Source organism: Acinetobacter sp. YH12252 (assembly GCF_013417365.1).
In the GTDB taxonomy this organism is placed as follows: domain Bacteria; phylum Pseudomonadota; class Gammaproteobacteria; order Pseudomonadales; family Moraxellaceae; genus Acinetobacter; species Acinetobacter towneri.
The window spans coordinates 230,685-274,416 of the sequence record NZ_VPEA01000003.1 but is presented as its reverse complement, the minus strand read 5'-3'; the positions used below and the strand labels follow the sequence as shown (position 1 = coordinate 274,416).

Genomic DNA, 43,732 nt, shown 5'->3' with positions numbered 1-43,732 from the left:
TCCATTTTAGAGATTTGTTTAAGATAAGATATAACTCATTGAGATGTGTCATAGTATTCGTCGTTAGAAAACAATTATTGTGACATTATTTCAATGAGTTATCTATTTTTGTCGTGTACAGAGAAAAGTTTATTTATTCTATTTTTGGTTTTAAGAACTGAGTCGGCTAACAACTCAGTTCTTTTTTTATTTTTAACATCCAGTTTGATTTACAGCAGTTAGATTCATTTCAGTCTAATTAGCCTTATTATTTTGTCCAAATAAATTCAACTGATTAAACTTTTCCTGTAGCTGCTCTTTGGTTTCGACATGCTCAGGATGCGGAATAATACATTCAATTGGGCAGACTGAAACGCAGGTTTGATAGTCATAAAACCCAACACATTCTGTGCAACGCGCCACATCAATTTCATACACCTTTTCACCCTCATAAATTGCTTCATTCGGGCATTCGGGTAAGCACATATCGCAATTGATGCATTGGTCGGTAATCAGGAGTGCCATCGCAATACTCGCTTAGTTTATTGCCACTTAGTTGGCTTGATAAGCCAACGATGAGGCAGAAATATCTGCAGTCGAATTTGGTAAGTTGCGAATCAGCAGGGCATAACGCATATCGACATCTGCAGGTATAGGGATTTCTACAATATGCCCTGAACCTTTGGCATCTTCAATCAGATTGCCTTTTTTATCTTTAATTTCAGTTAAAGTGAAATAGATATTGCCTTGTGGCGTCATCAATTCTAAAGAATCGCCCACTACAAAACGGTTTTTTACATCAATTTTAATGTAGTCACCATTGCGTTCTAAGACTTCACCACAAAATTGCTGATGATCAAAACTTGATGAACCTGTTTCGTAGTTTTGGTATTCGCTGTGCACATGACGACGCAAGAAACCTTCGGTATAACCACGGTTAGCTAGACCTTCTAATTGAGTCATTAATGCAGGGTCAAATGGTTTGCCTGCAAGCGCATCATCAATCGCTTTACGGTAAATTTGTGCAGTACGTGCGCAGTAGAAATAAGATTTGGTGCGACCTTCAATTTTTAGTGAATGGATGCCCATTTTAGTTAAACGGTCAACGTGCTGCACTGCGCGTAAATCTTTAGAATTCATAAAATAAGTGCCGTGTTCATCTTCTTCGGCAGCAAACATATCTTCGTCATTACGTTGTAATAACACAGGCTCGTTAAATTGATGCTGTGCCTGCATGTGTTGTTCATCTGCATCGGCAGTTTCAGAAAGATTTTTGACAGGAATTACGTCACCTGTTTCATCTTCTTTTGCATCGTGAATTTTATATTCCCAACGGCAGGCATTGGTACATGCGCCTTGGTTGGCATCACGTTTATTCATATAGCCTGAAAGCATGCAACGACCTGAATAGGCCATGCACAGCGCACCATGCACAAATACTTCAATTTCCATGCCAGGCACGTTGTTTTTAATTTCTTCAATTTCATCAATCGACAATTCACGCGAAAGAATGACACGGGTTAAACCCATATTTTGCCAGAATTTCACCGTTGCCCAGTTCACCGCATTGGCTTGTACCGATAAATGTACAGGCATGTCGGGGAAATTTTCACGCACCATCATAATCAGACCTGGGTCAGACATGATCAGCGCATCGGGTTGCATGGCAACCACAGGTTCTAGGTCACGAATAAAGTTTTTGAGTTTGCTGTTATGCGGTTGGATGTTCACCACCACATAAAACTTTTTGCCTAATTCATGTGCTTCTTGAATACCAATTGCTAAGTTTTCATGATCAAATTCGTTATTACGCACGCGCAAACTGTAACGCGGCTGACCTGCATAGACTGCATCTGCACCATAAGCAAAGGCATAGCGCATGTTTTTTAAAGAACCAGCAGGAGAGAGAAGTTCGGTGACGTGGGAAATGGTCATGATCAAAAAGCAATAGCAGAAATATGGCTTTATTGTATGAATCTAAATTTAGGATTCAACCTAGTAAATAGCTCGGGATTCAGAAGAAAACTTGTGCTGAAACGCTGGGGCTAATCTTGATATAGAAAGTTCCTCATCCTGAGCCATACAGAATCTAAGAGAAGGGACTTTCATACCAATTTGACTCATTGCCTATAATCAATTTCTGATGGATAAAAGCGTGTTAACGTACTCGTTGCCCATGTTCATCAATGACCACCTCACCATCTTCTTTGCTGAAGCTTTTTAATTGTGGTTGAGTGAGCAAGTCTAAGACCAGTTCAGAAGGGCGGCACAGTTTCACACCTAACTCGGTCACGACAAATGGACGATTAATTAAAATCGGATGCTCGACCATCAATGCAATTAATTCCGCATCGCTGTGTGAGCTACCTTCAAGTTGCAACTGTTCGTATGGTTCTACATTTTTGCGGATTGCATCGCGCACGCTTAAACCTGCTTGTTGAATCATGCTAGTAAGTTCAGCTTGTGTAGGTGGGGTTTTTAAATATTCAATAATTTCAGGTTCTTGTCCTGTATTACGAATTAATTCTAAAGTATTGCGTGACGTTCCACAGGCAGGGTTATGAAAAATTTTGATGCTGTTGCTCATGTGTAGTGACCCGTTTTAGTCCGATAAAAATTCAATATTGCATTTATATATGGATATGCGTATATTCGCAATAGTTAATATTGAAGTGCAGATAAAAAATGAATCAAACTGATTTTTTTAAATGTTTGTCAGACCCAACCCGACTGGACATTCTGAAATTGGTGATGGCTCAACACAATATTTGTGTATGCGAATTGACAGAACAATTGCAGTTAAATCAACCGAAAATATCACGTCATTTGGCGTTGTTACGGAATTTATCTATTTTGCTAGATCAACGTCAGGGGCAGTGGGTGTATTACCGTTTGAACCCAGATTTACCCGAATGGGCGTTTGCTGTTTTAAATATTATCGCGCAGCAAGATGTCAGCCCGATGAAGCACATCAACCCTACAATTGCAACACATTGCGAGTAAGCACATGGCACAGTCCAAACTTTCTTTTTTAGATCGTAATCTGACCTTATGGATTTTTATTGCCATGGGGCTAGGTGTTGCGATTGGCGTGGTATTTCCTGCAGTATCGGCAAGCTTAGATCAAATGAGTGTGGGAACAGTCAATCTTCCCATTGCGATTGGTTTGATTTTGATGATGTATCCACCATTGGCAAAAGTCGATTACGCAGCTTTGCCAGAAGTGTTTAAAGACCGCCGAACCTTGTTGTTGTCTTTGGTACAAAACTGGTTGATTGCTCCGTGTTTGATGTTCGCTTTGGCGATTATTTTCTTGCAAAACTATCCTGAATATATGACAGGTTTGATTTTAATTGGTCTGGCACGCTGTATCGCGATGGTCTTGGTCTGGAACAACTTGGCTTGTGGTGATAACCAATACGTGGCTGCATTAGTTGCGTTTAACAGTATTTTTCAGATTATATTCTTTAGTACTTATGCATGGCTGTTTCTGAGTTTCTTGCCGCCGTATTTTGGCGTGGCAGGACAAGTGATTGATGTTGGTTTTTGGACAATCACCCAAGCTGTTTTAATCTATTTGGGTATTCCTTTTTTGATGGGCTTTTTAACACGCTTGATTTTAGTGAAAAGCAAAGGCTTAGATTGGTATCAAACGTCTTTTTTACCCAAAATTAGCCCATTTAGTCTGTTGGCATTGCTATTTACCATTGTGGCGATGTTCGCACTAAAAGGCGCAGAAGTACTGAGCTTGCCGATGGATGTTTTACGCATTTCCATTCCATTGATTATTTACTTCGTTGCCATGTTCTTTATTAGCTTCTTTATGAGCAAATGGATGGTCAATGATTATCCACGGACGACCGCCATTTCCTTTACCGCAGCAGGGAATAATTTTGAATTAGCACTTGCTGTTGCCATTGCAACGTTTGGCTTGGCTTCTCCCGTTGCATTTACCACGATTATTGGCCCTTTGGTTGAAGTGCCTGTGTTGATTGCTTTGGTGAGTGTGTCTTTATGGCTGCGTAAAAAGTTTTATCAAAATGAGTCGATTGTCAGTTCAAAGTAATTTTCTTCATTTTGAGGTTTAAGATAAAAACATGGGCATGCGTTGCCCATTTTAGTTTTAAGAGTATGCAGCATGGTATTACCCAATATTGATTTAGATTTATTGCCTACACCAAGTTTTGAACAGGTGCAGGCAAAGCCGTTGAACCATCCGCCACGTATTTTATTGATGTACGGTTCAAACCGTGAGCGTTCTTATAGTCGTTTGGCGGTACAGGAAGCGGGCAGAATTTTGGAGCACTTTGGCGCTGAGGTAAAAATTTTCCATCCCAAAGGTTTGCCTTTACCTGAAGATGGCGATACTTCACATCCCAAAGTTCAAGAGCTGCATGAATTGTTGGCGTGGGCAGAAGGTATGGTTTGGTGTAGCCCAGAACGTCATGGTTCAATGAGTTCGATTTTCAAAGCACAAATTGACTGGATTCCGCTTGCCGCGGGCGCAATTCGTGCCACACAAGGTAAAACGCTTGCTTTAGTGCAAGTGTGTGGCGGGTCGCAGTCATTTAACAGCGTCAATCAATTACGTATTTTAGGACGTTGGATGCGGATGATCACCATTCCCAATCAGTCTTCTATTCCTAAAGCCTTTTTAGAGTTTGAGGAAGATGGCCGCATGAAAGCGTCTAGCTATTACGACCGTATTGTCGATGTGATGGAAGAGTTATATAAATTTACTTTGCTGACTCGCGGGCAAGCAGCATATTTGGTAGATCGTTATTCTGAACGTGTGGAAACTGCCGAGCAGCTATCGAAGCGTGTTAATCAGAAGTGTTTATAATCCAATTTTAGATACGTAAATACTGCATTACAAAAGGCTTAGAGAGCGATTATTCGGCTTCAAGTCGCTTTAAAATCTGACAATCATCAATGGTTGTTTGCGTGGTGCAGGCTTGTCTAAGTTGCTGAAGTTGTAGCTGAAAATGCTGCAACTCGGCAATTTTATCTTCTACATGCCTTAAATGTTCATCAATCAATTCATTCACAGCGCAGCAGTTTTGTTTCGGCTGTTTTTCTAATTCAATTAAGGCTTCAATTTCTTTTAAGTTCATATCTAAAGCACGGCAACGCTTAATAAAAATCAAACGCTTGAGTGCCTCATCGTTGTAATAGCGATAATTATTTTCGGCACGAAAGCTTGGGGTGAGTAAGTGTTTCTTTTCATAAAAACGAATTGTATCTGTGCTGACACCAACTTTTTTAGCTAATTCATGAATTAAATATTGTGCCATGCTTGACCTTGGACTAAGTCTATAGTTTTAAATGAGCATAATCGAAACAATTTCATTTTGAAAGAAGGTGTGTCTATGGCATGTACGTGTAGTCATGAACCTGCGCCAATCAAACCGAATAGTAAATTTAGAACCGCGTTATGGATTGCATTGGTGATCAATCTCAGCATGTTTTTTATCGAGTTGATAGGTGGTGCCTATGCCCATTCATCATCCCTATGGGCAGATTCACTGGATTTCTTTGGAGATGCTGTCAATTACGGGATTTCACTTGCGGTGTTAAGTGCAAGTTTGTATTGGCGTGCTACTGTGGCTTTGGTCAAAGGCATCACGATGGCCTTGTTTGGTGTGGTGGTGATGGGCAAGGTTATCTATGCCTATATACAGGGTATTCCACCTGAAGCCATAACCATGGGTATTATTGGGATCATCGCCTTATTAGCCAATGTGGTTACTGCATTGATTTTATATGCATTTCGAGATGGTGATTCGAATATGAAATCGGTGTGGTTATGTAGCCGTAATGATGCGATTGGTAATTTCGCAGTTATTTTGGCGGCAGTGGGTGTATTTGGTACGGGTAGTTTGATTCCAGATCTTGTGGTAGCCGTGATTATGGCGAGTTTGGGCTTAACAGCGGGGTATCATGTGATTCAGCAAGCTTTGGCTGAACGAAGAATGAATGTACCAGAATAAAGAATAAACGTAAAAAGCACTCCATCTGATTTGAGTGATTTAGATGGAGTGCTTTTAATTTTTTGTAGTCGCAATAATTTTAAAATTTGAAGTAAAAATAACGATAAGTTATTCCAAATTGCTATTTACAAAAAATAATATATAACTAAAATTAAAAATAAATTGATGTATTTAAAAATAATTTACACGATGAATAATATTTAATTTTTTTTAAATTGAGGGTTAAATGAAACTAATTAAATTATTTTCTATAGCAAGCCTGATTGCTTTGGCTGGCTGTAGTTCTAAAGTAGTGACTTATGATACTGCAGGGCAAGTGATTGGTTCATGTGTCGCTACACAGGGCTTTATTTTGGGGGCTAAAGCTGTGTGTTATGGTGGTGCCAACATACAAGGCATTAACTATTCTAAAGTAGATGAGCGCACGGGTTTATTGCCAACCATACCAAATAATTCGCAGATTTCACTGCAACAAGACTAATTTTTTAGAGGGGTAATACAATGAAAATTTCTAGTTTAATCGCATTAACAGCGGCTATTTTGATGACAGGTTGTGCTTCAAAAGTGACAACTTATGATTCGAGTGGTCGTATGATTGGTTCATGTCAGGCAGAGCGTGGGTTTGTAATTGGTGGTGGTGCACACTGTGAAGGACGTGCTAACCAAGAAGGTCGCAGTGTACGTTAATTGATGCTAATGACAAAAAACCGAGCTATTTAGCTCGGTTTTTTTAGATTCAACAGCTTTTATTTTTCAACGAAAGCACGTTCAATCACGTAATCGCCCAATTCACCCATACGTGGTGATTCTTTTAAACCATGTTGGTCAAGTAATGCTGCAACATCTTTTAAGAATGCAGGGCTACCACATAACATGGCACGGTCAGTTTCAGGGTTAAAACGTGGTAAACCAATTTTTTCAAAGATTTCACCCGATTCAATTGCCGTGGTCACACGTCCTTGGTTTGGATATTCTTCACGTGTAACGGTTGGGTAATATACCAGTTTTTCACGAATACCAAGTTCTTGGAAAAACTCGTGATTTGGTAATTCATTTAGAATTAAATCTTGATAAGCCAATTCAGAAATGAAACGTGTACCGTGAACCACAATCACTTTTTCAAAGCGTTCATAAGTTTCAGGGTCGCGGATGGTTGCCAAAAATGGAGCTAGACCTGTACCTGAAGAAAGTAAGTATAGGTTTTTACCAGGATTTAAATCATCCAGTACCAAAGTGCCTGTAGGTTTTTTAGAAACCAGCAATTCATCGCCCACTTTTACTTTTTGTAAAATAGACGTTAAAGGGCCATCAGGTACTTTAATTGAGAAGAATTCTAGCTCTTCTTCATAGTTAGCACTGGCAATCGAGTAAGCGCGCATTAAAGGCTTGCCATTTACTTCCAGACCAATCATCACAAATTGACCGTTTTTAAAACGTAGTGCGGTATCGCGAGTCGTTTTAAAACTGAATAAAGTGTCATTCCAGTGGTGTACGTGAGTAATCTTTTCGACGTTGAAAGCAGCCATTAAAGGTCTCAATAAATTATCAAATTAGAACAGCTTGCTATTCTAATCTAAAATCATTCTCTATAAACTGAATATATTTAATTGAGCTTATCAGAAAAAGTGATGAAGACTGATCTAAAAATGCCAATAATCGGATTTATGCACTCTCCCTACCGAGAAAAATTTGGTATTCCTCGTCAACCGAATCTGGTACAAGTCGAATCGTATATTGAAATGCAGGCGCCTTATAACGATGTGTTGGCATTTGAAGGGATCGAAGCGTTTAGTCACTTATGGTTAATCTGGCAATTTCACGACAATAAAAACCAAACCGATGCTCATCCAACCGTACAGAAACAGCAAAACCCCTGTTTTCGTGCACAAGTGCGTCCGCCACGTTTGGGTGGTAATCAAAAAATAGGTGTGTTTGCGACGCGCAGCATGTATCGACCTGCACCCATTGGTTTGTCTGTGGTGCAATTTAAACAGGTCAAAAAAGTGGGTAAGTCACTGCGAGTTTATGTGACAGGGGCAGATTTACTGCATGGCACGCCTATTTTGGATATTAAACCTTATATTCAATATTCAGATGCTGTGCCTGATGCACAAAGTGGTTATGCGCAAGATGAACCCATAAGAAAAACAGTGCTATGGATGGACACAGCCGAAGCGCAAAAAAATCAGTTGCTCGAATCTGGCGTATTACAGCCACAGATTGCGCAGGAATTGGAACAGGTCTTGTCTTTAGATCCACGACCTGCATATCAGGATGATGCTGAACGAATTTACACCATGAATTTTGCAGATTTTGATGTCAGTTTCCGTGTCGATCAGCACGCAGTACACATCCTAAAAATTGTTTTAATCGCTGTCGATTAAACCATCATATATAAAATAGCCACCAACGCCAGCATGTGCAAAATTTGGGTAGGTGCGAAATAAAGTGCAAAACGTAAGCCGCCAATGAGTGCGGCATTGATACATTTAGAAATTGCATGAGCAACAAGACCTAAAATTAAGGCGTACAGCAACATTTGCTGACTGGGTGGACCTTGCATCACCACGGTTGCAATGGCGGCATGCACCTCAAATAAAGAGGCGAGTAAGGTACCAATGATTAAGCCTGCGTCGCCAAGCATTTGCTCTAAGCCGTAGACCATGGCTTGAATTGCGGTTAAGGTCGCCACAATAATAGCGGCTTCTTTAAGGCTAAACATACGGGTGTCGGCTTCAGGTTTTGCTGTTGTCGTATTTTTATGCTTTTTAAGCAAGCATACGCCGACCAAAATTAAAATGCCAATGCCTGCCAGACTGGGCATAATTAACAGCTTAAACCACGCCAGATTGACACCCGCCACAATAATCAACATTTGCGCTAAAGTTGCCACGCAAGACATCAGCGCTGCACCTGCATTGGCACGTGCGTCGCCACGACCTGCGCGTACTTCCATGCCTAAACTGGCAATGGTTGCGGTGCTTGATACAAAACCTGAAGCAATTGCAGATAATATGAGGGCGTTGCTGCTTGAGAGTAAACGCTTGGCGATATGCGCCAAAGCCTGCACACTTAGAATTAAAATCAATAATTTTAAAATCACATAAGGATTAAGCACATTGCCCCATAGTGCAGTATTAGGCGTCAGTGGCAAGGCAATTAACACCAAAGCCAGTAAAAACAAGCCATCACGTAGTTCAGCTTCGGTAATCCACTGACTGACAATGCCATGCATGGTGTGCTTGGTCATGAGTAAAACTGTCAAAATAACCGATAAACCTGCTGCCAATGGAATATTCCATAAACACAATGCACCAATAAAATAGGTCATCACGAAGGCAAGTTCGGTGGTAGCGCCAGGGTCATCTTCCGTTTGATTTTTGAGGGAATATAAGCCAATTCCCCCAACAATCAACGCACCCACAATGGCAATGCTCGTGCCCAATAAGAAGCAAATGGCACCTAATAATGCGCAAATTCCAAAGGTACGTACGCCTGCAAAATGATGATGTTGTCCATTTTTTTTACTGCGTTCGCGCTCTAATCCAATCAGTAAGCCACAGCCGAGTGCTGCTGCAAACATGGTGAGCAGTTCGGGAAATGCCGCATTGAGCAGGAGAGGGTGGAGATTTTGGTTCATATTCTTCTGGAAATTTTTATATATTCTTATTTTATATGAGTTATAGTATATTCAAAATGTATATCAATAAAATATAAAAAAAGGTGGTTATTTGCATAACCACCTCTGTAAAAAAATTATTTTAATTTTTGTGCAATATCAATTGCTTGGCTTGCAGTGCTGTTGAATAAAGTACATTCCTTTTCAAGAGATTTAATATAGTTTTCTTGGAACCTAATTTGGTAAGCATCAGGAGTTGGCTCACTTTGTAACTCTTTTAAAATCTCACGTTCGTTTTGAATGTCAGAACTAAGTGAGTATGTTACACCTTGACGATGATAGTCACCAATTAAATATTCATTCTCTATATTTAATAAAGCAGTTGGTCCATAATTTGGGTCAGTTTCTTTGCTCAAATAGAGAGGATAATTACCTAACTTAGAGGTATTGTAATTACCACTACCAAAATATGACTCAGGAGAGTCTATAGTATTAAAATCGTTGCTTTCAAAATATGAGGTATTGGTAGAACTTGATGTACCTCGTAGGCAATATGAACCTTTAGGGAAAGTTTGTCCTTTTAATGTATCGCTGTATAACTTGTCAAAAGTACCACCTGCATCATTTAAACCGCTATAGTGTGAATATGTATCAATATATTCACTCATAGGTTTTGATGCTAGATCGACTAATTCAAAGTTTTCTGTGAGTTGTAGATCTTTAGCGTTTGTTGGAGAATATGGAGTTATAACCCATTTTGAATTGCTTTGACTTATAAGTGTGCCAAATTTATAGCCAATTTGAGTTTTTAGCGTTGAAATTTCATAGAAGCTATTTGCGGTGACATAATATGATGCAACTTGTGAAATATCAAATACATCGGTTGCATTAGCAAGATATTCTGGATTGATATACAGTTCGTTATTTTGGATTGTGAATTTTATTTTAGTAAATAAATTCTCTGCGTCTGCCTGATCGTTGCTAGCGTAGCTCGCCCATTCTGTTTCATTTAACTGAACATCTTTGCCTTGGTAAGAACTATCACCATCACTTCCACCACCACAAGCCGTCAATGTAAAAGCTGCAAAAATTGCACATGATAAAGTTTTTAATTTCATGATTATCCCTCAGAAATTTAATTTTTAGTGTGTTGAATTATTAAGCAAGAGCATCATAATAGATATTTATTTTAATTGAAATATTAAAAACACAAATAAAATTAATAGTTAAGTTTTACTTTAAATTAAAACTTATAAAATAGTTTTTATTAAATAATGCTTATTTTGCTATAGTAAACCCAGATTTTGGGGCATATAACAATGAATTTTAATTTTGAAATAGACAGTACTTGGTGCTTAGAACAATTAGTCAAAGATGGTAAAATTACCGAACGTGATCAGGCTTTGGTACAAACCACGCATCGTCAACGTGATCAATTAAAATGGCATCCGTTACAATGGATTGCCAACTTTAATTTGGTCGATCAAAGTCATCCCCAAACCACTTTAACTTTAAACCGTTTATGCCAATGGCTGGCTGATAAATCAGGCTTGCCATTCTATATTATTGATCCGTTAAAAGCCGATGTTGCTGCTTTAACAGCTGTGATGTCGCAGGAATTTGCACTGCGTAACCGTATTTTAGCGGTGGAAGTGACTGCAGATGCGGTGTTAATTGCGACAGATCAACCTTATAAAAAAGAATGGGTTGCCAACTTAGAACATAGTTTATTGCCCAAAAAAATTCAGCGAGTTTTACTCAGCCCAGATCAATTACAGCGTTATTTGATCGAATATTACCAAGTGAGTCGCGCAGTACACTCATCACAAAAATCTTCTGCACATGACCGTGAAAATAAAGGGGTCGAGGCTTTATTGCAATTGGGCGATACCCAAAACCCAGATGCCAATGATCAACATATTGTGAAGTTGGTGGATTGGGTGCTGCAATTTGCCTTTGAACAAGGCGCAAGTGATATTCACCTCGAACCACGTAAAGACACAGGCAAAGTACGTTTTCGTATTGATGGCGTGTTGCACACCATCTATAACATGCCTGCCAATACGCTTACCGCAGTCATCTCACGGATTAAAATTTTAGGGCGTATGAATGTAGCCGAAAAACGTAAACCGCAAGATGGACGTTTAAAAACCCGAACTCCAAAAGGACAAGAAACTGAACTGCGTTTATCGACCTTACCAACGGCGTTTGGCGAAAAACTGGTGATGCGTATTTTTGACCCAGAAGTATTGGTACGCAGTTTTCAGCAATTGGGTTTTGATAGTCGTTTGTTGAATGAATGGCATGCCCTGACTGCACATAGTCACGGCATTATTTTGGTTACAGGCCCTACAGGTTCGGGTAAAACCACCACGCTGTATTCATCGCTAAAGCAATTGGCTACCGATGAAGTCAATGTCTGCACCATTGAAGACCCGATTGAAATGTTAGAACCGAGTTTTAACCAAATGCAGGTGAATACCGCAATTGATTTAGGTTTTGCCGATGGTGTGCGTGCCTTAATGCGTCAAGACCCTGACATTATTATGGTCGGAGAAATTCGAGATCAGGATACCGCAAATATGGCGATTCAAGCGGCACTGACGGGGCATTTAGTTTTATCGACACTGCATACTAATGATGCGCCGTCAAGTTTGACTCGTTTGCATGATTTGGGCGTGCAGCCATTTTTGACTGCTGCCACAATTTTAGGCGTTTTGGCACAGCGTTTGGTGCGTAAACTGTGTCCGCATTGTAAGCAAGAAGGCTCAATAAATGAAAAAGATTGGGAACATTTGACCTTCGATTACATTATGGAAATGCCTGCACAAGTGTTTAAACCTGTTGGATGCGATGAATGCCGTCAAACGGGCTATAAAGGTCGGGTCGGAATTTATGAGTTTATGCCGTTAAGTTTAGATACCAAACAGCTCATCAGCGCCAATGCCAATTTAAATGAATTACGTCAGCAAGCTAAAAAAGAGGGCATTGAACCGTTACGTATTGCGGGCGCGCGTAAAGTTTTAGAAGGCATGACCACTTTAGAGGAAGTGTTGCGCGTAGTGCCATTAAATTAGCAGATTCAAACTTTTTACGATGAATTTTAAAAAAATGGAAATCTTAAGATTCAGTTCATCTTGCTTTGTTTTAATCACCATAACGAAATGAGCAACACAAAAAGGTGAAGCAATGAAATTTACAATGAAAGCAATGTTGATGGCAGGTTTAATGGCAATGGCTTCAATCACCATGGCAAACGACAGCATTAACACCCAAGCACTACATCAAAATGTAACTGTAAAACAAGCTTTAAGCCTGAAAGATGACAGCAAAGTGCAGTTAAAAGGTTATGTGGTGAAATCTATTGGTGATGAAAAATATCAGTTCCGTGATAACACAGGCACTATTACGGTCGATATTGATGATGACTTATGGAATGGCAAAGCCGTTTCTGCCAAAACGCCTGTTACCTTAATTGGTGAAGTGGATATTGATCACAAGCCTGCAAAACGTATTGAAATAGATGTCGATCAGGTTCATTTCTAACATTCAATGCGTGCGCATGATTTACTTCAAGCAGCATTCATCACTGAAAAACCACATACCTCACAGGAGGGATGTGGTTTTATAATTCTTAGATTCTTAATTGAAGTACATCAAAAATAACAGAGGATGGCATGCGACTACTCTTGGCTGAAGATGATGTATCACAAGCAGAAAGTATTAAAACCTGGCTGGAAATGGATGGTTATAATGTCGATTGGGTCGAGCGTGGCGATCACGCCATTTTAGCCATTCAGCAGCATCATTATGATTGTGTGTTGTTAGACCGTGGGTTGCCTAAAAATAGCGGTGATGAAATTCTGCACGCTTTACGACAGCAGCAACAGGACACACCTGTTATTTTCATTACTGCGCGCGATAGTATTCAAGATCGGGTACAGGGACTTGATTTGGGCGCCAATGATTATTTGGTTAAACCGTTTAGCCTTGAAGAACTATCGGCGCGGGTACGCAGTCAGTTACGCAGTGCGCAAAGTCATCCGACACAGCAGCTTGAATTTGCCAACTTGGTTTTAGATACGCAAAGCAAACAAGTGAAAGTGGATGATCAACAGGTCAATTTAACGGCTAAGGAATTCCAGATTTTACATAAACTGATGCAAAACCCGCAGCATGTGGTGACTCGTGAACAGCTCGAAGAGTCTTTATATGCATGGGGCGATGAAATTGAAAGTAATGCGATTGAAGTATTTATTTATCAATTACGCAAAAAAATTGGCAGTAGCCGCATTAAAACCATACGAGGTTTAGGCTATCGTATGCAGCAAGATAACTAATTCAGTTTGATCTCCGCATGTCTAAACAGGTCATTTCTTTACAATCCAAACTGGTTAAAAGCTCCGTTTTAAGCTCGGTCTTGGCGGGTGGACTCGCCCTGATTTTATTATTGGCGGTTGCCAGTTACCAAACCATGCAAGTCCATGACGAGATTATGGATGAAATAGCCGATATGTTGCTGCGAGCAGACTTGCGTGACCATGCAGGCAATCAGGTCGATGAGTTGAGCGAGCAATTTCATATTGCCTATCAATTGGGTTTGGATGATCTGATTCTGACCACCTCTGAAGATGAACAAGACATACCTCCGCTTCACTTGCCTCAGCTTGCCGTGGCATCTGAGCATGGTTTTTCATTTCACTGGCAAGATGGGCAAATTTGGCGCAGCTATGTGGCAGAGGAAGATGGCTTGCATGTGATTGTCGTGCAGCCGCTTAAATATCGCTTTAAGGAAATTGCTGCAACCAGTTTGGGCTATGCCGCTATTTTATTGCTGTTGTGGTTCCTGCAATGGGCAATTGTGCATTTTATGATTGGTCGTCAATTTAAGCGGATTCAGCAACTCTCCCAACAAATTGCAGAAAAAAATCAACATGATTTGACGCCAATTATCCCCACACAACCTGAATTGAAAGAACTGCAACCCATGCTGCAGCAATTGAATAAATTGTTGGGGCGAGTAGAGCAGTCTTTAATTGCAGAACAGCGATTTACAGCAGATGCTTCGCATGAGTTACGCTCTCCTTTATCTGCCATTCAATTGCGTTTGCAGGTGCTAAAACGTAAATACCAACAACAACCTGAGTTGGCACAAGATTTAGAGCAAATTCAGCGTGATGTCAGTCGTGGTACACAAGTATTGGAAAATTTGCTGTTATTGGCACGTTTAGACCCGACAGATGCGGCATCGTTAAATAAAAGTGCGGTATCTATAGCAGACTTGGTGCAGGAAGTTTTACAAAGTCTGACGCCGTTTATTCAGGAAAAAGCCATTCAGATTCAGTCAGATATTCAACCGATACAAGTGCAAGGCAATCCTGAATTGCTATTTAGCTGCCTGCGCAACTTGATTGACAACGCAGTGCGTTATGCAGCACCTCAAGGACGTATTTGGATTGAAGCGAAACCGCATGAATTGATGCAGGAAATTTGCATCGCCGACAATGGTCATGCAGTGACTGATGACGTTTTGGCACGTTTGGGCGAACGCTTTTACCGTGCTTTAGGCAGTAAAACTCAAGGTTCTGGTTTAGGACTGTCGATTTGTAAGAAAATTATAGAGTTGCATGCAGGAAAAATTGAATTTTCACGTGCTGAACAAGGTGGTTTAAAAGTGCGTATTTTGTTGCCTAAAGCCCAGTTGTAAATATGATTGGTTTTAGGAAGCAAGTTAAAATTAGACAAGTCAGAACTTAAAAGCAGTATGCGCTGATTCATACTGCTGTTTCCACGTTTATTATTGTGTTGATTATTTTAATTATTTTGTGAGAATAAGACGATTGTTACGGGTTAAGCGTAAACGATATTCTTCGCCTGCATGCAAAATACGAATTTCGCGTCCTAGCGCAAACAAGTTATTTGAATGTAACATAGGTAGGGCATGCTGAGTGTCTGAATGACGTGAAAATAAATTAAATGGGGCGTTCATTTTGAGTTACTCCGTGGTGTGTAAGAATTGTTTTAAATGATAATCATTATCATATAAGCCTGTCAACGGATTATTTTTGATTTTATAAAAGTCTACAATTTGCAGTTAAACGTACATTGCAGAAAAGGAAACGGGTTCATGTCCAAGCCAAATATTCATGTGGCAATTGCGCTGTTATTTCATCAAAACAAAGTGTTAGTGGGTTGGCGCGAAGCCAAACAACATCAGGGCAATAAACACGAGTTTCCTGGTGGAAAAGTGGAAGCAGGCGAAACTCCTGTAGATGCCTGCCGCCGTGAGGTGTTTGAAGAAGTTGGTATTGGCATACAGCATTGGCATGCCTTTGATATTATTTGCCATGAATATGATGATGTGATTGTCAATCTGCATATTTTTCAGGCTGCTGTACCCGCAGCTTTATTAAAAGATATTCAAGTGCCTTGGACATGGTTTAGCCGTCCGCAACTTTTAGAGCTGAATTTTCCACAAGCCAATCGTGCAATTGTGCAACGACTAGTGTGGCAACAGGCAATTAAAGTCAGTGAAGATTTAAAACATTTAGCAAATTTGCCTAAGCAAAAACTGCTGCATTGGCGGGTTGAACCCAATGCTGCATGCAAGGTCGAATTGTCAGAATATTGCATTGAGCAACTGGGGCAAGTGATTGTCAATTTGGAATTGTGGAAGCAATTAAATACGATTCAGCAACACGCCATTGCAGCAATTCATTTAAAACAATCGCAACTGATGCAATTACAAAAGGGCGATTTAAAAGTTGGGCAGCGTTATATTGCAGCGTGTCATGATATTGTTTCGGCACAACATGCACAGCAAATTGGTTGTGAAGCAATTTTACTCAGTCCTGTTTTAGTAACCACCACGCATCATGATGCCACACCTTTAGGATGGGAAAAATTCCAGCAGATCGCTGAATTTGTCGATATTCCTGTTTTTGCTTTGGGTGGCTTAACTCAAGATGATTTAACTACCGCAGAGCAGCATCATGCCTATGGCATTGCAGGTGTACGTTTTATTTGATTTTTTCTAGTTTGCGCAAATAAAAAAATCGCTGATGTAATCACACTCAGCGATTTTTAGTTTATTAAATTATCGTCCTTACAAATCTTTCAAAGCTTGTTGGGCTTGCGCAAGGCTTTTGGCATTATTTTGTTGCTGTGCTGCTTTTTGAATGACTAGCCATAATTGACGTTTCATAGCATCGCTTTGTGCATAGCTTAAACCACGACGTGCCAAGGCTTCTGCATTAGCGGGTTGCTTCTTTTGGTTGGCAATTAAAGCCAAATATAAATAGGTTTCAGCCGCTTGCGGGGCAAGTCGCTGCGCTTGCAAAGCTGCTGTTTCGGCCTGATTGAATTGACCTTGTTTATAAGCGGCCTGGGTTTGCTGCATCAACTTTTGAAAAGCAGGCAAACTACGACCATCCTCTAATTTTTGTTGCACGGTTTGTTGTGGCACCACCACTTGCAACGATTGACGCTTAATTTCTTCACGTTCATAAGGACGAATCACCACACCTTCTGGTGTCGTCACAGTTTTAGGTTTTTCAGGCACAGGCTGAGGAGCAGGCGGTTCAGGTAAACTCTGGCAAGCTACAATCGTTGCCATCGCACCCATAGCGAATGTGGTGAAAAAAACTTGTCTTAAACGTGATAATTTCATAAGCGTAACTGACCGATATCCTCAAGTTTAATTGATATAACTGCCACTTGAGATGACACGACCATCGGTATTGTCATCTGTTACGGGTTCAGTTTCACGGATATAATTTTCGATACTGTCACTGGTTTCAGGAGCTGTTTGCTGAGTTTCAGTATCGGGTTGGTAAACGGGTTCAACTTGATAGTGTGAAAAACCACATGCGGTTGCCTGACGCGGTACATTATTACGATTCACTGGAATATACATCGCACCTTCACAGCCTTGTGCAGATAAATGCCCAGAACTGCGGTCAATCCAATGCCATTGAATTTGTTCGGTCTGACGTAAGTTGACAGGTTTTTGACGCAATTGCTGCATCACATTACTCCAGACAGGCAAAGCACCAGACGAGCCTGTTAAGCCTGTGACTTTGTTATCATCCAAACCAAGCCATACAACGGCTAAATAATTGCCTGAATAGCCCGCAAACCATGAATCACGAGTATCATTGGTTGTACCTGATTTGCCTGCCAATTTTAAATCTGTCGATAAGCTATTGTAAGCTGAACGACCTGTACCAGAACTCATCACTTGCTGTAAGCCATAATTCAAAATATAGGCGGCAGAAGGATCAATGGTTTGTTGTACGGTTAAACCATAACGATCCAGTAAACGTCCATTGGCATCGACTACGGTGCGAATCGCTTTGGTCGGATATTTAAAACCACCTGTGGCAAAGTTACCGTAAATGTCCATCACTTGCATTGGTGATAAATCTACCGCACCCAAGAAAATAGATGGATATTGCGGAACCGCATCACTTGGTACACCAAATTTAATGAGGTGATTACGGAAGGTAGATAATCCAAACTCCTGTCCCAAACGAACTGCAGATAGGTTATAAGACTGAGATAGGGCTTGTGACATAGACACAATCCCATGATCGCTGCCGCTATAATTACGTGGTGTCCAAGATTTACCATCAATTGGGATGCTGATTTGGCTGTCTTCTACAGGACTTGCCCAGTTATATCGACCAGACTCAATCGCACTTAAATAAATAATTGGTTTGAGCAGTGAGCCAACTTGACGTTTGGCATCCAAGGCACGGTTAAAACCCGTAAAATCTTGCGTAGAACCTACCGCTGCCACTAACTCGCCATTTTCAGGATGAGAAATTAGCACCGCGCCTTGTAATTCTTTTAAACGCTTTGGATTGGCTTTGCTTAAACGCTCAACCGATGCTTTAAAAGCATTTTGTACGTTGGTTTGTGCAATCGGATCAAGCGTCGTGAAGATACGCAAACCCTGATTGGTCAAATCTCCTTCTTGATATTCAGTACGTAATTGACGGCGGACAATATCTAAAAAGTCAGGGAAACGGGCAGGGCCAATGGTCGGTTTTGTAATGACATTTAAGGGACGCGCAGTTTCTTTTTCATATTGTTCTTGGTTTAAATAACCCATCACCAACATATTGTTTAGTACAATGTCACGACGTTTTTTGGCAGCTTCAGGGTTGCGCCAAGGATTATATAATGATGGACCTTGTACCAAACCGACCAAAAAGGCTTGTTGTGAAATGTTTAGCTCACGCAACGGCATACCAAAATAAAACTGTGAAGCTAGACCATAACCATTAATAGAATAGTTACCGTTTTGACCTAAATTCACCTCATTTAAATAGGCTTCTAAGATTTCATCTTTGCTGTAATGTAGTTCAATCAGCATGGCCATGAGTGCTTCATTGGCCTTACGTTTTAAGGTGCGTTCTGGGCTTAAATAAAAGTTTTTCACCAATTGCTGCGTAAGGGTAGAACCACCCTGACGTTTGCCACCAGTGACGTTGCTGACAATAGCACGTGCAGTACCACGAATTGAAACGCCGTGATGTTGATAGAAATTACGATCTTCAGTGGCAATAAGGGCTTCAATCAGCGGTTTAGGTACTTTATTCAGTTTAATCAGCACACGATCTTCATTGTGCTGTGGATAAATTCCGCCAATCAACATCGGTTCTAAACGTGCAATACCTGTATTAGATGGTTTGGTGGCGCTCACTTCACTAATTTGATTGTTGGCAAAACTGACTTTTAAAACCTGTTCAGGTTCGACACTATCGCCAAAGTCAAAACCACGGGTATGCACAAATAAAGTATTACCATCGCTGACATAACTGCCTGATTTAGCATAATTATCTGTATTTTTATAGCCAAGCAGTTTCAGTTCTTGAGTAAAGTCGGTCTGGCTGACAGGTGCATTGCTATACACTTCTAACGGGCGTGCAAAAACCTTGGCTGGAATATCCCAACGCTGTCCTTCAAATTTGTCTCTGACAATATTATCCAGACGAATCAAGTAGATACTAAATGCAATAAATCCACCAATAACGATGATGCAAAATAGTAATGCAATTATGCCTATGCCACGCTCAGACTTCATAAATCGCGATAAGATCCTGATAAATTTTGCTAATCATGCGAAGCTTTTACTGAATTTGCAATAATTAATCTGTGACTGAAGGGAAAATATCGTCATAAAATTGAGCAGAAATGTAGTTTTAAAGTTTTTTTAAATCAACTAGGTTAGTGCTATGATAGGCGTCGAATCGTAGCGGAGCGATATCGCAGGTGCAAATTTCACATAAGAACTTTCGGAACATTGGACTGATTGGCCGTCCAGACAAATATTCTGTCGTAGAAACATTATGTCTGATTCACGACCATATTTTAGGATTGGGTTTGCATCCCGTTTTTGATTCTGACACTGCTCAACTTGTACCTTATAACAACACCCAAACAGTCAGCCGTGCTTTATTAGGCGAAGTGGTCGATTTGGTGATTGTGGTGGGGGGGGATGGTTCATTGCTGCACGCAGCGCGCGCTTTGGTTAAATACAATACCCCTGTAATTGGTGTGAACCGTGGGCGTTTAGGCTTTTTAACCGATATTAAACCGACAGAAGTAATCTTTAAACTCGATCAGGTTTTGCAAGGACATTTTCAGTCAGACCGTCGTTTTTTATTGGAAATGGAAGTGCGCTCTAAAGGTGAAATCATTTATGAAGCGATTGCCTTAAATGATGTGGTGCTACATTCGGGTAAGTCGGTTCACATGATTGACTTTGAACTGAATATTGATGGGCAATATGTCTATCGTCAGCACAGTGATGGTTTAATCGTTTCGACCCCAACAGGTTCAACGGCTTATGCTTTGTCGGGTGGTGGCCCAATTGTACATCCGAGCATGGATGCAATTGCATTGGTGCCTATGCATCCACATACCTTGTCTTCACGCCCAATTGTGGTGGGTGGACACAGCGAAATTAAAATCAATATTCGTGAAAACCGTGTGTTGCCGATGGTTAGTGCTGACGGTCAACATAGTGTTTCATTAAATGTCGGAGATAGTTTGCATATCCGCAAACATCCTTATAAATTAAATTTATTACATCCACCAGGTTATGACTTCTATATGGCTTGTCGAACCAAGTTAGGGTGGAATCAAGATTTTGAATCAATGCAACAGCAGGATGAATGATGAATATTGAACAAATGCTTGCCGTACTCGATCCTGAAATTGTTGGACGTTTAAAAACGGCAATTGAAATTGGCAAGTGGCCTAATGGTGTTGCGCTGACCCAAGAGCAACGTCAAATTTGTATGCAAGCAGTGTATGCGTGGGAAATGAAAAACCTGCCTGAAACTGAGCGTAGTGGCTATATTGACCGTGGCACTAAAGAAGAAGGCGAGCAGTGTGATGACGATCATCACAAGCATGAAGAATTTAAACCGATTCGTTTTGTTTAAATGATGCAAAACTGCTTTCATGAAAATTGAAAGATAAAAAAGACACCTGAGATGGGTGTCTTTTTTTGTATCTTCAATGACGTTTTAGTTGTGACGATTTTGCCAAAGCTGCTGTGCATTTTGCATTGCTGCCGCATAATCATCACAAACACCCATGGTATATAAAGCAATACCCATGGTTTCAGTAATGGCGACTTCACCATACTCATGAGTTTGCTGACCTAGCCAGACGGCTTTAAATACTGCCAAATCCAATTCTTCTTCTACAGGGCTACGGTTATCGGTCAGTTTAGGCAGTTCGTGTTCATATAAAGCGCCATTTTTGATGCCACAAATTAATGTCTTGGCATCAGGGTTGCGCTCAAATTCACCGCCTTCGCCTTTAATTACTGCACTGTTTTGATAACCCAACTGAAATGCGGCTTGTTGATGCGAGCTGCGATAAGCGGGGTGGAAGATCGCCTGCATGGTGGCTTTGGCATTAAAAGGATTGATTAAACGGGCAAGGGTATGAATAGGAGAACGTAAACCCATCACATTGCGTAAATTAATCAACTCACTCAAAATCGGTGAAATAACATCTAAAGGTAAATAAGCAAAATTACGCTGCGCTAATTGTTGCTCAACGTCTAGGTCATTTTGGCAAATTGGATAATCTAAATATTGCAGTGCTTGTTCGGTATATAAACGGTTGATGGTATGCCCAGAAGCACCATGCATCACCACTTTATAGCCATGTTTTGCTAAAGTCAGCGCTGCCAATAAAAACCACGGATAATGTCTGCGTTTACCTGCATAAGATGACCAGTCTAAATCGACCTGAAGCGGTTTAAATTGCAGTTGATCACGGGTAGCTTGTACAAAACCTGCCAACTCCTCTACAGATTCTTCCTTCACACGCAGCAACATTAAAAAAGCACCCAATTGCACATCCAACACTTCATTGCGCAAAATCATAGAAAAAGCTTGATAGGCCTCGTCATAGGTCAGTGAACGTGCGCCTGTTTTGCCTTTGCCAATAATTCGAATAAATTGTGCGAATGGATGTTCTGCATCTTTATAAATATTTCTTTTATTGGGGTTTGTATTTGGCATAAGCGAGTTCACACACATCTTTAGTTAGTATACTAGTGTATAAACTTCGGCAACAGTTTGCAGCACTATTCACAGCTTCAGCTTGTACGAGCTGCCACAAGTTTCATTGCATATCTGAAATGACGACTAAAGTTTGACTGTAAAGTAAGACAATCTGTAGGGATAACACATGACAGCCTGTATAAAAATGCATAGCATGGATACTATTGAAAACAACAATTGAAAAATAAAGGATTGGATATGCTGGCTTATGATGCTGATTTAGAATTATTTAGAGATAACTTTCGACGTTTTATGCAGGAGCATATTGCACCGCATTATGCTGCGTGGGAACGTGAGGGCATCATGCCGCGCAGCGTGTGGAATCTGTTAGGTGAAAATGGCTTTTTATGTATTGATGTGCCTGAAGAATATGGCGGCTATGGTGTTCCAACGCATTATTCCCTAATGTTGGTCGAAGAGTCGGCACGTGCAGGTTATAGCGCACTCTCTACAGGTATTTCCTGTCACTCTGAAATCGCTGCGCCGTACATTTTGCATATTGGTACAGAAGAACAAAAACAATACTGGCTGCCTAAAATGGTGTCGGGTGAAGTGGTTGGTGCAATTGGCATGACCGAGCCAGGTGCGGGTTCAGACTTACAAGCCATGCGTACCAACGCCATTTTGCAAGATGATCATTATGTACTGAATGGTTCTAAAACCTTTATTTCTAACGGTCAGCATGCAGACTTAGTGGTTTTGGCAGTAAAAACAGATCCGCAAGCACGTGCCAAAGGCGTGTCGCTCATGTTGGTCGATACTCATTTAGAAGGCTTTAAAAAAGGCACCAATTTGGAAAAAATTGGTTTGCATTCACAAGACACGTCAGAGCTATTCTTTGACAATGTCAAAGTGCCGAAAAATCAATTGTTAGGACAGGCAGGGCATGGTTTTGCCTATTTAATGCAAGAATTGCCACGTGAACGTACTGCGATTGCAGCTACTGCATTGGGTGCTATTCGAGGTTCAATTGATGTGACCACACAATATGTGCAAGAGCGTCAGGCGTTTGGACAAGCCATTGGTCAGTTCCAGAATACCCGTTTTGTTTTGGCACAGGCTAAAATTGATGAATTGGCAACCGCTGCTTTTTATAATCAAAACGTCGAATTGTATATGCAGGGCAAACTGGACGTCGAAACTGCAGCCGCTTTAAAAAGCTTTGCGACAGATATGCAAATGAAAATTGCCGATCAATTGCTGCAACTGTTTGGCGGTTATGGCTATATGACGGAATACCCGATTTCTCGTTTCTTTGTCGATGCGCGAATCCAGCGAATTTACGGTGGAACCAATGAAATTATGAAAGAAATTGTCGCGCGTGGTTTATTGGGGCGTTAAAACAATGCCTAAAAGCCCAATTGAATAAAGATCAAGGATCATCTCCAGAGTCAGCCCAGTGCTGGCTCTTTTTTTATGAATTTGATCAGACTTAAAAGCAATGAGCTGATTGATAATTACACTTAAAAATAAAATTACACCGCTTAGAATTAGAGATGCAAAAAAGAAAAGCATAGTTGCCCAGTTTTAAGCGGTACGTTGTGCAAAGTTGCGGCTTAAATGTATAGATTGGTGATGCTTTGATCAACTGTATGTTTTTAAATCTGAAACACTGAAAGTTGTATTGCGCAACATTTGAAAGCTAACTATTGTTATACTATTTGCAAAATGTTTATGAAGGGCGACATAACAATGATCCAAGACGATCAGAACACAACGACTTCTCTTGATCTCGCTAAAATCCGTGAAGATATTGACTCTGTAGATCAACAGATTCAGCAGCTGATTAACCGTCGAGCACGACTTGCTGAAGCGGTGGCGAAAGCAAAATTTGCAGCAGAAGAGAGCCCGTTGTTTTACCGTCCTGAACGTGAAGCGCAAGTTTTACGTAATGTTATGGAACGCAACGAAGGGCCGTTGTCTGATGTGACCATGGCACGTTTATTCCGTGAAATTATGTCGGCATGTTTGGCACTTGAAGCGCCACAAAGTATTGCGTTTTTAGGGCCAATTGGTACTTATACGCATTCCGCAGTACTTAAACATTTTGGTCAAGATGCGATTGTGCGTCCTTTGCCTACTATTGATGAAGTTTTCCGTGAAGTGGAAGCAGGCAGTGCACACTATGGTTTAGTACCTGTCGAAAACTCATCTGAAGGTGTGGTGAACCATACTTTAGATTGCTTTAAATCATCGCCATTAAATGTGATTGGTGAAGTAGAATTGCGTATTCATCACCAATTCCTTGTGTCAGAAAACACTCGTAAAGACAGCATTAAACAAATTTATGCGCATCAGCAAACTTTGGCACAATGCCGTAAATGGTTAGATGTACATTATCCGGGTGTAGAACGTGTGGCACTCAGCTCCAATGCAGAAGCAGCGCGCCGTATTCGTAATGAATGGCATTCTGCTGCAATTGCTTCTGAAATTGCGGCCAATATTTACGAACTCGAAATTTTACATAGCAATATTGAAGATAACCCAGAAAATACCACACGTTTCTTGGTGATTGGTCGTGAGAAAGTTCCACCAAGTGGCAATGATAAAACTTCATTGTTGGTGTCTGCACATGACCGCGCAGGGGCATTGCTTGAGATTCTTGCACCATTTGCGAAGCACAATATTAGCTTGACCAGTATTGAAACACGTCCTGCCTTGCCTGAAAAATGGGCCTATGTATTCTTCATTGACCTAGAAGGGCATGTCGAGCAAGACAATGTCCGTGCAGCGATTGAAGAAATCCGTCCATTGGTGAAAGAAATTCGTGTCTTGGGTTCTTATCCTGCTGCCGTGTTGTAATCGTATTTAATTCAGTGGTGTGCATGTTTGTCATGCGCGCCACATTCACCACCTAGTCAACTGGAAGTGTAAAATGTCGTTTGTCCCAGCCAATGAAGGCATCTCGAAGTTAAAGCCTTATCAACCAGGTAAACCAATCAGTGAACTTGAGCGTGAGTTGGGGATTACAGATATCGTCAAACTTGCTTCAAATGAAAACCCATTGGGCTGTTCAGACAAAGTCAAAGAAGCCGTTGCAGCAGAAATTGCTGAAATTGGTCGCTATCCAGATGGTGGTGGTTTTATTTTAAAAGACCAAATTCAAAAACAATTTGGCTTTGCGCATGACCGTATTACTTTGGGCAATGGTTCAAACGATTTGCTAGAAATGTTTGCTCGCGCATTCGTTTCAGATCAAGATTCAGTGTTGTATAGCCAACATGCCTTTGCAGTATATGCTTTGGTAACGCAAGCGATTAATGCTCAAGCGATTGAAGTGCCTGCCAAAGGCTTCTCACATGACTTGGATGCTATGGCAGCAGCAATTCAAGACAACACCAAGTTAATTTTTATTGCTAACCCAAATAACCCAACAGGCACATGGTTTGAAGAGGCTGAATTTGAAGCCTTTATGCAAAAAGTTCCTGCACGGGTGATTGTGGTATTAGATGAAGCCTATGTGGAATATTTCCCAGAAAACTTCAACAGCCTTAAATTCCTTGAGCAATATCCAAACTTAATCGTGAGCCGTACTTTATCTAAGTGCTATGGTTTGGCGGCGCTGCGCGTTGGTTTTGCTTTAGCTTCTGCAGAAGTGACCGATTATTTAAACCGTATTCGTCAACCATTTAACGTCAATCACTTGGCAATGGTGGCTGCGGTTGCGGCATTAAAAGACGAAGATTTTATCGAAAAATCACGTATTGCCAACAAAGCAGGCATGGCGCAATTGGAAGCAGGCTTTAAAGCATTGGGTCTGAATTATGTGCCTTCACGTGCTAACTTTATTTTGGTAGATGTAGAAGCCGATCCGGGTCAAACTTTTAATGCCTTATTGAAAGAAGGTGTAATTGTACGTCCTGTGGGTATTACGACCCATTTACGTGTTTCAATTGGCACAGAAGCAGAAAATGCCAAGTTCCTGCGTGCATTAGCCAAAGTATTGGGCAAGGAAGCGAAGGCATAAAACATGGCGCAACCATTGTTTGAAAAAGTTGCATTTATCGGACTCGGGCTAATAGGCTCGAGTTTGGCACGTGTAATGCTGGCAGAAAACTTAAGTCGGCATATTGTGGCATCGACCCGTTCTGAAAAAACGCTGCAAGATGCTTTGGAATTAGGATTAATTGAACAAGGCTTTAACAATCCTGTAGATGCGGTTCAAGGCGCAGATTTAGTGGTGTTGGCGCTACCTGTGCAAGCTACAGAAAAAGTCTTGCGATTAATTCAGCCACATTTGGCAGATAATGTAATTCTGACCGATGTAGGCAGCACCAAAGGCAGTGTCGTGGCTGCAGCCAAAGCGGTTTTTGGAGAACATTTACCTGCAGGTTTTGTACCCGGGCATCCAATTGCTGGGGCAGAGCATACAGGCGTGCATGCAGGCAAGGTTGATTTATTTGCCAATCACAAAGTCATTTTGACACCATTGCCAAGCAGTGCGCCGTGGGCAGTCAATAAACTGATTCAAATGTGGGAAAGCGCCAAAGCTGAAGTCATTTGCATGGATGTGGAAAAACATGATGAGGTATTGGCGTATACCAGTCATCTTCCACATTTAATGGCCTTTAATTTGGTCGAACAATTGGCAAATCGGGAAGATAATTTAGACATTTTCCGTTATGCTGCGGGAGGCTTTCGTGACTTCTCACGTATTGCTGCCAGCGATCCACAAATGTGGCATGACATTTTCTTGGCCAATAAAACTGCATTGTTAAAAGCGGTGGATGGCTTTGAAAGTCAACTTGAGATTATTCGCCAATTGATTGAACAAGAAGACTCGCATGCTTTAATGGGCTTGCTAGGACATGCGCAAGCGGCACGACAGCATTTTAACCACATGCTCGCCAAGAAACCTTTTATGGAGAACAATAACGTGACACAACAATTTACGATTTTGCCGGGTGCTAAGACTTTCCAAGGTAAATTTACCGTACCGGGTGACAAATCTGTGTCACATCGTTCAATTATGTTTGGTGCCATTGCTGAAGGCACTACGCATGTGACAGGTTTCCTTGAAGGTGAAGATGCATTGGCGACTTTGCAAGCATTTCGTGATATGGGTGTGAGCATTGAAGGTCCTAAAAATGGTGAAGTCACCATTCATGGCGTAGGCATGCAAGGTTTAAAAGCACCTGCAAGCGCAATTTATATGGGCAACTCAGGCACATCTATGCGTTTGTTGGCAGGCATGTTATCTGCACAGAAGTTTGATTCTGTTATGACAGGTGATGCGTCATTGACCAAGCGTCCAATGGAACGTATTGCTAAACCATTGCGTGAAATGGGTGCACAAATTCAAACGACGGGTGAACGTGGCACACCGCCAGTATCGATTACAGGTGCGCAAGCGTTAAAAGGCATTCACTATGATTTGCCAATGGCATCTGCACAGGTGAAATCAGGTATTTTATTGGCAGGGCTTTGGGCAGAAGGTGAAACTTCAGTGACTGAGCCTGAACCAACGCGTGACCATACCGAACGTATGTTACGTGCATTTGGTTATGAAGTGAAAACTGAAGGTAACCGTATTTCATTGCAAGGCGGCGGTAAATTGGTGGGTACAGATATTCAAGTACCTTCTGATATTTCATCTGCGGCATTCTTCATGGTGGGTGCAGCCATTACAGAAAATTCAGATGTAACCTTAGAAGCGGTGGGCATTAACCCAACCCGTACAGGTGTGATTGAAATTCTGAAACAAATGGGTGCAGACCTGAGCGTGGAAAATGAACGTATTGCAGGCGGTGAACCAATTGCAGATATTCGTATTCGTGGTTCACGTACTTTAAAAGGGATTCATGTTCCTGAAGATCAAGTGCCATTGGCGATTGATGAATTTCCTGCATTGTTCATTGCTGCAGCTTGTGCTGAAGGTCAAACTGTACTGACAGGTGCTGCAGAATTGCGCGTAAAAGAATCAGACCGTATTCAAGTGATGGCAGATGGTTTAAAAACCATGGGCATTGACTGCACACCCACTGACGATGGCATCATCATTCAGGGTAAAGGCAAAGCAGGCGACTGGTCAGCGATATTTACAGGCGGCGAGATTGAATCACATCATGACCATCGTATCGCCATGAGTTTCTCTATGGCAGGCTTGCGTACTTCTGGTGAAATTAAAATTGTAGGTACAGAAACAGTAGCAACAAGTTTCCCTACCTTTACTGAGCTTGCAGGTGTGGCAGGTCTGAATATTCAAGTGACAGAATAAGCCAAAACGATACGGGCTGCGATGACAAATCGCAAAGCCTAGACTTTATGCTGAAACAGCCAAGCTTTTGCTTGGCTGTTTGCGTTTTATTGCTTATGCTAAACCCATACAAGAAAAAAGCCTTTGGGTTCGAGCATGCGCAAATTAAAATTTATGGCGAATTGTGAAAATAAACAAGAGTTACAAGATTGCACTTTGGCACAGAATTATGTGGCGAATTTACTTTCACAAAACTTATCTCACTATGGCTTTCAAACGTTGCCGCAGAGTGGTGCACAAGTCGCTGTAAGTGTAGATCAACATGCGCTGCCTTTGGCTGTGAACTGTCAAAGCCGTGGTGAAGATGGACATCTTGTTTGTGAAATTACTTCATACCCCAATGAAGAACAAGACTGGCTAGAACGGATTACAGAGCAAAGTTTATTAAATCAATTGGCGCAAGCGGTAGAAAATACTCTGAAAGAAGACCAATCTTTTAGTGAGTTTGAATGGAAAGGTTAAACCAAGCTGCAAAGACGTTGGATGTTTAAAATTTATACTTGATTTTTAAATTAAAAATAGGGTCTGTTGACATTTCATAAAGGCAGCCACAGATAAATACAAGCTAAGGCAACTGCGCTTCGAAAGTTTCGCTTTAGTTTATCAAACCGTGTAGCAATTCCTCGGAATTGCTACAAACGGCAAAAAGCATTCTCAACTAAGTGTCTGATTTTATATAAATACCAGTCCATATGATCATTACTTGATTTCGTGTTTGATTTCTTCGGTATATTCGCTTTAGCACTTTAATTTTTAATCTGCTCTCTTAATATTTCAGAATCATAGCCTTTATCCATACAGACTATTTCAGTGTCAGTTAAATCTAATTGTTCGACTAAAATAGGGGCAACTTTGACATCATGGGTGGTTCCATCTGAAATAATAAATTCGATCGGGTTACCGTGAGAGTCAATAGCTAAGTGAATTTTAGAACTATTACCCCCAACACTTTTTGAAATATCCTGATTAGGGATTTCTGCTGAATGTTGGTGTGCTCTAACATGAGTAGCATCAATAAATATCCATTCACGATCAGCGTTCTCTGAGAATATTTTAAATATTTTCATTATCTTATCTTTATTAGACCAGCGATTTTACTTTTTAAAAATTGAGTTTGGATTACCAAAAACCTCGGGTAAATCTCTCGAAGGGCATCCTGTTCTAATACGATATAGGATTGCCTCAAAAAAATTTCTCAAATTTGATTTGAGATAAATATTAAAATTGCGAGAATAGCTTTTAACTTAGACCAGTGTTGATCATTCAACATTGTACGAGGTATAGCGAGTAGTGAATTTGGTTTGGCGATTGAATTTTACTATCTCGCTATTTTTTTATACAGCAAATGTCAACAGATCCTATTCATTTTTTAATTGAAATGTCATCTAAATGACACATCGCAACCGTATATTAAGCAGCAAGAACAATACAACAAAATAATTTTTATTTAACCCGCTTAATTTGGGAGAGTTAAGTGGGTTTTTTATTGCCTAGAGAAATGTTGCAAGTACTATAAAAAAAATAAGCTCAACTGATCAGAGTGAATCAATGTTTTTTTAAAGCAGACACTGAAATAAAAGCACCTCAGCCTCCACGTTGGATTGATCTAAGAGATCATCTTCTAGCAATACAACGCAACGTGTTTTTCCGATAGGGTTAAACAAAAACACGCATTGGAGTTTGTTGAAAGCTGCTGCTATAGTGAGCGCAGTATTTTTTATTTAGGTGGTTTATGCTCGCTTTAATTTCTCCAGCCAAGACTTTAGATTATGAAACTGCATTACCAAGCGATGAATATACTCAACCTAGATTACTTCAACATTCACAAGAGTTAATTGATGTAGCACGTAAACTTTCTGCTACAGAAATTGCCAGTTTAATGAGTGTGAGTGAAAAAATTGCCACTTTAAATGTCGAGCGTTTTCGTGACTGGCAAGCAGAATTTGATCTTGCCAATGCGCGTCAGGCCATGTTTGCTTTTAAAGGTGATGTGTACACAGGCTTAGATGCTTATAGTTTGTCTGCTGCAGATATTGAGTTTGCTCAACAACACCTGCGTATGCTTTCTGGCTTATATGGCTTATTGCGTCCTTTAGATTTAATGATGCCGTATCGTTTGGAAATGGGCACTAAGTTGCATAATGCGCGCGGTGAAAATTTGTATCGTTTCTGGGGCGATATCATCACCAATTTAATTAACCAAGATTTAAAACATAACCAGTCGGCATTATTGGTGAATCTAGCTTCCGATGAATATTATAAGTCGGTGCAGGAAGCAAAAATTCAGGCTGAAATTATTAAACCTGTATTTTTAGATCAGAAAAATGGCAAATATAAAGTCATCAGTTTTTATGCCAAAAAAGCCCGTGGTTTGATGGCACGTTTTATCATCGAAAATAAATTAGAACGCGCAGAAGACTTAAAAGCCTTTAATAGTGAAGGTTATTACTTCGATGCAGACAGTTCTTTAAAAGGCGAATTGGTCTTTAAACGTGACGAGCTAGCCGCCTAACTGTTGCTTTAATCGTTGAATCTCCCATCATGCTAAGGAATGGCAGATGGGAGGGCTGACAAATCTCATGTTTGTGCTATCTAAATTAAAGCTGTTTAAAGGCTTCAATGGCACGTAAACGGCTGAGCTTTAAATCTACAATTGGATGAGGATAATCCAGTTTTAGGTTTGGATTTTTCACATACGGTTCATGAATGTTTTTGGCATCTAAATGTGCCAGCTCAGGTAGCCATGTGCGAATATAATCACCATTGGGGTCAAACTTTTGTGATTGGCTTACTGGGTTGAAAATCCGAAAATAGGGCACTGCATCTGTACCAGTTGAGGCACACCATTGCCAGCCACCGTTATTGGCAGCCAAATCACCATCAATTAAATGTTGCATAAACCACTGTTCGCCCAAGCGCCAGTCAATCAATAAGTTTTTACACAGAAACATCGCGCAAATCATTCTGACTCGATTATGCATCCAGCCCTTTTGTAAAAGTTGCTGCATACCTGCATCCACAATGGGGATGCCTGTTTTTCCTTGCTGCCATGCTGCTAAACCAGCAGAATCATTGCGCCACGCCACTTGTGTGGTCTGATCTTTAAAAGGACGGTGCTTGGAAACTTTGGAATAATCAAACAAAATATGTTGATAAAACTCACGCCAAAGTAATTCATCTAACCAAGTTTGTTGTCCTACATTTTCGAGATGAAAATGCCCTTGTGAATGAGCAAAAACCGCAGCCAGACATTGCCGAATGGAGAGAATGCCACAGTTTAAATACGCAGATAATTGGCTGGTACCAGACAACGCAGGAAAATCCCGCTGTTGCTGATAATCGTGCATTTTTTCACGTGTAAAATCATCCAACAAGTGATGTGCATGTTGTTCCGTGACTGCCCATAAGTTTTGTTGTGCCGTTGGAAGCGGGTCGAAACCTAAGTGTTCTAAACTTGGCACTGTAGAGAGATATTGTTTAGGAAGTTGGATGGGTAGTTGTGGTTGCGGCAGAGGAAAGCAACGCGGAATACTGACATTCAACTGTTGATAGGCATATTTTTTAAATGCGCTGAATACCTGATACGGTTTCATGCTCTGATTGCGCACCGTACCCACAGGAAAAAACGTGCGGTCATGGTACAAAACCAAATCCTGACCGTGTTGGTTCAAGGTTTGTTGAACTTCAAGATCACGTTTTAGCTCATTCACTCCCAATTCAATATTGGCATAAATATTTTGAATCGGATGAGAGTCCTTCAATGTTTGGCATAGTTGGAGCAGTGTTTGTGCAATGTCAGCCCAAGATGGTGTAATTTGAACAATCAGTGGGATATTGAGTTGTGCGAGTTCGTCTTTTAGTGCATTTAATTGACGCAAGTAAAAGTCAATTTTAATGGGCGCATCGTGATGTAAACGATATTGCTGAGGCGAAAGAATCACCACGCCAATACAAGCTCCTGCTTGGCTAGCATGCCAAAGTGCGGTGTGATCTGAAATTCTTAAATCTTGTCGGAACCAAACTAAATTATAGTTTTGCATGGGAAGAATGCTTGATGTGAGCGCTAGAAAGGTGACTTCATTATAAGCATGACTGGGTAAAATTGTCTTAAATGCGAAGGGTTTAATTGTCCAATAAAACGACAATGTGCTGTGTTGATTTTTCCTGTAATGATCTTTCCGCAATAGTCTGCCTGAAAGGATCTTTCAGTCATGTGCTTATCCTGAATTTTAGAATGACAAACAAAAAAGGCAAAGTAAAAATACTTTGCCTTTTGCTTCGATCAATACTGATCTTAGTGGTGATGACCACCCGCACCGTGTACGTGACCGTGATCTAATTCTTCTTGAGAAGCTTCACGGATTTCAATGATTTCAACTTCAAACGTTAAATCTTGACCAGCAAGTGGGAAGTTTGCATCAACAATTACGTTGTCGCCTTCAACTGCTTTTACAGTTACGATTTGAACGCCATCATCAGTTTGCGCTTGGAATTGCATGCCTGCTTGGATGTTGTCTACACCTTGGAACATTTGTGCAGGAACTTCTTGTACTAAGTCTGGGTTGTATTCGCCATAACCTTCAGCTGCAGGTACGTTTACAGTAAATTTTTCACCTACTGTTTTACCTTCTAACGCTTTTTCTAAACCAGGGATGATGTTACCTGCACCATGCAAATAGGCAAGTGGTTCACCTTGAGATTTGTCGAGAGTTTCACCCTCTGCGTTAGTCAATGTGTAGTGGAAAGAAACCACGAGGTCATTTGCAATAGCAGTCATGTTATTGATCCATTCAATTTTTTAAGGGTACATCATAAAGTGAAACGTGGAATTTGTTATAGACATTTCTGCAAATTCTTCACTTTTCCGAGTTTTTTATGACATTTTTTAGTTAATCGGGGCAATTTTTATAATTTCAATGCAAATTTGTGCGTCATACCTATAAATTTGCAGATTTTATTGCAGGCTCATTTTAAGCCCTTTGTATGATGTGTAGATGACAATAAAAAAGATGGGACATTGCCCATCTTGGTGATATTTAATTCTTGAGGATCATCGGCTTCTAACCGAGTGAAGTTTTCTCATCTTCTACAGGTTGATGGCTAAAGAAATTAAACAAACTGCCAAACCACATCATGATTCTTTCAAAAATATTGGCTTCAACAATGTTGACCTGTTCTTCAATCGAAAAGCTGTTAATCAATTGGTTATTTTGATAAACGTGTACGGTTGCCAGTTTCATGACCTGTGCCAATGGCGCAGTCAGCAATTTTTCAGACAATTCAATATTGACATGCATTTGTGTGCGCTGTGCAGGTTCAATCGTTTCTAATTCGCCTTGTGCATTCACAAGTTGTAGACGTTGAGTACTTTGATCAAACTGCGCCAAGTTAATTGCATGTGGCTGTTCATACAATGATGTCGTCACAAACTTTGGCTGACTGCTTTCAATCTTAAACATGCGTAAGGTCGATTTCACCACAGGCAATTCTGCAATCATTTGTTTGGGTTTAATCGCGACTTCATTACGGGTATAGCTATAAGCTAAATTTAATAATTGATGTGCCACTTCAGCACGTTTTTGCGCACTCTTGGTTCCCATCACCACCACCACTAAACGACGCTCAGGTGCAGCACTATCCAATGTTGGGCGGTTTGCAGTTAAGGCAAGGTTGTAGCCTGCAGCTTTGGTGAAGCCTGTTTTTAACCCATCTACACTTGGGTCTTGTTTTAATAAAATATTGGTCGCACGGTGAAAGTGCTGATTATAGGTAAAACTGGTCTGTTTTGAATAAGCCAAATAATCGGGTGTTTCAGTCACAATCGCTTGTGCCAAACGTGCCATATCTGCCGCAGAAGAATAATGGTTTGGCATGGTCACACCAGACGGATTCTGAAAATGTGTGTCTTGCATACCCAAAGCTTGCGCTTCCTGATTCATTCGGGCAATAAACTGCGGCACACCACCTGCAACACGTTCACCTAAAGTGAGTGCAGCATCGTTAGCAGACATAATAATTAAGCCTGCCAATAATTGATCTACCGAAATCTGCTCACCTGCTTTTAGATACATTTGTGATTCATCCCACATCACTTGTTCTACCACAGGTGTTGCGGTCAAAATTTCATGTCGGTCTAATTTACCTGCCTGAATATCTTTCAGCACAATATAGGCCACCATCATTTTAGTGAGTGAAGCAGGTGCACGTTGTACGTGACTATTGTGTTCTGCAATCACTTGCCCAGATTGTGGGTCTAAAATTGCCCATGCTTCGGCTTCGACACTTTCAGCTTGAATATTCAATAATGCGGCATGCGTGATTGCGCTGCAGAGCCAGCAGAGCGCCGCAATCAGATAGATAACACGTTTCAAAGAAGTTCCTTATTTACACCAATCCATTGGTGTCACAATGGTTTTAAGCAGCAAAAACAATAACAATTGACTAGGGAATGCTATGCCTTTTTTGCTCAGATGGCTACCCATAAATGCAGACAAATCTCATCTTGACGCATCAATTGCTAAAAAAATGTTAAGCTTGTTGCCAAGTTCTTATTTATACATTTTGTATTGCCCATTATGTTGCATTATCAAATCGAATTTGACGATTATCGTCAGCATCTTATTCATGTCACCGTGCGTTTTTTGGCTAATCCTACTCAGGTTTTATCTCTACCCACTTGGATTCCAGGCAGCTATTTAATTCGTGAATTTTCCAAACATCTTGAGTCGGTACGTGCTTATGATGAAGCGGGGCGTATCCTCAAAATTCAGAAATTTGAAAAGAATAAATGGCGCTTATTTAACACCGATCATGAATTGATTACGGTGGAATATGATGTCTACGCTTATGATTTGTCAGTGCGTGGCGCTTATGTCGATCAAACCCGTTTATACGTCAATCCTGCCTGTGCCTGTTTGGGCTTAGATGGGCAAGAAGATAAAGCCATTGAAGTTGAATTATTTTTACCAGACGAGCTGAAGCATTTTCAGCTTGCGACAGGTTTGGCAGCAAAAAGTTTGGTGAAAGGGCGTTATACCTTAAAAGCCAAAAACTATGCCGAACTGATTGATGCACCGTTTGAATTGGCAGAACAAACCCGTTTTAGTTTTACCGCAGCAGATATTCCACACGAATTTGTGGTTTCGGGCAAACATGCAATGAACGCTGCGCGTATGCAGCAAGATATTGAAAAAATTTGTGCTACACAAATTACCATGTTTGGTTCTGCGCCATTTGCAAACTATACCTTTATGACCATGGCAACAGGCAATAGCTATGGCGGTTTAGAGCATCCAAACAGTACCAGTTTAATTACACCTCGTGATGATTTGCCGAAAGCTAACGAACCTGAACAACCTTCTAAAGATTATCAGCGCTTTTTAGGTCTGTGCAGCCATGAGTATTTTCATAGTTGGTTGGTGAAATTCATTCGTCCTGAAAGCTTTGTGAATTATGATCTGAATCAGGAAGGTTATACATCGCTGTTATGGATTTTTGAAGGCTTTACGTCTTATTACGATGATTTGTTATTGCTGCGTAGTGGTGTAATTGATCTGGCGGCTTATTTGGAGTTGCTCAAAGCACAAATTGATCGTTATTTGCAAAATCCGGGTCGTGCGATTCAAACGGTAGCAGAATCTAGTTTTGATGCTTGGGTTAAGTTCTATCGTCAAGATGAAAACTCGAACAATGCAGGAACCAGCTACTATAACAAAGGCTGTTTGGTGGCTTTATGTTTAGATTTGGGCTTGCGTTTACGTGGTTCAAGCTTAGATGCCTTAATGCAGAAATTGTACGCTAATGCGCAACAGGGCATTCAAGTGCATGAGCGCACTATCTTTGAATTATGTAAAGAATTGACAGGAGATGATTGGTCGGAGCAAATCCATCATTTAATTAACACGACTGATGAATTGCCGATCGATCAGTTATTGCCTGAATTTGGCGTTGATTATCAGCTAAAACAGGATAAGTCTTTGCCGTTTGGTTTAAAATTGGCAGATAAACCTGAAGGGGTGTTGGTACAAGCTGCCCATCGTGAAGGTGCTGCGGCAAAAGCAGGACTTTCTGCGCTTGATGTGATTGTTGCGATTGATGGTTTAAAGGCATCTGTAAAATCACTTGAGCAATATGCCAAACAGGATGCAGCTTATACTGTTCATGCATTCCGCCGTGATGAGTTGATGACTTTTGAACTGAATGCTGCGCAGATTGAATTGCCAGAAGTGGCATTAAGCGTTACAGATCAGGCAAAAGTAGAACAGTGGTTAAAAGGCTGAGTTAAAGTTTAATTTAAAGTTCAGCTATAAAAAAATGGATGCTTCGGCATCCATTTTTGTATCTTGAACAAGTTGAGTTTTGACTCACCAACTCATTAACGTGCCCGACGTCCACGGCTTTTGGTATTAGGGCGTGTAGTACCATTGGTCTTACGACGAGGTTTCTCACTTTCTTCCATTTGCCAAATACGTGGCGTACCTGATTTTTTCTTGGTAGTGCCATCTTTATTTTTCTTTTGATGGATTGGCTTGCCACCCGTACCACCAGGTTTTTTCACATACGAACGCGAGCGATACGGTTCAGCAGCAGGCACATCTTTAAAATCAGGATACAACAACGGTTCGATTTCTTTAGTTTCACCGGGTTGTAAACCCAATTGTACCAAGTCAATTGAACCAATTTTGGTGCGGATTAAACGCAAAGTTGGAAAACCAACCGCAGCCGTCATACGACGCACTTGGCGGTTGCGACCTTCACAAATTGAAATTTCAATCCACGAAGTAGGTACAGAAGCACGGAAACGTACAGGAGGATCACGCTCCCACAACCATTCAGGCTCATCGACTTTATACGCTTGCGCAGGCAAAGTCATGCCATCTTTCAGTTCCACGCCTTTACGCAATTGTGCCAAGGCATCTTCAGTGACATCACCATCGACTTGAACCAAATAGGTTTTGTATTTTTTATTGGCTGGATTGGTAATAAACTGATTCAAGCCGCCATGATCAGTCAAGAACACCAAGCCTTCCGAATCCATATCTAAACGACCAGCTAAACGTAAGTCTGGATCATCAACAAAAGCCGACATGGTGAGATGTTTTTCATCTTCACGGAATTGAGAGAGAACGTCATATGGTTTATTTAAGATGACGATTTTCATAAGAAATGCTTCTTTAAATTCAATAAATTGGGAAAATTGAGAGTATTTAAAAGGAAAAACGGGCGATTTCCAATTAAATCGCAAATACAGTGCGTTTGAGATGGCTCTATTATGCGATAAGAATGGGGGAAAGTATTGCTTATTGATAAATATTTTTTTGGTGTGCTTGCCAAAATGAGCAGCAGTATCACAACGATTAAAAACTAGAAAGCTAAGCGCTAAAAAAGCCCAATGTTGGGCTAAAGAAGACAGCTTTTACAAACTTGGCATCACAGCCAATAACATACTTCCCTGATACTACTGCTCGCTTTATGCCGAATTAGTCCAAAATCAACCCGCTTGGCAGATTGAAAGTACAGAAATTGGCTAGGCACTTATAGTGAAAAGAACTTAAGATGAAATAAGTGTATATATTTTTAGGATCATGAGTTCATTAATGAAAATTTACCAAGTCGATGCTTTTAGCCATGAATTATTTAAAGGCAATCCTGCTGCCGTACTTGTTAGTAAAACATGGTTAGCCGATGATTTAATGCAAAATATCGCATTGGAAAATAATCTGTCTGAAACCGCTTTTGTCAAAATGATAGATGCGGAAAACTTTGAAATTCGCTGGTTTACACCCACAACAGAAGTCGACTTTTGTGGACATGCGACACTTGCCAGCGGCTTTGTTTTATTTAAGGATTATACCGAGACAAAGACAATTCAATTTCATGTGAAAAAATTGGGGATTTTTACAGTTCAGCAACAGCAAGATGGCAAAATTTGCATGAATTTCCCAATTCGTGCTGCCCAACAAGTTGAAGATTATCCCGATATTTTACGCCAAGCTTTGACTAAACCATTTAAAAACGTCTATATCAATGCGCAAGCCTATATTGTGGAATATGAATCGGTACAAGATGTGTTAGATGAACAGCCTAACCTTGAATTATTAAAACAATTGGGACAGTTGCGCACAGCCATTACGGCACAGTCGAGTGTTGATGTTGCGATTACTGCCTCTGCAAATACACAGTATGACTGCGTATCGCGTTATTTTGCACCAGCCATGGGCATTGCAGAAGATCCTGTTACAGGTTCAATTCATACTGCAATTGCACCGCTATGGGCAGAAAAATTACAGCAAACCGAACTTGTGGCATATCAGGCTTCTGCCCGAGGTGGCGTACTGTATTGCAAGATTTTGCCTAATGATCGCATCGAAATTTCAGGTTATGCGCAGTTATATTTGCAGGGCGAAATCATGATTTAAACATGCACAGCATTAGACCTTGTATCTTGGAGATGAAGCTGAGATGAGAGAAGTCTGCTAGATTTTTTTCTTGGTTTTAACTTACATCATTTGCAAATATTTACTGTGGGTTTAATTGCAGCTTGTTATGCTGTTTGCGCTCAAGTTGAAAATTGTCATATTTCATGGCAAATCAAAAATAGAATGAAATCAATCGGGAAAAAGAAGTTGCTACGTTTTAAAACCCTCACTTTATCTTTATGTGTACTGGCATTCAATGGCGTGGTTTTCGCCCAGCCAGTTTTAGTAAAATCTAAGCAAGAAATACAAGAATATCAACTTGATAATGGCTTAAAAGTCATTTTGGCACCCAATCAGAAAGAAAATAAAGTCTTTATGAATATGGTGTATTTAACGGGTTCATTGAATGATCCACAAGGCAAAGGTGGTTTGGCACACTTGTTGGAACATTTGGCATTTAAAGGTACAGAAAATGTACCTGCCGAGGAGTTTCAGCGCCGTTTAGATCAATATAGTTTAATGCACAATGCCAGCACCGACTATTACTCCACTAAATACACCAACATCATTCGTCCTGAAACTCGCGCCGTCAATGAGATGATTTATCTTGAAGCGGAACGCATGGATAAATTGGTCATGCAGGAAAAATATGTGCCTGCCGAAATTGCGATTGTAAAGCGTGAACGCGAAGTGCGTATGGATCAACCGTTTTCAGTCTTGTTAGATCAGGTGTGGAAATCGGCCTATGGCAATCAGTATTTCGGACGCTTACCCATTGGCGATTTAAATGAACTGCAATCCATTAAAATGCAGGAGTTAAATCAATTTTATCGCACATGGTACGCGCCGAATAATGCCATTTTAGTGATGACAGGCAAGTTTGATCAGGCAGCGGTGTTAAAACAAATTGATCAACATTTTAGTCCAATTGCAGCACGACAAATTCCCAAACAAGTACAAGTGCCACGATTAGACAGCAACAAAATTCAGCAACGAAATTTTGTGGTACAAAAGGGCAGTCAACTGGCCAAATTTAATCTGTATTTAAATGGCAATGACGAAAAGATCAAAACCGCTTTGGCGCTGTCACCTTATTTACATACGTTGCAACCGAGTGGGCATTTGTATCAAACACTGGTAGAAACAGGCAAAAGTACCATGGTGCAGTCCAGCACATGGTTAGATCAAGATTTTAATTTGGTGCTGATGGGGGCTTTGTATGCACCGAATCATGATGCCAAGCAATTACAAGCTGGCTTGAATCAAAGTATCGAGCAGGCAAAAAACTTTGATGATGCCGAGTTACAACGTGTGAAAAACTTGATTCAAAATCAGGCAGACAGTGTAATGAATGATGCGGTGGCTTTGGGTGGTCGCTTGAGTGATTATGCTGTGGCTTATCAGGGTGATTGGACACAATATTGGCGTGATTTAAACAATATTCAACAGTTAAATGCAGATGAACTAAATCAGCGTTTAAAACAGTTCTTCACTGCACAGCATCGGGTCATTGGCGATATTCAGCCCACACCTGAAGATCAAAAACAGGCACTCACAGCAAAAAATAATCTAAATACAGCAAAAACTTTAGATCAGCAAGATACACCTGTTACACCTTTGAAAGATGTGAAAAGTTATCAGCAAGAAGTGACAGACTATGTGCAAAAATCTAAACAAGCTTTGATTCAAAATAAAAAAAAGATTCAGCGTGGCAGCTTAAAAAATGGTGCCAAGTATGCATTATTTCCAACTGCAACTCGTGATGATAAAACCTATGCCACCATTTCGGTAAATTTTGGTACGGCACAATCTTTATTTAAGCAGGGCGAAATTTTAGATTTAACCGCGTATTTGTTGCTGCGTGCATCTCAAGAGCATAGTTTGCAAGACATCGCCGATCAGTCAATTGCTGCAGGTGGTTCGGCTTTTGCACAAGCCGATGCTAATGCGATTCATATTCAAATTGTGGCAAAAAAAGAAAAGTTTAATGCGTTTTTTAATTTTGTTTTAGATGTCATGCAAAACCCAAGTTTTGAGCAAAGTCAGTTTGATTTAATTCGTTCTCAAAGTTTATCCAGTTTAGAACGACCTTATACCGAGCCTGAAACTGTGGCTGCTTTGACTATGGCGCGTTTAATTGAAATTTACCCGCAGGGCGATTTACGCTATCACTTCGAACCTGGATTTGCGAAGCAACAACTGCAAGCTGCAACCCAAGCGCAGGTGCAGCAGTTATATCGTCAATTTTTTGCTATGAATCATGCACATATTGCCATTACAGGTGAGTTTGATCCGAAACAAATCAAAAAAACTTTAGTTCAGCGTTTAGGACAATCACGCAATACGGAAGCGTATCAACGCTTAGATTCAGCCTATACGGCATATCCTGCGAAAAAGTTGCATGTATTGGCAGAACAGCGCGAATTTGGCAGTTATCAAAGTTTATTGACCTTACCTTTGGGTGTGAATCATCCTGACACACCTGCCATGATGGTGCTGAGTTATATTTTGGGCGAATCGCAATTGTCTTCACGTTTGGCACAAGAACTACGTGAAAAAAATGCATTGGTTTATGGTTTTAGTAGTGGTTTGAGTTTAAGTGAATTTGAACAATCGGGTGCGCTCAGTATTTCTGCGCAATACAGTGCAGGCAAGTCGGCTCAAGTGTCACAGGCGGTGCATAAAGTGTTGCAGGAATTGCGCCGTGATGGTGTCAGCTTGCAAGAAGTTGAAGCTGCAAAAGCCGATATTTTGAAAAAACGTGTGACTGCCTTAGAAGATGAACGCAGTATCCACCGTATGTTAGTGCCACAATTAGAACAAGGTCGTGATTTACGTTACCGTGAGCGACGTGATCAAGCGTTAGCAAAACTCAGCAAAGCCGATGTAGATGCTGTGATTCAGAAATATTTACGCTTAGAACATTTGCTTGAAGTAGCCGCCGATCAATATGGTCAAGCCAATGTTGAGGTGCTGCCGTTAAAGCCGCAGTCTAAATAAAGATTCAATTTAATTTTGAGCAGATACAAAAAACGCATCCATTTCGATGCGTTTTTTGTCTTCAAGTTTGCTATCTATGCTCAATTGGCTAAAGCTTTATAAACGATAAAACTGTTTGGCATTATGATGAAACACTTGCTGCAAAGCATTTGGATGATAGGCCGCAACAATATCACTAGTCGCATCAATTAAATTGACCAAAGACGTGCTCACTCGATCTATTGGAAAATTGGAAGCAAACATCAACCGATATATTCCAAAGCTTTGTAAGGCATGCTGAATCAGTGGTGCAGTTAAATCTATAATTTCCTGTTTTGAGGCTTCACGTTTTTGCAAGTGAAATTGATGTCCTAAAACAGGCATAAATAACCCTGAAATTTTGCTGTAAACATTTGGGCAGTGTGCCAACTCGGCAATATCTTCTTGCCAACGAAATAGAATATTTTCTCGTGCTGTTTTGGTCACGCCTGTATGTGTGCCAACTTGCCCGAACAGCCCCGCGGGTGTGCCCAAATGCTCAAGCACAATAGAAGTTTCTGGAAATTGTTTGGCCAATGCCAAGACATCACCCAATTGGGTCGAATACGTCCATGCATCAAAACTTAAATTATATTGCGCCAAAGCTTCAAAACCTTTTAGAAACTTTTTGTTCCGATATAAGTGTGGTTCGTCTGCCCAAGCAAAAATCCCGCGATCTTCATGCACGGCTGCCATTTTACGAATTCCGCGAAAATGCGGAGAAGCTTTGTGATGTAATTTGAGAATTTTCTTAAAATTAGAATCGCGCGGGTCTGCAGTGGCGACAATCGCGCCCAAAGCCAAACCATTATTTTTAAAATCCAGACTTTCTATAAATTCGGTTTCACCAACTACGCCTTTGCCTTTATGGTCGTGCCAATTGGCTTCAATATGCACGACTTTTTCAGCCGTATAAAAACCTAAGTCACGGGCATAATGCTCAGGTAAATAGGGCGATGTGACGTGCTCGGTGCGTCCTAAAGTTTCAATGAGTGTTTTTGGTTTTATCAGGCGGATGGTTTTATCTAGCAAATTGGGATGCTTGCCCAAAAGCTTAACAGCAAGTCGTGCGCTGTGCGGCGTGTTGTACGGATCCCACTGATGAATATGTGCATCAATGAGTGCAAATCCTAGGTTCTGCATAATCATCCTGTTTTTATGACGCTAGTATTTCACTATTCAAAGCCATCATGTTGCAAAAGGGAAGGGTTATTTATCGAAAAACTACAAATTTGAAAAATTGCCGCAATAAAAAAAGCCCTGTAGGGCTTTGTTTATACGCAAAATTAATGATCGTGCGAGTGGTCGTGATCATGTTTATGGGTATGGAATTCTTCGTTGTGGCGGAAGCGCAAATAGTTTTCAAACTGTTCGCAATATTCGTCATAGTTATCTTCAAGCATCATTTGAAATTGCTGCAAGATATATGACATAACTTGGTCTTTGGCATCGCGCATTTCATTGCCATCTTTAAAATTATTGGCTGCCACCCAAGTATTAAAACGTGCAGTAGCAAATAACATGGCAGCACTCACCTGACCACGAATTTCGGCAGGTTTTACTGTCGAGCCTTTTTCAAAATGACAGAAGCCATTGGCCTGTTTAATAAATTCATCGGCACGTTCAAAAAAAGCCGCATTTAATGCTTCTTCTTCGGTTACATCGGTTGCTTCAATCTTTTGAACCATGAATTTTTCCTAAGCTAAAAATCTGAATGTTTCATTATAGGCAAAGCCTTGCAGAAACAAAACCTTTGCCTTAAGCTAAAAATAGCCTAAGCAAAATTGGAGTGGTTGATGCAAGATGCGATTGCGGTACAAAGTTTAAAAAGCGACATTGCTTTATTACGTCAAAATATT

41 protein-coding genes and 1 pseudogene (1 of these 42 running past the window's edge) are annotated in these 43,732 nt (G+C 40.6%); 24 read left to right on the top strand and 18 right to left on the bottom strand.

The window, feature by feature from the left end; genetic code table 11:
• Positions 1 to 234: 234 nt before the first annotated feature.
• The 3 genes from FTV28_RS05105 to arsC all read right to left on the bottom strand — a co-directional run bounded on the left by FTV28_RS05105 (position 235) and on the right by arsC (position 2,566).
• Positions 235 to 504 carry a YfhL family 4Fe-4S dicluster ferredoxin gene (locus FTV28_RS05105; protein ID WP_004972931.1) on the bottom strand — a complete coding sequence of 90 codons (270 nt, stop codon included), beginning with the start codon at positions 502 to 504 and terminating at the stop codon, positions 235 to 237.
• A gap of 27 nt (positions 505 to 531) precedes the next feature.
• On the bottom strand, positions 532 to 1,914 hold the full coding sequence (gene yegQ / locus FTV28_RS05100; protein WP_131261785.1) for a tRNA 5-hydroxyuridine modification protein YegQ: 1,383 nt from the start codon (positions 1,912 to 1,914) through the stop codon (positions 532 to 534).
• 223 nt (positions 1,915 to 2,137) lie between these two features.
• Positions 2,138 to 2,566, bottom strand: a complete 429-nt coding sequence (gene arsC / locus FTV28_RS05095; protein ID WP_154320582.1) for an arsenate reductase (glutaredoxin) — start codon at positions 2,564 to 2,566, stop codon at positions 2,138 to 2,140.
• 98 nt (positions 2,567 to 2,664) lie between these two features.
• Between arsC and FTV28_RS05090 the strand changes: the two genes are divergently transcribed.
• The 3 genes from FTV28_RS05090 (at position 2,665) to arsH (ending at position 4,822) form a co-directional block, all read left to right on the top strand.
• The gene (locus FTV28_RS05090; RefSeq protein ID WP_136144348.1) at positions 2,665 to 2,982 is read left to right on the top strand and encodes a metalloregulator ArsR/SmtB family transcription factor; all 318 of its coding nucleotides are present in this window, start codon (positions 2,665 to 2,667) and stop codon (positions 2,980 to 2,982) included.
• Positions 2,983 to 2,986: 4 nt separating this feature from the next.
• Complete coding sequence (arsB, locus tag FTV28_RS05085) at positions 2,987 to 4,045, top strand: ACR3 family arsenite efflux transporter (protein WP_179989611.1); 1,059 nt, start codon at positions 2,987 to 2,989, stop codon at positions 4,043 to 4,045.
• A gap of 72 nt (positions 4,046 to 4,117) precedes the next feature.
• A complete protein-coding gene (arsH, locus tag FTV28_RS05080; RefSeq protein ID WP_179988822.1) occupies positions 4,118 to 4,822 on the top strand; it encodes an arsenical resistance protein ArsH in 705 nt (234 codons plus the stop codon).
• Positions 4,823 to 4,871: 49 nt separating this feature from the next.
• Here the strand turns inward: arsH and cadR are convergent, their stop codons facing one another.
• Complete coding sequence (gene cadR, locus FTV28_RS05075) at positions 4,872 to 5,273, bottom strand: Cd(II)/Pb(II)-responsive transcriptional regulator (RefSeq protein WP_004972941.1); 402 nt, start codon at positions 5,271 to 5,273, stop codon at positions 4,872 to 4,874.
• 75 nt (positions 5,274 to 5,348) lie between these two features.
• On the opposite strand from cadR, the gene FTV28_RS05070 reads away from it, so the two are divergent.
• The 3 genes from FTV28_RS05070 to FTV28_RS05060 all read left to right on the top strand — a co-directional run bounded on the left by FTV28_RS05070 (position 5,349) and on the right by FTV28_RS05060 (position 6,656).
• The gene (locus FTV28_RS05070; protein WP_096901843.1) at positions 5,349 to 5,969 is read left to right on the top strand and encodes a cation transporter; all 621 of its coding nucleotides are present in this window, start codon (positions 5,349 to 5,351) and stop codon (positions 5,967 to 5,969) included.
• Between the two features lie 226 nt (positions 5,970 to 6,195).
• On the top strand, positions 6,196 to 6,450 hold the full coding sequence (locus tag FTV28_RS05065; protein WP_004972946.1) for a hypothetical protein: 255 nt from the start codon (positions 6,196 to 6,198) through the stop codon (positions 6,448 to 6,450).
• A 20-nt stretch (positions 6,451 to 6,470) separates the two neighbouring features.
• The gene (locus FTV28_RS05060) at positions 6,471 to 6,656 is read left to right on the top strand and encodes a hypothetical protein (protein WP_004972947.1); all 186 of its coding nucleotides are present in this window, start codon (positions 6,471 to 6,473) and stop codon (positions 6,654 to 6,656) included.
• A 59-nt stretch (positions 6,657 to 6,715) separates the two neighbouring features.
• Here the strand turns inward: FTV28_RS05060 and FTV28_RS05055 are convergent, their stop codons facing one another.
• Positions 6,716 to 7,495 (bottom strand): ferredoxin--NADP reductase, encoded by a 780-nt coding sequence (locus FTV28_RS05055; protein ID WP_004972950.1) that lies wholly within the window; start codon positions 7,493 to 7,495, stop codon positions 6,716 to 6,718.
• A gap of 120 nt (positions 7,496 to 7,615) precedes the next feature.
• On the opposite strand from FTV28_RS05055, the gene tsaA reads away from it, so the two are divergent.
• Positions 7,616 to 8,353: a tRNA (N6-threonylcarbamoyladenosine(37)-N6)-methyltransferase TrmO gene (gene tsaA / locus FTV28_RS05050; RefSeq protein WP_218644899.1), complete on the top strand. Its 738-nt coding sequence runs from the start codon at positions 7,616 to 7,618 to the stop codon at positions 8,351 to 8,353.
• Here the strand turns inward: tsaA and FTV28_RS05045 are convergent.
• Positions 8,350 to 9,609 (bottom strand): DUF4010 domain-containing protein, encoded by a 1,260-nt coding sequence (locus FTV28_RS05045; RefSeq protein ID WP_179989609.1) that lies wholly within the window; start codon positions 9,607 to 9,609, stop codon positions 8,350 to 8,352. The genes tsaA and FTV28_RS05045 overlap by 4 nt on opposite strands.
• A gap of 116 nt (positions 9,610 to 9,725) precedes the next feature.
• The gene (locus tag FTV28_RS05040) at positions 9,726 to 10,706 is read right to left on the bottom strand and encodes a hypothetical protein (RefSeq protein WP_179989607.1); all 981 of its coding nucleotides are present in this window, start codon (positions 10,704 to 10,706) and stop codon (positions 9,726 to 9,728) included.
• 201 nt (positions 10,707 to 10,907) lie between these two features.
• Between FTV28_RS05040 and FTV28_RS05035 the strand changes: the two genes are divergently transcribed.
• From FTV28_RS05035 to FTV28_RS05020, 4 genes are all read left to right on the top strand, one after another.
• Positions 10,908 to 12,665 carry a GspE/PulE family protein gene (locus FTV28_RS05035; protein ID WP_004972956.1) on the top strand — a complete coding sequence of 586 codons (1,758 nt, stop codon included), beginning with the start codon at positions 10,908 to 10,910 and terminating at the stop codon, positions 12,663 to 12,665.
• Positions 12,666 to 12,777: 112 nt separating this feature from the next.
• Positions 12,778 to 13,134 (top strand): NirD/YgiW/YdeI family stress tolerance protein, encoded by a 357-nt coding sequence (locus tag FTV28_RS05030; protein WP_154320586.1) that lies wholly within the window; start codon positions 12,778 to 12,780, stop codon positions 13,132 to 13,134.
• A gap of 131 nt (positions 13,135 to 13,265) precedes the next feature.
• Positions 13,266 to 13,928: a response regulator transcription factor gene (locus FTV28_RS05025; protein WP_004972960.1), complete on the top strand. Its 663-nt coding sequence runs from the start codon at positions 13,266 to 13,268 to the stop codon at positions 13,926 to 13,928.
• 17 nt (positions 13,929 to 13,945) lie between these two features.
• A complete protein-coding gene (locus FTV28_RS05020; protein WP_179989605.1) occupies positions 13,946 to 15,295 on the top strand; it encodes a HAMP domain-containing sensor histidine kinase in 1,350 nt (449 codons plus the stop codon).
• Positions 15,296 to 15,406: 111 nt separating this feature from the next.
• Here FTV28_RS05020 and hemP read toward each other — a convergent pair whose 3' ends face one another.
• The gene (gene hemP / locus FTV28_RS05015; RefSeq protein WP_004972965.1) at positions 15,407 to 15,577 is read right to left on the bottom strand and encodes a hemin uptake protein HemP; all 171 of its coding nucleotides are present in this window, start codon (positions 15,575 to 15,577) and stop codon (positions 15,407 to 15,409) included.
• 138 nt (positions 15,578 to 15,715) lie between these two features.
• Between hemP and FTV28_RS05010 the strand changes: the two genes are divergently transcribed.
• Entirely contained in the window at positions 15,716 to 16,615 is a 900-nt protein-coding gene (locus tag FTV28_RS05010; RefSeq protein ID WP_179989604.1) for a thiamine phosphate synthase, read from the top strand.
• A gap of 78 nt (positions 16,616 to 16,693) precedes the next feature.
• Here FTV28_RS05010 and FTV28_RS05005 read toward each other — a convergent pair whose 3' ends face one another.
• A complete protein-coding gene (locus FTV28_RS05005; RefSeq protein WP_257222800.1) occupies positions 16,694 to 17,257 on the bottom strand; it encodes a tetratricopeptide repeat protein in 564 nt (187 codons plus the stop codon).
• Positions 17,258 to 17,284: 27 nt separating this feature from the next.
• The gene (mrcB, locus tag FTV28_RS05000) at positions 17,285 to 19,678 is read right to left on the bottom strand and encodes a penicillin-binding protein 1B (RefSeq protein ID WP_096901853.1); all 2,394 of its coding nucleotides are present in this window, start codon (positions 19,676 to 19,678) and stop codon (positions 17,285 to 17,287) included.
• A gap of 179 nt (positions 19,679 to 19,857) precedes the next feature.
• Here mrcB and FTV28_RS04995 point away from each other — a divergent pair, with 179 nt between their 5' ends.
• Both FTV28_RS04995 and FTV28_RS04990 read left to right on the top strand, forming a co-directional pair.
• The gene (locus FTV28_RS04995) at positions 19,858 to 20,775 is read left to right on the top strand and encodes an NAD(+) kinase (RefSeq protein WP_207973958.1); all 918 of its coding nucleotides are present in this window, start codon (positions 19,858 to 19,860) and stop codon (positions 20,773 to 20,775) included.
• The gene (locus tag FTV28_RS04990; protein WP_004972971.1) at positions 20,775 to 21,044 is read left to right on the top strand and encodes a YeaC family protein; all 270 of its coding nucleotides are present in this window, start codon (positions 20,775 to 20,777) and stop codon (positions 21,042 to 21,044) included. The genes FTV28_RS04995 and FTV28_RS04990 overlap by 1 nt, the downstream gene beginning before the upstream one ends.
• Before the next feature lie 84 nt (positions 21,045 to 21,128).
• On the opposite strand, the gene FTV28_RS04985 is transcribed toward FTV28_RS04990, so the two are convergent.
• Positions 21,129 to 22,139 carry a glycosyl transferase family protein gene (locus tag FTV28_RS04985; RefSeq protein ID WP_096901857.1) on the bottom strand — a complete coding sequence of 337 codons (1,011 nt, stop codon included), beginning with the start codon at positions 22,137 to 22,139 and terminating at the stop codon, positions 21,129 to 21,131.
• A gap of 240 nt (positions 22,140 to 22,379) precedes the next feature.
• Between FTV28_RS04985 and FTV28_RS04980 the strand changes: the two genes are divergently transcribed.
• The 5 genes from FTV28_RS04980 (at position 22,380) to FTV28_RS04960 (ending at position 28,899) form a co-directional block, all read left to right on the top strand.
• On the top strand, positions 22,380 to 23,522 hold the full coding sequence (locus tag FTV28_RS04980) for an acyl-CoA dehydrogenase family protein (RefSeq protein ID WP_096901859.1): 1,143 nt from the start codon (positions 22,380 to 22,382) through the stop codon (positions 23,520 to 23,522).
• A 351-nt stretch (positions 23,523 to 23,873) separates the two neighbouring features.
• Positions 23,874 to 24,983, top strand: coding sequence for a prephenate dehydratase (pheA, locus tag FTV28_RS04975; RefSeq protein ID WP_004972976.1), 1,110 nt, complete (start codon positions 23,874 to 23,876; stop codon positions 24,981 to 24,983).
• A 73-nt stretch (positions 24,984 to 25,056) separates the two neighbouring features.
• On the top strand, positions 25,057 to 26,148 hold the full coding sequence (hisC, locus tag FTV28_RS04970) for a histidinol-phosphate transaminase (protein ID WP_004972978.1): 1,092 nt from the start codon (positions 25,057 to 25,059) through the stop codon (positions 26,146 to 26,148).
• A 3-nt stretch (positions 26,149 to 26,151) separates the two neighbouring features.
• Positions 26,152 to 28,398, top strand: coding sequence for a bifunctional prephenate dehydrogenase/3-phosphoshikimate 1-carboxyvinyltransferase (locus tag FTV28_RS04965; protein ID WP_179989602.1), 2,247 nt, complete (start codon positions 26,152 to 26,154; stop codon positions 28,396 to 28,398).
• Positions 28,399 to 28,533: 135 nt separating this feature from the next.
• Entirely contained in the window at positions 28,534 to 28,899 is a 366-nt protein-coding gene (locus FTV28_RS04960; protein WP_004972981.1) for a hypothetical protein, read from the top strand.
• A gap of 74 nt (positions 28,900 to 28,973) precedes the next feature.
• On the opposite strand, the pseudogene FTV28_RS04955 reads toward FTV28_RS04960, so the two are convergent.
• Positions 28,974 to 29,719 (bottom strand): annotated as a pseudogene (locus FTV28_RS04955) (IS5 family transposase).
• A gap of 450 nt (positions 29,720 to 30,169) precedes the next feature.
• Here FTV28_RS04955 and yaaA point away from each other — a divergent pair.
• Entirely contained in the window at positions 30,170 to 30,949 is a 780-nt protein-coding gene (gene yaaA / locus FTV28_RS04950; protein WP_179989600.1) for a peroxide stress protein YaaA, read from the top strand.
• Positions 30,950 to 31,034: 85 nt separating this feature from the next.
• Here yaaA and FTV28_RS04945 read toward each other — a convergent pair whose 3' ends face one another.
• From FTV28_RS04945 to FTV28_RS04935, 3 genes are all read right to left on the bottom strand, one after another.
• Positions 31,035 to 32,477: a deoxyribodipyrimidine photo-lyase gene (locus FTV28_RS04945; RefSeq protein ID WP_179989598.1), complete on the bottom strand. Its 1,443-nt coding sequence runs from the start codon at positions 32,475 to 32,477 to the stop codon at positions 31,035 to 31,037.
• Positions 32,478 to 32,731: 254 nt separating this feature from the next.
• Positions 32,732 to 33,214 carry a peptidylprolyl isomerase gene (gene slyD, locus FTV28_RS04940; protein WP_096901865.1) on the bottom strand — a complete coding sequence of 161 codons (483 nt, stop codon included), beginning with the start codon at positions 33,212 to 33,214 and terminating at the stop codon, positions 32,732 to 32,734.
• A gap of 283 nt (positions 33,215 to 33,497) precedes the next feature.
• Positions 33,498 to 34,808, bottom strand: a complete 1,311-nt coding sequence (locus tag FTV28_RS04935) for a D-alanyl-D-alanine carboxypeptidase family protein (RefSeq protein WP_179989596.1) — start codon at positions 34,806 to 34,808, stop codon at positions 33,498 to 33,500.
• Positions 34,809 to 35,012: 204 nt separating this feature from the next.
• On the opposite strand from FTV28_RS04935, the gene FTV28_RS04930 reads away from it, so the two are divergent.
• Complete coding sequence (locus FTV28_RS04930) at positions 35,013 to 36,716, top strand: M61 family metallopeptidase (RefSeq protein WP_179989594.1); 1,704 nt, start codon at positions 35,013 to 35,015, stop codon at positions 36,714 to 36,716.
• A gap of 95 nt (positions 36,717 to 36,811) precedes the next feature.
• On the opposite strand, the gene FTV28_RS04925 is transcribed toward FTV28_RS04930, so the two are convergent.
• Positions 36,812 to 37,597, bottom strand: coding sequence for an rRNA large subunit pseudouridine synthase E (locus FTV28_RS04925; protein ID WP_096901872.1), 786 nt, complete (start codon positions 37,595 to 37,597; stop codon positions 36,812 to 36,814).
• A gap of 436 nt (positions 37,598 to 38,033) precedes the next feature.
• Between FTV28_RS04925 and FTV28_RS04920 the strand changes: the two genes are divergently transcribed.
• Together FTV28_RS04920 and FTV28_RS04915 are read left to right on the top strand one after the other, a co-directional pair.
• Complete coding sequence (locus FTV28_RS04920) at positions 38,034 to 38,855, top strand: PhzF family phenazine biosynthesis protein (RefSeq protein ID WP_096901874.1); 822 nt, start codon at positions 38,034 to 38,036, stop codon at positions 38,853 to 38,855.
• A 183-nt stretch (positions 38,856 to 39,038) separates the two neighbouring features.
• Entirely contained in the window at positions 39,039 to 41,855 is a 2,817-nt protein-coding gene (locus tag FTV28_RS04915) for a pitrilysin family protein (RefSeq protein WP_179989592.1), read from the top strand.
• 96 nt (positions 41,856 to 41,951) lie between these two features.
• Here FTV28_RS04915 and FTV28_RS04910 read toward each other — a convergent pair whose 3' ends face one another.
• Both FTV28_RS04910 and FTV28_RS04905 read right to left on the bottom strand, forming a co-directional pair.
• A complete protein-coding gene (locus FTV28_RS04910) occupies positions 41,952 to 43,016 on the bottom strand; it encodes an amidohydrolase (RefSeq protein ID WP_179989590.1) in 1,065 nt (354 codons plus the stop codon).
• Between the two features lie 143 nt (positions 43,017 to 43,159).
• Entirely contained in the window at positions 43,160 to 43,561 is a 402-nt protein-coding gene (locus FTV28_RS04905) for a DUF3144 domain-containing protein (protein ID WP_004973007.1), read from the bottom strand.
• 108 nt (positions 43,562 to 43,669) lie between these two features.
• Between FTV28_RS04905 and FTV28_RS04900 the strand changes: the two genes are divergently transcribed.
• Positions 43,670 to 43,732, top strand: the 5' portion of a protein-coding gene (locus tag FTV28_RS04900; protein WP_167846097.1) for a hypothetical protein. 570 nt of this gene lie beyond the right edge of the window; only the first 63 of its 633 coding nucleotides appear in the window; the start codon lies at positions 43,670 to 43,672; its stop codon lies off the right edge, out of view.

Bases quoted from the DNA above. Each gene is read 5' to 3' on its own strand.
- FTV28_RS05040 (WP_179989607.1), bottom strand. From the start codon at position 10,706: ATGAAATTAAAAACTTTATCATGTGCAATTTTTGCAGCTTTTACATTG.
- FTV28_RS04945 (WP_179989598.1), bottom strand. From the start codon at position 32,477: ATGCAAAACTATAATTTAGTTTGGTTCCGACAAGATTTAAGAATTTCA.
- pheA (WP_004972976.1), top strand. From the start codon at position 23,874: ATGATCCAAGACGATCAGAACACAACGACTTCTCTTGATCTCGCTAAA.
- FTV28_RS05010 (WP_179989604.1), top strand. From the start codon at position 15,716: ATGTCCAAGCCAAATATTCATGTGGCAATTGCGCTGTTATTTCATCAA.
- FTV28_RS04985 (WP_096901857.1), bottom strand. From the start codon at position 22,139: ATGCCAAATACAAACCCCAATAAAAGAAATATTTATAAAGATGCAGAA.
- hisC (WP_004972978.1), top strand. From the start codon at position 25,057: ATGTCGTTTGTCCCAGCCAATGAAGGCATCTCGAAGTTAAAGCCTTAT.
- FTV28_RS05020 (WP_179989605.1), top strand. From the start codon at position 13,946: ATGTCTAAACAGGTCATTTCTTTACAATCCAAACTGGTTAAAAGCTCC.
- FTV28_RS05070 (WP_096901843.1), top strand. From the start codon at position 5,349: ATGGCATGTACGTGTAGTCATGAACCTGCGCCAATCAAACCGAATAGT.
- FTV28_RS04965 (WP_179989602.1), top strand. From the start codon at position 26,152: ATGGCGCAACCATTGTTTGAAAAAGTTGCATTTATCGGACTCGGGCTA.
- FTV28_RS05060 (WP_004972947.1), top strand. From the start codon at position 6,471: ATGAAAATTTCTAGTTTAATCGCATTAACAGCGGCTATTTTGATGACA.
- mrcB (WP_096901853.1), bottom strand. From the start codon at position 19,678: ATGAAGTCTGAGCGTGGCATAGGCATAATTGCATTACTATTTTGCATC.
- yaaA (WP_179989600.1), top strand. From the start codon at position 30,170: ATGCTCGCTTTAATTTCTCCAGCCAAGACTTTAGATTATGAAACTGCA.
- FTV28_RS05005 (WP_257222800.1), bottom strand. From the start codon at position 17,257: ATGAAATTATCACGTTTAAGACAAGTTTTTTTCACCACATTCGCTATG.
- FTV28_RS05090 (WP_136144348.1), top strand. From the start codon at position 2,665: ATGAATCAAACTGATTTTTTTAAATGTTTGTCAGACCCAACCCGACTG.
- FTV28_RS05035 (WP_004972956.1), top strand. From the start codon at position 10,908: ATGAATTTTAATTTTGAAATAGACAGTACTTGGTGCTTAGAACAATTA.
- FTV28_RS04920 (WP_096901874.1), top strand. From the start codon at position 38,034: ATGAAAATTTACCAAGTCGATGCTTTTAGCCATGAATTATTTAAAGGC.
- FTV28_RS05055 (WP_004972950.1), bottom strand. From the start codon at position 7,495: ATGGCTGCTTTCAACGTCGAAAAGATTACTCACGTACACCACTGGAAT.
- arsH (WP_179988822.1), top strand. From the start codon at position 4,118: ATGGTATTACCCAATATTGATTTAGATTTATTGCCTACACCAAGTTTT.
- FTV28_RS04960 (WP_004972981.1), top strand. From the start codon at position 28,534: ATGCGCAAATTAAAATTTATGGCGAATTGTGAAAATAAACAAGAGTTA.
- FTV28_RS04905 (WP_004973007.1), bottom strand. From the start codon at position 43,561: ATGGTTCAAAAGATTGAAGCAACCGATGTAACCGAAGAAGAAGCATTA.
- hemP (WP_004972965.1), bottom strand. From the start codon at position 15,577: ATGAACGCCCCATTTAATTTATTTTCACGTCATTCAGACACTCAGCAT.
- slyD (WP_096901865.1), bottom strand. From the start codon at position 33,214: ATGACTGCTATTGCAAATGACCTCGTGGTTTCTTTCCACTACACATTG.
- FTV28_RS04915 (WP_179989592.1), top strand. From the start codon at position 39,039: ATGAAATCAATCGGGAAAAAGAAGTTGCTACGTTTTAAAACCCTCACT.
- FTV28_RS05065 (WP_004972946.1), top strand. From the start codon at position 6,196: ATGAAACTAATTAAATTATTTTCTATAGCAAGCCTGATTGCTTTGGCT.
- FTV28_RS04990 (WP_004972971.1), top strand. From the start codon at position 20,775: ATGAATATTGAACAAATGCTTGCCGTACTCGATCCTGAAATTGTTGGA.
- FTV28_RS05025 (WP_004972960.1), top strand. From the start codon at position 13,266: ATGCGACTACTCTTGGCTGAAGATGATGTATCACAAGCAGAAAGTATT.
- FTV28_RS05045 (WP_179989609.1), bottom strand. From the start codon at position 9,609: ATGAACCAAAATCTCCACCCTCTCCTGCTCAATGCGGCATTTCCCGAA.
- FTV28_RS04910 (WP_179989590.1), bottom strand. From the start codon at position 43,016: ATGCAGAACCTAGGATTTGCACTCATTGATGCACATATTCATCAGTGG.
- FTV28_RS05030 (WP_154320586.1), top strand. From the start codon at position 12,778: ATGAAATTTACAATGAAAGCAATGTTGATGGCAGGTTTAATGGCAATG.
- FTV28_RS04930 (WP_179989594.1), top strand. From the start codon at position 35,013: ATGTTGCATTATCAAATCGAATTTGACGATTATCGTCAGCATCTTATT.
- FTV28_RS04925 (WP_096901872.1), bottom strand. From the start codon at position 37,597: ATGAAAATCGTCATCTTAAATAAACCATATGACGTTCTCTCTCAATTC.
- FTV28_RS05105 (WP_004972931.1), bottom strand. From the start codon at position 504: ATGGCACTCCTGATTACCGACCAATGCATCAATTGCGATATGTGCTTA.
- yegQ (WP_131261785.1), bottom strand. From the start codon at position 1,914: ATGACCATTTCCCACGTCACCGAACTTCTCTCTCCTGCTGGTTCTTTA.
- arsC (WP_154320582.1), bottom strand. From the start codon at position 2,566: ATGAGCAACAGCATCAAAATTTTTCATAACCCTGCCTGTGGAACGTCA.
- FTV28_RS04980 (WP_096901859.1), top strand. From the start codon at position 22,380: ATGCTGGCTTATGATGCTGATTTAGAATTATTTAGAGATAACTTTCGA.
- cadR (WP_004972941.1), bottom strand. From the start codon at position 5,273: ATGGCACAATATTTAATTCATGAATTAGCTAAAAAAGTTGGTGTCAGC.
- arsB (WP_179989611.1), top strand. From the start codon at position 2,987: ATGGCACAGTCCAAACTTTCTTTTTTAGATCGTAATCTGACCTTATGG.
- tsaA (WP_218644899.1), top strand. From the start codon at position 7,616: ATGCCAATAATCGGATTTATGCACTCTCCCTACCGAGAAAAATTTGGT.